Consider the following 57671-nt stretch of genomic DNA (forward strand, 5'->3'; position numbering starts at 1 on the left):
CGTGTNNNNCGCNTGGATCTGNNNGNCGATGTGCCGCAGCAGGTTCGTCTTGCCGCACTCCGAGTCGCCGAGGACCAGCAGGTGCGGCTCGGCCTGGAAGTCCAGGTAGACGGGCTTGAGGCCGGCCTCGTTGAGGCCGATCGGGATGCCCGGCTTGGAGCGGTCCACGGCGTGCAGGAAGTCCGCGACCTTGAGCTCGCGCGGCAGCAGCCGCACCGGCGGGCACGGCGCCGCTCGCCAGGCCTGCTTCACCTTCTTGACGAAGTCCTCGACNCCNGGNGNNAGGTNGTCNCCGTCCCTGATNCCGTCGATGCGCGGCACGCCNGCNAGNANGTGCAGNTTNTNGNNCGACAGGCCGCGGCCGGGCCGGTTCTTCGGGACGTTCGCGGCCTTCTTGCGGTCGATCTCGGACTCCATGTTGTCCGAGAGCTTCAGCTCCAGCTTCAGGCCGAACATGTCGCGCATGTTCATGCGGATGTCGCCCCACCGGGTGGCCGTCACGATCACATGGACGCCGTAGGCCAGACCCCGGTTGCCGATCGCGCGGACCTTGTCCACGAACGGCTCGNAGTCCTCGCGCAGGGTCATCCAGTTGTCGATGACCAGGAAGATGTCGCCGTAGGGGTCCTCGGCGAAGCGCCCGTCGGCCTTCATGCGCCGGTAGGTCGCCATGGAGTCGATCTTGTTGGCGGTGAAGAACGCCTCGCGCTCGTCCAGGATCGTGGTGACCTCCTGGATCGTGCGCCGCACGCCCTCNTCTTCCTGGCGGCCGAAGACGCCGGCGACGTGCGGGAGCTCCTCGATGCCGCGCAGCGTGCCGCCGCCGAAGTCGAGGCAGTAGAACTGCACCTCGCGCGGGGTGTGCGTCAGCGCCAGCGAGCCGATCATGGTCCGCAGCATCGTCGACTTGCCCGACTGGGCCCCGCCGACGATCGCCGTATTGCCCTGCGCGCCGGAGAGGTCGACGATGAACGGACTGCGTCGCTGCTCGAACGGCCGGTCCTCGTCGCCGAGTACGGCATTGAGCTCCCCGTTGAGCGCGAAGCCCATTATCGGTCTCAGGCCCCGGACCGGGTCGACCTCCATCCGCGGGAGCAACTGGTCGAGCGTGGGCGGCTCGTCCAGCGGCGGCAGCCACACCTGGTGGGCCGGGCGGCCCACCCCGACGGACCTCGAGACCAGGACGTCCAGTTCGTTCGGTGGCGGCGATTGAAGATCATTCCGGTCGGTGATCGCGCCGCCGACGTAGGCGGCGCGGAAGCGCACCAGGTCCTCGGTGCCGACCTTGAGATAGCCGTGGCCCGGCTGCTGCGGCAGCTCGTAGGCCGCGCCGGAGCCGATGACGGTGCGCGACTCCTGCGCCGAGAAGGTCCGCAGCGCCACCCGGTAGGACAGGAAGGTGTCCAGGCCCTTGAGCTTGCCCTCCTCGAGACGCTGCGAGGCCAGCAGCATGTGCACGCCGATCGAGCGGCCGATACGGCCGATCTGGAGGAACAGGTTGATGAACTCGGGCTTGGCCACGAGCATCTCGGAGAACTCGTCGGCGATGACCAGCAGCGTCGGCATCGGATCGAGCGGCTGCCCCGCGGCGCGGGCCCGCTCGTACTCCCACCGGTTGGTGAAGTTCCCGGCGCGGCGCAGCTCTTCTTGGCGCCGCACCAGCTCGCCTCCGAGGGCATCGGCCATGCGGTCGACCAGTTCGATCTCGTCGGCCAGGTTCGTGATGACCGCCGAGACGTGCGGCAACTTGTCGAGCGAAGCGAAGGTCGCGCCGCCCTTGAAGTCGACGAAGACGAAGTTGAGCTCCTCGGAGGAGTGCGTGGCGGCGAGAGCGCCGACGATGGTGCGCAGCACCTCCGACTTGCCGGAGCCGGTGGCGCCGATGAGCAGGCCGTGCGGGCCCATGCCGCCGACGGCGGCCTCCTTGAAGTCGATGCCGACGATCGACCCGTCCGCGCCCAGTCCGATCGGGGCCTTCAGGTAGTCCTCGATCGGCTTCTCACGCCAATGACTGCGCGGCGTGAACGTATCCACTCCGAATCCCAGGATCGCGCCGAGGCCGACGGACTGGTCGAGCGGACCGACCCGCTCCGGAACCGGCTCGCTCACAGAGGCACCAGAGGGCTCGGCATCCGGCCAGGGGACGAACTCCGGCGGTTCGACCTCCGCCCAGCACCGCGAGACCAGATCGACGATCTCCGAGGCGCCGTCGGTGAAGGGCTGATCGTCGGCCGAGTCCTCTTTGAGGAACGGCTGCGACACCCGGAACCGCGTGCGGCCCGACAGCGCCCAGCCCGGTTCCGACTCCGGAAGGCGCCGCGCCAGATCCGGGTCGATCAGCGAGTGCTCAGGGTCGGCGAGGTGAAGCTCTACATAGGAGGAGAACAGCTCGCGAAGCCGCTGCGCCAGGTCGTCGGGCCTGCGGGTGGCCACCGCGAGATGCACCCCGAACTCGCGGCCGACGTTCGCCAGGCTCTCGATCCTGGCCGCGAACTTCGGGATGGCGCCGGCGAAATCGGACCACTGGTCGATGAAGACGACCAGATCCGGATGAGGCCCTCCCGGGAGGGACACCCGGTGGCTGCGGAAGTGCTCGGCGGAGACCAGGCCGTATTCGCGGAACAGCCGTTTGCGCTGCTTGACGATCTCGTGAGTCCGCTCCAGCACGGCCATCGCCGACTCGGGTTCGTCGTCGCCGACGACACCCCGCACGTGCGGCAGCCCTTGCAGTGAACCGAGCTTGTTGGCGCCCGATTCGAGGAACTCGAGCTGAAGCTCGTGCGGGCTGTGCGTCAGAGCGAGGGAGCAGGCGAGGGTGCGCAGCAGGGTGCTCTTGCCGCTGCCCATCCTCCCGACCGCCAGCAGATGGCCGCCCATCCTGTCCAGGCTCACCGGCATGGTCTCCCCGCGTTCACCGCGCGCCACGACCTGACCGAGAGGCACGATGAGGTGCCCCGAACCCTCCCAGGAGGTCGCGCGGAGCCCGTGCTCGACGGTCATCTCGAGCTCGCCGGTGAGGCTGCCCAGGCACAAGCGCGAGCCGCTGTCCAGATGGAGGCGGGGAGCCTTGGACTGCACCCGCGCCAGCGGGATCGGCTCTTCGAGCCGCCCGACCTGCGTGGGCGTCTGGCGCCCGGTGCGCTTCGGCACCTCTCGGCTGACGTACTCCCACAGGTCCGTCGTGGTGATCACACCGTCGTCGCCGCCGTCGGCCTTGCCGGTGCGCAAGCCGTGCACCACGGTGGAGGTGAAGACCGACTGCCCCGGAGAACCGGAGGAATCGACGGCGCCGTCCAGCGCCTCCTGCACGGCGTCGGTCGCGGTGAGGATGAAGACCCCGCGCCCCGAGGCCAGTTCCTCCAGCTCCCTGCCGATGTCCGGCTGCGGAGCCGCCTTGATCCCGTCCTCGGCGAACAGGCCGGAGTAGCAGCAGTCCAGGAGCACCACGATCGACTCGGCGTCGCTGTCGGCCATGCACTCCTTGACGAACGACGCCGAGATCGAGGTGGACGCCAGCCCTGAGCCGACATTCGTCTTCGGGACCGCGAAATGCAGTCGGCGCCGCCTGCTCCGCACGCCGTGCCCGGAGAAGTACAGCAGCACCAGGTCATCGGGGCGAGCCTCGGAGAAGAGCCGTTCGATGGCCTGTTCGACGGTCGGTTTGGACTCGTTGACCAGGACGTCGTCGTCATCGATCTCGAAACCGCCGATCCGGGAGTCCCTGAGCACTTCGGCGAGCTCGACGGCGTCCGTCTCGGGGGAGATCAGTCCGTTGAGGGCAGGGTCGCGGTAACTGTCGTTCGCCACCAGCAGTGCTCGTCGGCTCATGCGCCCTCTTCGAGCACCTTGAGGATCTCGGTGGCTGCCTGCTTGACGTCCTTCGGCGGCAGGCCCTCCATGACGATTTCGCGGTCGGCCCTTCGCACGGTGACCGAACCGGCTGACGACCGTTGCAGAGCGGCGATCACGACATCGGCGATCGCCTTCAACGCCGCCGCGGACAGCAGGCCCGAGACGACCAAGGTCCCGATCTGGAGGGCCGCACCGGATTTGGCGCCCTCTGAAGCGGCGGCGGTCTGCGCCGTTCGCACCGACGCCCCTCGCACCGACCGCAGGTCGGCCTCGATCTCACGGCACCAGCGGTCCAGGCTCGATGCCGATTGCCCGTCGGCCGCGGTCATCGAGATGATCACTTCGTCTGCCATCGGCGAAACCTCCTGAAGGGGGACTGCATGCCATTATCACCGACAAGCAGGTGCGGCGGGTACCGCGGAGGACACTCGCGTGGACGACGACTATGAGCCGCTCGTCCGGGTGACGCGGGCGTAGCCGGCCCGCGTCGCGGCGATACCGGCGAGCAGTGCCGCGAGCGCGCCGAGCAGTTGGACGCCCTGAGCGGCGGCGACCCCTGCCCCCTCGCCGCCGAACAGGTTCTCGATTCCGGCCGGCGTGGCGGCGAATCCTATGGTGAAGGCCGCTCCGAGCAGCGCGCCGACGAGCGGTGCCCAGCGCCATGGGGCGAACGCGACGAACAGCGTGCCGATCAGGAGAAAGACGATCTCCGAGCGGGAACTGGAATCCGTGTTCTCGCCGCCCGACGGGAGCGCGACCGGGAATTCGACTCCCGACAGCCAGAGGACGGCGACGCCCGCCGCGCACAGCAGCAGCCCGCCACAGGCCGCCCATCGGGCGGGGGTCCGGGGCGCTCGAGTTCTCTTCTCAACCATGGGCTTCAGCGTTGTGCGCCCGTGCCGCTATTCCCGGATACGCGTTCTGACGGATGCCGGTGCTCGCCCGCTGGTCCGGCAGGCCCGCCGTCCGGCGGCGCCTTCGCCGAGCCGTTCGACGCCGCACTCGAACGCGAAGCCCCGCAATGGGCATTCGCGAACGCTCGGGCGCCGTCAGCTCCCCTGCCCGGCGGGAGAACGCAGAACAGAGGTGACCGGCTCGCCTTGTCCGCAGTGCCGACATGGAGCGCGCCGACGCAAATGGTAGGCGTAGGCGGCGGCGCCCAGAGCGGGGCCCCACAATGGCCACAGCACCATTGGGCCCGTGATCCCCCACGCCTGAGTGTCGATGCCGTCGAGCAGCAGCGAGCGGACCTCGCCGACGCCCGCCGCGGTGATGAAGACCGAGACGATCGCCGCCGGAATCAGCGCGAACGACGGCGGCACCGGTCGTCCGGCCGCGAACCAGATCCACCGCGGGAAGACCTCGCCCCACCGCCGGACCAGCCCCACGGTGAGGACCGCGCCGCCGATCGCCATCGAGGCCATCAGCAGATCGCCGACGATCACCCCGGAGCCCTCCATCTCGTCATAGAACTCCTGTGGAATCCCCAGCGGGCTGCCAGCGGCCATCGCGAGCCTGGAGAGCGCGTAGACGGCGGGAACACCGGCGGCCACGGCCACGGCCCACCGGCCCCAACGCAGAGCCTGCCGCGGGGCGGTCCACCGCGCGACCGTCCCGTCGCGGCCGCAGTTCGCACAGGCCTGTCCGGTGCGCCGCCCGTAGGCGAGCGCGGCCAAGCCCCACAGCAGACCGCCTCCCACCATGACGAGCAGATGCAGCCGCGGCCACGGAAAGAAGTCGGCGACGCTGCCCCCTCCGGGCACCCCCGTGAACACGAACACCGGAGCGACCAGTATCCGGGTGACCAGCATCAGCAGCCGGAGATCGGTGACCACCACGGTCAGCGTCAGCGCCGCCGCCCATGCGAAGGCCATCACCGCCATTCGGGCGAGACCGCGGCCGACCGCCTTGGCCATCACGACCCCCACGGCGGCGCCGAGCAGCCCGAGGAGGGCGATCACCGGTGCCGTGGTCTCCACGTCGGCGCCGGCCAGAATCGAGTAGTCGGCCTCCGGGTCGTTTTCGCGCCCGAACGGAAAACCGGCACCTCCGAGCGCCCAGTAGAGGCCGAGCGCGCCGTAGGCCAGCGACCAGGCGGCCGCCGCGTGGGCGGACCACCGCGGCCAGCCCGACCGCCAGGCCGGCGATCGCTCCCCGCGATGCTTCGCGCTCCCGTCGTGAACCGCACTTCTCCGCATGCCACAGGCCTCCGTCGCCGAGTCCGCGCCCGTTCTCCGCGGGAGAACCGCGGACGATCCGTCGTTCGATCGCTCCAGCTTCGACCCGCCGGACCGCCGCGCGGTCACCCTCGTGAGCGAACCGGCTCCCCTGCGCGGGTGATTCGCGAGCCCTTGCCGGCGCAGCGGCTGTTCGACGGGGAGGAAAGCGCCGTTCAAGCCCGACCGTCGCGCGGTCTCAGGTCACGATCCGGCCCTCGGCGGGGGAGGAGGCCGCGCCGTCAGGCCGTCGACTCGGCGGTCGCCGCGGTCAGTTCGGCGCCGTGCGATCCTAGAGGCATGTGTCGCAGCATTCAAACCCTGTTCAACCTCGAACCGCCCGCCACGAGCGACGAAGTCGCCGCGGCGGCGCTCCAGTACGTCCGCAAGGTCAGCGGCTCGTCGAAGCCGTCGCAGGCCAACCAGGAGGCCTTCGATCGGGCGGTGGCCGCGGTCGCCGCGGCCACCCAGGAGCTGTTGGACTCCCTGGTGACCAAGGCGCCGCCGCGCGACCGGGAGGTCGAGGCGGCCAAGGCGAAGGCGCGCGCGGCCGAGCGCTACGGCAAGGGGTGACGCCGCCGACCGTCGTGGTCCGCGACCGGCCGATCGAGACGGCGGCGGGGTTCGCCGGACGGCCATGACCGTCCGCGAAGGGGAGCTCGGCGGGCTGCCCGGTTGCGGTCGCGTCGGCCTGTGAGGCGCATGTGCAGTCCCGTTGCGCAGCGGTACCCGTACCATCAAGTCCGTGAGACTCCCTCAAATTCGGGTGGGCTCGTCCGCGATGAACGCCTCGGAAGACGGCGAATCCGGTATCCGATACCGCGCCCGCCCCTTCGTGTGCGGAGCGATCGGAAACTGGACTCCGCCGCTGGTCGCGGGATTGACCGAGCACGCCCCGACGGCCCTCTCCGCCTTCGTCGGGCGGGACGACTTCGTCCTGTTCGGTTCCGGTCGCACCGACCGGTGGCGAGCGACCGGCAGTGTCGGACACCGCTGGGGAGCCCTTGCGAGCGGACCTCCTCCGCGCCATTGGCGCGACGCCTCCGAGGGGTGGATGTCGGCCGGTGCCGAGATCAACGAGGCGTACGTCGCCCTCCACGCCGACGCACTGGGGATGCAGGACCTCTACTACCGCCGGATCGGTGACGCGGTCTACTTCGCCGGCCGGATGGAACCGCTGGTCGACATGGACGATGCGCGGCTCGGCATCAACTGGGGAGCCTGGGCCTCGACCCTGGCGCTCACCGCCCCCATCGGCGAGGACACGCCGTTCGCGGAGATCCGCCGCCTCCGGGCCGCCAACGCCTGGGTCCTGCGCGACGGCAGGCTGTCACTGGAGTCGTTCGAGCCCTCGTGGATGGCCGAGGAGCTCGATCCCGCCTTCGGGGCCGCGGACGCGGTCGACGCGGTGGCGGGCTCGCTGCGGTCCACCAGGCGGACCGTCATCGCCCTCAGCGGCGGTTGGGACTCGCGACTGCTCGGCATTCTGGCGCGGCGGCGGCATTCGCGCATGCGGGCCTGGACCACCAGCCCCGATGACGGCCGAGACCACGACGTCGAATACGCCGGACCGGTGGCCGAGGCTCTGGGCATGAAGCATCATGTGCTGATTCCCGACGCGGGCGCGTGGGTGAGCGAACACGCGGCCGTCCGTCGCCGGGTCGAGTTCCAGACGGTCCACCACACCTGGCTCATGCCGCTGGCCAGGGCACTGCACCGCGACGGCGCCCCGCTGCTGGACGGTCTCGCGGGCGACGTTCTGTTCAAGGCCTCGTTCGTCTCGGACGCGCTGGTCGACGAGCGTGATCCCGAGCTCCAGCGGCAGTGGTTGTGGGAAGGGCTCGAGGACGGCCGGCTCCGGGCCGACGACCTGCTCCGCCCGGCGGTCGCGGATTCGTTCATCGACATCAACCGGGACGCGTTCAAAGCCGCCGTGGCGCCCTTCGCGGGGCATTCCGCGGCCGTGACGCTCGGCAAGCTGCACACGCGCGCCGCCCGTTCGATCGCATCGTCGCCGTTGTGGGTCCTGGGGCCCGAGATCAATGTCGAGCTGCCGTTCCTGCATCCCGACGTCCTGAAGGCCGCGGTGCGCGTCCCCTTGAGTTCCAAGGTGAACGGCGAGTTCTATCGCCGCATGGTCGAAGCCGCCGACCCGCGGATCGCGGCCCTGCCCTCGACCAATGACGGCCGGCCGCTCGCTCCCGCCGGAGCGCGACGTCAGACCAGCCCCGAGAGCCTCAAGGTGCTCACCGACCACGTCCGCTCCTGTGAGATCGTCATGGGCCTGTTCTCACCGGAAGGCCGGGAGGCAATGCTCGACGCGGCCCTCCGGGGCCCGGGGAGTGCCAGGAGGAGGAAGTTCAAGATGTTGACGTGGGCGAGCCTGTTCGCGGACTGGCTGCAGCACTACCGATCGAAGCTGGTGCTCGAGGACTTCCCCATGGACCGCGCCGCGCGTTGAGTCGCGCCCGATACCGCCTTGCCCGGGCACGGGACCGGCGCGACTCCCATGGCCCCGCCCGAGCGCCTCAGGCGGGGCCGACGCGTCCCGAAACGACCACCGCCGGGGCTACAGGTACCCCCAGCAGATCGTGTAGGAGAGTTCAGGGAAGTCGGTGACCTCCTCGTAGGCCCAGCCCCAGCCGTTGCACCAGCTTTCGCCGTCGACGAGCTCATTGGTGCGGCCGGTGACGTAGACGTTGCCGTCGTCGCAGTCGGACACGAACTCGAAGTACGTGTAGTCGGAGTTCATGGACAGGCAGTCGTCGATCTCGGCGTACGCGGCGTCGCCGCTGGCGTAGATCATCTGAAGGCACAGCGTCACATCCAGATAGGACTGCCCGGTGGAGTAGGCGACGCCGTAGATGTAGTAGGTCGAATCGCTGCACGCGCTGGTGCTGGACTCGTCTTCGAGCCGTTCGATGACCTTGAACGCCCCGTCCTGGCAGTCGATGATGTTCCACGGGCTGCTCGGAGTGGAGGAGCCGTAGACGCAGTCGTCGACCTGGGCGTGGTACGCGTCGTCGCCTGCGATCGCGGTGTAGCTCAGGCACAGCACGCGGTCGGCACCGGTCGAGGTGACCGCGGTGTCGACGGCGGCCACGCCGTCGCAGGCCGTCAGGTCGGTGGTGCCCTCGATGATGTCGACCGCCTCGAAGGTCCCCGCCCCGCAGGCGGTCGCCTCCAGGTCCGGGGTGGTCTCGTCGCCGTAGTCGTAGAAGCAGTCGCCGACCACGGCGTCCGCCACCGGGTCCGCCACGGCCGCTTCGGTCGGATCGGAGCCGGCAGCGTCGCTCGTGGTGCCGGAGTCGGCGCCGGTGTCCAAGGCGGTGCTCTCCGGAGCGTCGGAACGGTCCAGGATGAAGACGAGACCGGTGACCCCCAAGCCGATCACCAGCACCGCCCCGAGGACGATCCCGACCCAGCCGGCGACCGGTATCCCCGAGCCCCGCGGCGGCACGGGCGCGTACTGCGGCGGCATCCCGGGGGCGCCGCCCTGGTACGGCCCCGCGCCCGGGTAGGGCCCCTGGCCGGGCGGGGGCGGCGGGTACCCGATGTTGTGGCTCGTCTCCGGGCCCGGGGCGTACCCCATGGCGGGAGCCGGGTTCGGGCCGTAGCCGGGAGCGGCGCCGGGGTCGGGGTGCGCCGGGGTCTGGCCCGGCACGTAGCCCGCGCCGGCGTCTGCCGGCGCGCCGTTCGGGTCGTAGTCGGGGCCGTGGTTCGGGGGGAGGCCAGCGCCCGGGTCGTAGGAGGAATTGGGGTCCATGATGCGATTCTGTCAGGTCGACGCAAATCCTCGCAGTCGCCGACCGGCGGCCCCGCGGGCCTCTGCCGACGAAGCCGAGTGTCGCAGCGGTACCAGCGGCTTCCGGTCACGCAAGGCGATTGCGGCGGCCGCCGGTCAGGCCGGTCATCCGGGCCGGGGCCGCCACCCGCGAGCGGTAGAACTTCAGCGGGCTGCCGCTGACGGCCTCCTTGTCGCCTGCGCGCCGTTCCGCGGTATGGACGGGAGTTGAACCCGTCTGCGCGAACCTGCCACACCACCGCTTCCTGTCGGCCGGAAGCGCTGCCATGAGGGCGCGGCTGTGTCATCCGCGATTGCATGCTCTCCGATTTCCCCGCGGCGCGGGGAGATCATTTCGCATCCCTGTTTTGCACTATCGAGATCCGGCCTTACCGCTGCTGTGTCCCCACTGGCCTATGTCACCGAAACCGGTTTTGCCACAACGGAAAGAGAAGTCGCCCTTCGTCGGCTGAATCATTATGCACATGAGACCGGGCCTCGCGGGAAGGCCGTCGGCGTTCTCGCGGGTCCCGCAGGCCTTCGACGCCGAGGCCGTGCCGGATGTCCGGGTGCGCCTCACGAAGCCCTTGCGGCTTTGCGCAACTATAAGAGGAGGTCTTTTCGCAGGTCAAATTCAGTTACCAGGTGGTAACTTGTACGTTTGGGAGCGCTTCGCATCGCGTTGTATGCGTATTCCTCGACTGTCGGGTAGTGGTCCTATGGTGTCGAGCGAGCCGTCCGTCCCCGTTTCGCGCCGCAGATGGGCCGATTGGTCCGATTGCGGGGCGGGCCCCGGCTCGGTCGATCGGACGAGGGTGAAACCGTCTGAACGATATCGTGACCGTGGTCACAATTACTGGCGTCCGGGATCGATCGGAGGTGAACGCGGTCATCCGAGTGCCGTATTCGGCTGCGGCCGCAGCCGTCCGAAGGCGAACCGCAGGTAGGCGGAGACGGACCGGTCGTCCCAGGCGCCGCCGGTGAGGGCGATGTGGCCGTCGGGTCGGATCAGCACGAGTCCGTCACGGTCGACACCGTAGAGCTTGTGCGCTTCCCCGGTGGCGTCGAGAAGCGCATGCGCGTTGTCGCCGTGGAGCGGCCCTGCGAGGATGCGGTGGGTGCGGACTTCGCCGAATCGGCTCTCGTCCACTCGCGGCGCGGGGCGGGAGCCGAAGACGAGCAGGGTGAAATGCGGGCCGCGGAACAGGTCGAACAGCCGCACGTCCGCTCCGGTCGCCGGGTCGGTGCAGGAGGCGTCCGGGGCGCGGTCGCCGGCGCGGATGCCGAGCGCCTCGTCCAGGTCGCGGGCCAGGCCGCTGCCTCGGTAGGCGATGCTCAACTGGCTGACATCGCTGAACGGGTCCCGGCCTTGGAACGTGCCGACGATGCGTTCGGCCACGCGCGCGGTGTCCGAACCGCTCCAGTGGCGGCCTCGGGCGGTGGTGGAGGCGAGCACGTGCTCGGCGATCGGCAGGCGCTCCTCCTCGTAGGTGTCCAAGAGCGCCTCAGGGGCGCCGCGCAGCGCGTACGCGAGTTTCCAGCCGAGGTTGTAGGCGTCCTGCACACCGGTGTTCATGCCCTGGCCGCCGGCGGGCGTGTGCACATGGGCGGCATCCCCCGCCAGGAGGACGCGGCCGTCCCGGTAGCGGTCCACCATGCGGATGTTGACCTGGTACGCCGACAGGTAGACCGGGTCGGAGAACCGCACCCCCGGCAGCCCGACGCGCTCGGCGAAGATGGCGGCGAAGGTCTCGACCGACACCGAGGACGGGACCCGGCCGCCGCCTTCGGGCAGGGGCGCGGTGAAGAACCAGGTGCCGCTCTTGGGCATCGGCGCCAGGGTCAGCATCCCGCCGGGACCTTGCGCCCACATGTGCGCGACCGAGTCGTCCAGGCCGTCGACGCGGAGGTTGCCGAACAGCATCCGCTGCCGCTCCCATGTCTCGCCCAGGAAGCTGATTCCCGCCAGTCTGCGCACGGTGCTGCCGCCGCCGTCGCAGCCGACCAGGTACCGGGCCCGGAGGTCGTCGCGGCGCCCGCCGCTTCGGACGGTCGCCGTGACCTGGTCGCGGTCCTGGGCGAGGTCGATCAGTTCGCGGCCGAGCTCGACCCGGGGTCCGAGGGACGCGAGCCGTTCGCGCAGAGCCGCCTCGGTGCACTGCTGCCCCACCATCAGGCTGCCGGGGTAGGGCGCTCCCGGGATCGGGGGCGCGTCGTACATCACCGCCTCGCGCACCACGTTCCCGTCGGCGTCGTAGAAGCGCGTGGGCAGCGGCGCCTCGGCGTGCTCGGTCAGACGGTCGAGCACGCCGAGGTCCTCGAACACCTCCTGCGTCCGGGCGCGGACGCCCCGAGCCCGCGTGCCGACCGGGTGAGCGGCGGCGCGGTCGATGATTCGCACGTCCACGCCCCGGCGGGCGAGGTCGCACGCCAGCGTGAGGCCCACCGGTCCGGCGCCGGCGATGAGGACATCGGTCGTTACTGGGGGTTCCATGGACATCCGCTCCTTCACAGCGGCCAATGAGTGACCGCTTGCCCATTATTAATGGGCGATCGCCCACTTGTCAACACGGCTCCGACGACGCACGCCGAACGGGCCGACATCCGCTCCGGCCTGGTGCACTACCACTTCGAATCGCTTCAGGCGCTGTTGCGGCAGGCGGTGGTGGAGGCGATGCGGCCGATGGCGGAAGGCACCGCCGCCCTCCTCGCCGCCGCCCCGGACCCGGCCCGGGCCGTCGAGGCGATGCCGGCCGACGTCGACCGCTGCACCGGCACCGATCCGGCCTCCTTGCTCTTCATCGAGGCCTACCTCGCCGCCACCCGCGACCCGGTCCTGCGCGACCAGATATACGACCTCATGGCCGAGCTCCGCGCCGAGCTCACCGCGGTGCTCTCCCGCTCGGGCCACCCCGCCCCCGAGGCGACCGCGATCCTCGTCATGGCCGCCCTCCTCCTCCACAAAGGCCTCGACGCGCGGCTGTCGGCCGCCCGACTCGCGCCGGTCCTGCACCGAATCATCGAAACCCGGAACGGAGCAGACCGATGAAGGCCGTCATCTGCGGCGCCGGCATCGCCGGCCTCGCCCTCGCCCACCGCCTCCACCACCACGGCTGGGACGCCCACCTCGTCGACCACGCCCCCGGCCCCCGTGCCCAGGGCTGCATGATCGATTTCTTCGGCCCTGGATACGAGGCCCTGAACCTGATGGGCCTCGGCGACGAGCTCCGCCGATACGCCAGTCCCGTCAAGAAGTTCCGCTATGTCGACGACCGCGGCCGCACCACTGTCAGCGTCGACTACTCGCTCTTCTCCAAGGCCCTCGACGGCGACCGCGCACGAGGTCTCAGGCGAGGTCCCAGTCCCAGTCGGTGATCTGCGAGCGCATGAGGCGGACCGCGGCGGGCATCCGGTCGTCGTTCACCCAGTGGAGGCTGAGCGTGCGGTTGCAGTGCGGGTCGTCGACGCCCGCCCATGCGACGCCCGGGTCGGGGAGGGCCTCGCGGGCGATGGCGGGGAACAGGCTCAGGCCGAGCCCGGCGCTGACGAGCATGTAGGTGGCGGCGGTCTCGTCGGTCTCGCAGATGACGCGCGGTTCGAGGTTGCGGTCGGCGAAGAGCCGGTCGAGAAGGCGGCGCTGCCACTGGCCGGACCCTGTGATGACGAACGGCTCGTCGGCGAGGTCGTCGATCGGCACCCGCGGTGCCCCTGCGAAGCGGTGGTCCGGCGGGGTGGCGAGCCAGACCCGCTCCACGTGGACCACGACCGAGGCGAGGCGCGGGGCGCTGACCGGCTGCGAGGCCAGGCAGAGGTCGACCTCCTGGGCGCGCAGGGCCCGCCCCATCTCGCCGGGCGCCATCTGGTGGAGCCGGATCTCGACCTCGGGGTGGGCGGCCTTGAACGCGGCGAGCGGGCCGGTGATGGGCAGGAAGGTCTCCGAGGCGAGCCGCACGCTGCCCGCGCCGCCGCTCGCGGCCTCCGCCACCGCCCGGCGACCCGCCTCCAGCGCGCCGAGGGCGCGTTCGACGTGGTCCCTGAAGACCGCGCCGGATTCGTTGAGCCGCAACCGCCCCGCGCGGTCGAACAAGGGCGTCCCGAGCTCGGCCTCCAGGCGGGCGACGGTCCTGCTCAGCGCGGGCTGAGCGACGCGCAGCTCCGCCGCCGCCCGGCTGAGGTGCTCATGGCGGGCGACCGCGAGGAACTGGCGCAGCGCGTTCAGGTCCATGATGTCCTCCCATACCGGCAGAGTTATAACAGCATAGCGATATTGGTCTTTGTTGCCGTAACCGCACAGTCATAATCTGGGCTTCATGGAACGACAACCGACCGTGGCCGAGAGCCCGCCCGATGCCCGGCCCCGGACGGCCGTCAGCGGCTGGGTGCTGCGCGCGGTGGTGACCGCGCACCTGATCGCGGGCTTCGCCCAGCCGGTGTTCGCCGGGGTGTACCTCAGCGGCGACTTCGACGGGCTCTCATGGCACGTGATCGGCGCCGATGTCACCTCGTACCTCGGCACCGCGCAGATCGCCGCCGCGGTCGCGGTCTGGATCCGGGTGCGCCGGGCGTGGCCCTTCGCGGCGTCGCTCGCGTTGAACGTCGGGGAGGGCGTGCAGTACTTCGCCGGCCTCGACGGGGCGCTGTGGCTGCACCTCCCCTTGGGCGTGGCAGTGGTCGCGGGGCTCGCCGGGATGTTCGCGGCGGTGTGGGCGCGGCCGCTGCCGCGCCGCCGGAAGGCGGGCTCCGATGACTGAGGGGATCTCACGGCGGCGGATGCTCGGGATCGGCGCGGGGCTCGGCGCCGTGACGGTCGGCGGCCTGGCGCTGTCGGCCGGCTGGGCGCGCCGCCCGGCCGCGACCGGGGCCGAACTGCGCAGCGAGGTGCCGCTGCCCGAGGCGTTCTCGGTGCCGCTGCCGATCCCGCCGGTGCTCGCGCCCGTCGAGTCGACGGCCGAGGGGGACCGGTACGAGATCGCGCAGCGCGAGGTCGAGGCGGAGATCCTGCCGGGATTCTCGACTCGCCTGTGGACGTACGAAGGCTCGTTCCCCGGGCCCACGATCGAGTCGCGGCGCGGGGTCCAGACGACCGTGCTGCACCGCAACGAGCTGCCGGTGCCGACGGTGGTGCACCTCCACGGCGGGCGGACCCCGGCCGCCTCCGACGGGTACCCGACCGACCTGGTGCTCCCCGGGGAATGGTCCGAACACAGCGGACACGTCGGCCACGGCATGGCCGACGACCGCGCGGTGGTGACGAACGTGCAGCGCGAGTACGGATTCCCGCTCGACCAGCGCGCGACGATGCTGTGGTACCACGACCACCGGATGGACTTCACCGCGCCGGCGGTCTGGCGGGGCCTGGCGGGGATGCACTTCGTGCGCGACGACGTCGAGGACGCCCTCGGCCTGCCGGGCGGCGACCACGAGGTGCCGCTGATGATCGCCGACCGCGCCTTCGACGCCGACGGGCAGCTGGCCTACCCCTCGCTCGACCCGACGCTGACCGGTGAGCCCGGCGTCGAGAAGCCCTACCTCGCGGGCGTCCTCGGCGACGTGGTCCTCGTCAACGGCGCGCCCTGGCCCGCCCACGAGGTCGACACCGGACTGTACCGCCTCCGGGTCCTCAACGCCTCCAACGCGAGGCACTACGAACTCGAGGCCGTCACCGACGGCGGCGAGATCCTCCCGCTCGTCCAGATCGGCGCCGACCAGGGGCTGCTGGCGGCCCCGGTGCGCCACGACCGCCTCCCGATCGCCCCCGCCGAACGCTACGACCTCCTGGTCGACTTCGGCGGCCTCCCGATCGGCTCGCGGGTGCGGCTGTCCAACCGCCTCGGCACCGGCCGCACCGCCGACGTCATGCGGTTCGACGTGGTGCGCGAAGGGACGAGCGCCGCGGTCCCCGAGACGCTCGCCGACGACCTGCCCGAATGGGACCGCTCGGAGGCGGCCGTGGTCCGCGACCTCGCGTTCCGGGCCGGACGCCTCGACTGGGACGGCTCGGTGGGGGCCATGATCCGCGACTTCGATCCGGACAAGCACCACGGCTGGCTCATCGACGGCCTACCGTTCGATCCCGGCCGCGCCGACGTCACCGCCCGCTTCGGCGACGTCGAGGTCTGGCGGCTCATCGCCGACGTCCACCACCCGGTCCACGTGCACCTGGTCGGCTTCCGGATCCTCTCGCGCGGCGGGGGCGAGCCGCTGCCGCACGACGCGGGTCTGAAGGACACCGTCTCTCTGCGGCCGGGCGAGTCGGCGGAGATCATCACCCGCTTCGACGGCTACCGGGGCCGCTACCTCTTCCACTGCCACAACGCCGAACACGAGGACATGGGCATGATGGCGAACCTCGAGATCGTCTGAACGCGCCGGTCACCGAAGCCCCCGGGCGCCGACGTGACGAGGGTTCGACACGAGCGCCCGCTCGAGGACGGTCTCGGCGATGCGGGCGCGGGTGAGCGGTGGTGGGCTTCACCGAGGACCGGACCTCGGTGAAGCCGCCGCTCCCGCTCACGCCCTCACAGGGGGTCGAGGCGGAGGATCGCGCCGCCGAGGCTCAGGACGTACAGCTCACCGTCCGGGCCCTCCACGAACGACACGATCGATCCGACACCGATGCGGCCGCTGAACTCGACTTCGTCTCCCACGGTGCCGCCCTCGATCTCCCGCGCCCGCACGATGCCGAGGCAGAAATCGCTGAACACATACGCCCCTTGCAGTTCGGGGATCGCGCTGCCGCGGTAGACGAACCCGCCGGTGACCGAGCACGCCCCCTCGGAGTGGTCGAATTCGAACCACGGCGGCCGGTGGTCCGCCGGCTCCTGGCCTGAGACGGGAAGGGTGCCTTCCATACGGGCCCAACCGTAGTTCTCACCGCCGGTGCTGGAGGCGGGCGCGAAGTCGATCTCCTCGCGCTCGTTCTGCCCCACATCGCCGATGTAGAGGTCGCCGGTCGCGGCGTCCCACGAGAACCGCCAGGGGTTGCGCAGTCCGTAAGCCCAGATCTCGCCCCGGGCGTCCGGATCGCCGACGAACGGATTGTCGGGCGGGATCGCGTACGGCTCGGCGCCGGAGGGATCGATGCGGAGCAGTTTGCCCAGCAGCGTCCCCAGGTCCTGCGCGTTGTCGTTCGGGTCGAAGGAGCCGCCGCCGTCGCCGAGCCCGATGTAGAGCATCCCGTCGGGCCCGAACGCGATGTGGCCGCCGTTGTGGTTGGAGAACGGCTGCTCCTGAGTGAGGACGGTCCGGCGGGTGTCGAGCTGGATCTGGCCGCCCTGCACGGCGAACTCTTCGATGGCGGTGTCGCCGTTCAGGTCCGTGTACGAGATGTAGAAGTGCTCGAAGCTCGGGTCGAAGGCGATGCCGAGCAGGCCCCTCTCGCCCTCGGTGGTGGTCTCGTCGCTGATGTCGAGGACCGGGTCGCTCAAGCCGTCGTCGCCGAGGACCTGGACCGTGCCGGTCCGGTTGGCGATCCAGATCGCCCCGTCCGGTCCGACCGTCCCGGCCGTGGGCGTCGATCCGCTGGCCACCTGCACCAGGCCCGCATCGACCGGGCCCGGGTCCTCGGTCGGGGTCTCACTGGGTTCCTCGCCCTCGTCGCCGCATTCGACGCCGTTGAGCGTGAACGACTCGGGCTGCACGGCGCCCCCGGAGACGATCATGCCGAACAGCTCCCTGCTCTGCCCGGCCGCGACGGCGGCGTTCCAGCCGACATCGGACCCGGTGAAGGCCGGCCCGGTCTGGCTCCAGTCGACATTCCAGGCGCTTTGCACCGCCGCCCCGTCGGGCAGGTCGAACGAGAGGGTCCAGCCGTCCACGCCTTCGGTTCCGGTGGTGAGCGAGACCGTGACCTGGTGCCCGCCGCCCCAGTCGTTGACGACGGCGTATTCGATCGACTCGCAGGCCGCGGCGTGCGCCGGGTTCGCCGCGACCACCGCGATCGCGCCGGCGACGAGCGCCCCGGATGCGGCGACGACAGCGGTGAGCCGCCTCGGACGACCTCGCGTGGCTTCCATGTGACGGCCCTCCTCCGGTCGGGCGCGCACGGTCCCGACCCAGTGGCAGATGTGGTCTCTTACATCGATAATAATCGATGCCACTGGCGTCTGGCGTGAGGCATGCCCCAGGCCCTGCAATGGGAGACTGCGGGCCGTGCGGCAGGTCTCGACGGGACGCGGAACGGCCGGTGGTTCGACCCTCCTACCGTTTGCCGTACTTCCTGTAGAACTTCGCCACGCGGCCTTCGTCGTCGAGGACGCGGCTCTTGCCGGTCCAGAACGGGTGCGAGGCCGATGAGATCTGCACGTCGATCACCGGGTAGGTCCGGCCGTCCTCCCACTCCACCGTCTCGGTGGACGTGGCCGTGGACCGCGTGAGGAACGCGTAGTCGGCGCCCTTGTCTCGGAAGACCACGTAGTCGTAGTCGGGGTGGATGCCCTGCTTCATTCCCGGTTCCCTTCCTCGATGTCGAAACAACCCGCGAACGGGTCCGCGTATCCCCGCCACGCGTCCTCGCCCGCGGCGAGCTCGCCGTCGGTCAGCAGGCAGGAGTCGAGCACGGCGGCGAGCTCGTCCGCGTCGCAGTGCAGGCCGACGAAGGCGAGGTGGATCTCGCGGTCGCCGAAGTCGCCGTCCCAGTGGAGGTCGGCGTTGACCCGCCGTTCGGCGCCGACCTCGTCCCATTCCTCGTCGGGGGTGGCGGCGAGCCAGCGTCCCAGGTCGCCCATCGAGACCCCGCCGCCGCCGGATTCCCAGGCGATGGCGGCTTCGGGCCGGCTGGCGAGCCACAGGTGGCCGCGGCCGCGCAGCGTCCGCTGGACGAGTGTCGGCAGGGCCGCGTGGAAGCGCTCGGGATGGAGCGGGCGGCGGGCCCGATAGACGGCCGCGACCACGCCGCAGTCCGGTTCGGGCTCATGGACGCCGACGGCGAAGCCTTCGAGGCCGCGGCCGTAGAGGTCGGGGCCGTTCGGGTCGAAGCGGTCGGTGCGCCGCAGGCGGTGTGAGAGCCAGGCCGGTTCGGCGAGGTCGAGGACGTAGTGGCGGGCCCAGGGGTTGAGGCGTTGGAGGAGCACGGACGCGCGCGTGTGCTCGAAATCGGGCTCGGAGCCGGGCGCCCACAGCACGACGGTGTCGGCGTACTCGATCTGGCGGGCGGCCACCTCGGCGACGCCCCTCGTGTCGTCGTCGGCGGCCTGGAGTGAGCGGTCGGCGAGGTCGTCGGGCGAGTCGAGCGTCTCCAGGAGCGTCTCGGCGTCGCAGACGGCGACGACCGAGTCGAGCCGGACCGCGTCGGTGACGGGGCGGCCCTCGACGAGGCACCAGGAGCACACGGAGGCGACGGACTCCGGTTCGACGGCGGGCGGCAGCGCCAGGACGAGGTCGCGACCGGGATGCGTCCGGGCGAGGCGGACGAGGGCGGGGAGCACGTCCTCGCGGAGGGTGCAGGAGACGCATCCGTGTTCGAGGGTGACGTGGGCGTCCTCGATGACGCCGCGGCCGTCGCGGACGATGCGGTGGAGCCGCCCGCCGTCGGCCAGGCCGGTCAGGTCGTGGGCGACGACGATGACGGCCGGGTCGGCCTCGATGAGCATGTCGGCGGCCGCGAGCACGGCGCACGGCGAGAACCCGGTGAGGATCGTCAGGGCGGGTCGCAGGTCGGCGGCCTGGTGCGCGTCGGCGCCGGGCTGGGCGAGCTGGGACATGGGACCTCCATTTTATTGAAAACGATTGTCATTATAGTATCGGTGTCGAAAGGAGGGCCACCGTGTCCAGACACTGCGATGTGACCGGCGCCGGACCCGGCTTCGGCAACAACGTGCCGTGGTCGAAGCAGAAGACCAGGCGGCGCTGGAACGTCAACTTGCAGCACAAGCGCTACTTCCTGCCCAGCGAGGGCCGGTATGTGCGGCTGCGGTTGTCGGCCAAGGGAATCAAGATCGTCGACCGCGACGGGATCGAAGCGGTCGTGCGGCGCATGCGCGCCCAGGGAAGGAAGGTCTGAGATGGCGTCCAAGAGCACCGACGTCCGGCCGGTGATCAAACTGCGGTCGACCGCCGGCACCGGCTACACGTACGTCACCAGGAAGAACCGCAGGAACGACCCGGACCGGATCGTCCTGCGCAAGTACGACCCCGTCGTGCGCAGGCACGTCGACTTCCGGGAGGAGCGCTAGTGACGATCCGGAAGCGTGAGCACGGCAAGGAGGAGCGCTGATGGCGAAGCAGAGCGCGATCGCGCGGCAGCGGCGACGAGAGGCCCTGGTGGAGCGGTACCGGCCTCGCAGGGACGAACTGAAGCGGATCATCTCGCATCCGGACACCGACCCTCAGGTCCGCGCGGACGCGGTGCGGCGGCTCCAGCGGCTCCCCCGCGACTCCTCGCCCTCGCGGCTGCGGACCCGCGACGCGGTCGACGGGCGCCCCCGGGCCGTCTACCGGAAGTTCGGGCTCTCTCGTGTCCGGCTCAGGGAGACGGCCCACCGGGGCGAACTGCCCGGCGTCCGCAAGTCCTCCTGGTAGGGAGGCGTCGTGGTGGGCCCGGACGGCGGCCTTCGGCCGGTTCGGGGACGCACGAGCCGTTCGAGCCCCGCTTCGAACGCCGAGACCGGCGGCTACCGCCAGCGGGAACCGGCCCGCTTCGCAGCACTGACCACCGAAACAGAGAACGAGGAGACCGATGGACGCTGGAACACTGTGGAGTCTCGGCGACTACGCCGCCGCGGGCGACCGATGGGCCGAGGCGAGCACCCGGATCGCCGAGGCGTACGCGACACCTGATCTGGCGGTGCTCGACGTCGCCTGCGGCCCCGGCTCGCTCGCCGTCGCCGCCGCGGCGGCCGGCGCCGAGGTGACCGGACTCGACGCCGCGCCCGCCCTGCTCGAGCTCGCCCGAGCGCGGGCTGATGCCGCGGGCGTCGGCGTCGAGTGGATCGAGGCCGACATGACCGCCCTGCCGTTCCCCGACGACGCATTCGACCTGGTCGCCTCGGCGTTCGGGTGCATGTTCGCACCCGAACCGGAGGCCATGGCCGCCGAACTGGCCCGTGTCTGCCGCCCGGGCGGGCGCATCGCGGTCCTCGCGTGGACTTCTGAGTCCGCGTTCGGGGCCATGGGCCCGCTGGCGGCCTCCTATCTGCCGGGCGCCGGTGGCGGCGCGCCGGTCCACCGGTGGGCGCGGGCCGAGAGCATCCGCGAAGTCTTCGCGGGACTCCCGGTCGAACTCGATGCCGCCGTGCGCACAGTGGACGTGGTCTGGTCCGATCTGGACCAGGCGATGGCCGAGATCACCGAGGGCAACCCCGCCTGGATCGGGATCCGAGCCACCGTCGAACCGACCGGGCGCTGGCCCGAACTCGAATCCCGGCTGCGCCGACTCCTCGCCGACCACGGCCGCGCAGAGGACCGGTTCACGCTCCCGGTCGACTACTTGGAGACCGTCGCGACGAAGGCTTAGCCGCCTCGCGGGCGTGCCGCGCCTCCGGCCGTCGAGGACGGCCTTCAAGCCGACATCACCGCCCACGGGCGCTGCTCGACCGCGCCCTTCGCGGCCGACCTCCGTGCCGCGGCGGCATTCGGGCCGCGGTGGATCCGGATCCGTGCCCGCGTCTGCATATGCGCATCTCCTTGGTTTTCAACGTCACAAGGAGCAGTGCACGGCCGCGACCTGCGGTCGAACCACACCGATGGAGTTCAAGGCCAAATGAGACTCAATAATGAGATCGGTTTTCGTTATCATGTAGGCACGACGCCCCCGAACCGACGAGGAACACGATGACCCCCGCCCGAAACCGCCTGGCACTCGCCGCCGCCGCGGCGCTGCTGCTGCCACTGGCCTGGCCGGCCCCGGTCTCGGCCGAGCCCGTCGAGGACCGGACCGTCCTCTCGACCGGGCATGTCGACGCCATGCAGGTCTACATGAACGGCGACCGCCTCGACCTGCGCGTCAAGGACGACACCGGCGACGCGACCCGCTACCACGAGCCCGAGGACGTGCTCCTCCAAGTGCTCCCGGAATCCGAGTTCCCCGTTCCCGAGGGAGCATCCTGGAGCTTCCTGGGCGACGCCGGCGACCCGATGTGGATGCTGCCGCTCACCCAGGACCCGAACCTGCTGTGGCCCGGCTGGAGCACCGAACCCCTCGCCAGAGGCCAGTTCCAGGACGACGAGCTGTCCATGGAACTCGTCGACGTCTCCGGTCCCGGCGACGTCGTGCTGTGGACCGTCTCCAGCTTCGGCGAGCCCCGGCCCTACGCCTCGACCCGCGACGGCCTCCCCGACGCGATCCCGGTGAACGTGCCCGCGCACGTCCACTCCTACTGGGCGTTCACCGCCGAGGGCGCGTACACGCTCACCTGGCAGGTCGGCGGCACCCTCGCCGACGGGACCGAGATCGCGACCGAGGAGATCGACTACCACTGGCATGTCGGTGAACTCGACGACCCCGATGACCCCGATGACCCCGGCGACCCCGACCTGCCCGACCTCGACGGCCGCCTCGTGCTCGACGAGGGCCACGTCGACGTCCTCGCGCCCGCCCTCGAAGAGGGCGAACTCGCGCTGCGCACCAAGGACGGCACGCGCCTCCACGATCCGACCGACGTCATCCGCGACCCCGACGAGGTGGTCTTCCACGCCACCCCCGACTCCGAGACCGTCCTGGGCGACCGGTTCGCGAACCCCGGCTACGCCGAGGTCGGCGCTCCCGGCGACACCCGCTGGCACCTTCCAGACGTCCAGGAGCCCGGCGTGCTCTTCGCGGGTTGGGACACCAACGGGGTTCCCGGCGGCGCGCTCGAAGGCGACGCGATCGACCTGACGCTCACCGACTTCGCCGGGCCCGGCGAACTCGTGATGCTCACCGTCGACGACTTCGGCGACGCCGACGTCGAGGTCGACACCGAGGACGCGCTGCCGCAGACGATCGCCACGCGTTCGCGCACCCATGCCCACATCAACTGGTACTTCAGCGAACCGGGCGTCTATCGGCTCACCTGGCAGGCCCAGGCCACCGCCGCCGACGGCACCGCGCTCGAGTCCGAGCCCCGCGACTACCTGTTCGTCGTCGGCGAATGGCCCGGCTCGGACGATCCCGATCCCGATCCGGACCCCGGTCCCGATCCGGTCCTGGAGCACACCCAGACCATCACCGCCGAGGTCGACACGGACACCGGAGGGCTCGTCCTCAGCGTCGACCCCGACGACCGCACCGTCACACTCCCGGCGATGACGCTCAGCCCCGACGCGACCCGCTGGACCGCCGAAGGCGAGCTCCGCCCCGTCACCGTCACCGACACCCGCTCGGCCGACCCCGGATGGAACGCCGTCGGCCAGGTCTCGTCTTTCAGCTCCGCTGAACAGAGGCAGGGCGCCTCCGGCGACGCCGAGTACTCCGGCGCGCACCTGGGCTGGACCCCCAGCCTCACCTCCGCGAGCGACTCCCAGACCGTCGCCACCGGCCCGGGAGTCGAAGGGCTCCTCGACGGCGGCCCCGGCCTGGCGACCTCGCAGCTCCTCGCCTCCGCCGCCTCCGGCGAGGGGACCGGCACCGCAGTGCTCCAGGCCGACCTCCTCCTGGACCTGCCCACCGACGTCGAGTCCGGCACCTACACCGCGCTCGTCACCTTCACCGCAATCTGAACCACCCGAAAGGAACTCCCCACGATGCGAACCATCGCGAAGCGCTCTGCCGCGGTCGCGGTCGCCGCTGCCGCCGCAGCGCTCGCCGTCGCCGCTCCCACCGCCGCCCAAGGCCCGACCTCCGCGCCCGCCGTCATCGACGAAGGCCACGTCGACGTCTTCGGCGTCGCCTACGAGGACGGCGCGCTCGACCTCCACATCCACGACGACGAGAACGACGCCGAACACGCACCCTCGGAAGCGCTCCTGCGCGTCAACGCCGCCGCCGAGACGACCGTCCCCGCCGGATACGACTTCCTCGGCACCGTCGGCGACGACGTCTGGATCCTCCCCGACACCAATGTCGAAGGGCTCCTGTTCGCGGGCTGGGCCTCCGAAGAGGTCCCCGCCGGCGCGTTCGTCGACGACACGCTCACCCTCACCGTCCACGACGCCTGGGGCGACGTCGACCTGTACACCGTGGACGATCTCGGCGACCCGACCGTCCTGTTCGACTCCGACGAGGGGCCGGGCTCGTGGGAGATCGGCGCGGGCGGCCACGGCCACCTGAACTGGGCCTTCGGCGAAGCCGGGTTCTACAGGCTCACCGCCGAGGCCGAGGGCGTGCTCGCGGCCACCGGCGAGACCGTCTCGACCGGCGAGGTCGACTACTGGTTCTACGTGGCGGACTGACCATGAAGGCCGCCACGATCAAGGCCGGCGCCGTCATCGGCGCCGCCGCAGCCCTGGCCTTCGCCGGTCGGGCGCACGCCGCCACCATCTCCTCGGGGCATGTCGACGCGCTCTCGTTCACCTACGACGACACCGCGAACACGCTCGGCATCGAAGTCCACGACGAGGCCGCGAACGCGGCCCACGACCCGGCCGAGGTGGTCTTCGACGTCCACTCCGGGCACCTGGTCGACCGCCCGAGCGCCACCGCGTGCCGGTTCGACGCGGGCGACAACTGGGTCATCCCGCGCACCGACACCACCGGCCTCCTGTGGGCCGGCTGGAGCACCGAGGAACTCGAGCTCGCCGACTTCGGCGGCGAGCTCAGGGCCGAACTCGTCGACGCGGTCACCCCCGCAGGCGGGGACGTCTCGGTCTACGACGCCACCACCGGAGCGACCCGCTTCCACACCGACCCGGCCTGCGAGGCCCCGGGCACCGACATCACCGAATCCCACCACCACCCGACCTGGGTCTTCACCGAACCGGGCACCTACGAGCTCACCTTCCAGGTCAGCGGCACCCACACCGCCGCCGGCGCGGTCACCTCCGCGGAGCACACCTACACCTTCGACGTCGGCTGACACGTTTCCCTCCCCACTGCGGGGCGGCCCGCGCGTACCCATGCCCGGCTCACCGGCCGAGCCTGCCGGGCCGCCCCGCGACACGACCCGAAAGACCCCCGTGAGACCCACCTTGATCACCGCCGCCGCCGCGCTCGCGGTCCTCTTCGTCGCCGCGAGTCCCGCGGCGGCGCAAGAGGAGCCCGCGCCCGCCACATGGGGCGTCAACCCGTCGAGCCAAGACGGCCCGGACGGCCGCGCCGCCTTCGACCACACTCTCGACCCCGGCGAGACGGTCATCGACTTCGTCGGCGTCTCCAACTTCGGCACCGAACCGATCATCTTGCGGCTGTACGCCTCCGACGCCTTCACCAGCGAGTCCGGCGCCTTCGACCTGCTTCCGGCCGGCCAGGAGCCGGTCGACGTCGGCTCCTGGATCGGATTCAACCAGTCGACCATCACCGTCGAGGCGCGGACGCGCCTCGACGTGCCGTTCGCGCTGACCGTCCCCACCGAAGCCACCCCCGGCGACCACGTCGGCGGCATCGTCGCCGCCCTCGCCGAGGAGTCGACGGACGCCTCCGGCGACGACATCCTCGTGGAGCGCCGCGTCGGCGCCCGCGTCCACCTGCGCGTCTCCGGCGAACTCGAACCCGAACTCGACCCCGGCCTGTCCCACCTGACCTACCACTACGACTGGAACCCGGCCGCGCCCGGTTCGATGACGTTCGACTACGAGGTCGAGAACACCGGGAACGTCAGGCTCCGAGGCGAACTCATCGCACGCGTCAAAGGGCCCTGGGGCCTGCTCGAACACGAGACCGTCATCGCCGAGCTCCCGCAGATCCTGCCCGGCGACCGCTTCGAGGGCACGGCCGAAGTGGACGGACTGTGGCCGCTCGCCCGCCTCGACGTCGAGCTCCTCGTCCGGCCCGAGGCCGCCGACCTCGCCGACGCCGAATCCCGCATCCCCTCGTCCGGCCACGAGGAGCACCTGTGGGCCCCGCCCTGGCCGCAGGCGGCCGTCCTCGCCGCGCTCGTGCTCCTCGTCCTCATCTGGGTGAAGACCCGTCGCAGGAGGACCGCCAGGCCCGAGGACACCGGCCGCTCGGCGGCCGCGCCGACCGATCCCGAACCGACCACCTCGGACCCCACCGGAGATCCCGCGGCCTCCGAGGCCGAAGCATCGAAGGAGACCTCCGCATGAAGCGGACCCTGACCGCGATCACCGCGGCCGCACTGCTCGCCGGCTGTACCGGCACCGGTGGCGACGCCGACGGCGTTCAAGTCGTCGTCACCACCGAACTCATCAAGGACTGGGCCGAGGCGGTCGGCGCGGGCCGCGTCGACGTCGAGACCGTCGTGCCCCCCGGCGGCGACCCGCACTCCTACGAACCGAGCCCGAAGGACGCCGCCACGGTCGCCGGTGCCGAACTCGCCTTCACCAACCACCTCCTCCTCGAAGACCACCCGCTCATCAAGCTGTTCGACACCAACGTCCCCGAGGACTCCCCGAACATCTCGCTCGCCGAGAACGCCGAACCCCACGGCGCCAAGCTCCTCCCGCTGGTCGAGAACATCGCCCTCGACACCGTCTGGCTCGGCTTCGGCGTCCGGGGCGAGACCGAGTCGCGATCGGCGGAGATCGACGTCCACCTGACCGGCTACACCGGCCCCGGCCAGGCCACCATGTTCCTCACCGACGCCTTCGGACAGCCCGAGATCTACTGGAACACTGCCGACGGCCTCACCGAAGCCGACGCGATCACCCTGCCCCCGAACGCCCACACCCACGTCAACTGGACCTTCAGCGAACCGGGCGTGTACACCCTCGACATGGCCACGACCCTCACCGACGAAGGCACGGTCACCGAAGAGGGGGTCGGGACCTTCACCTTCGCCGTCGGCGTCAACCCCCGCGAGGTCCGGCCCGGCGCCGTGATCCTCGACAGCGGCCACGTCGACCTCACCGCCGACCTCGACACCGGGGCGTTCATCGCCCGCGACGACGACCGCGGCGAGCTGGCCCCCGCCGACGTGGTCGTCGACGTGCCCACCAAGGCCGTCGAGCAGATCCCCGACGGCGAGCGGTTCGCGTTCCTGGGCGAGGCGGGGGCCGACATCTACCAGCTCCCGCAGGCCGTCCTCGGCAAGCACGTCCACGGCGAAGTCGACCCGCACGTGTGGCAGAGCGTCCGCAACACCAAGGCCTACGTCCAGGTCATCGCCGACGCCCTCATCGAACTCGACCCCGACGGCCGCGAGACCTACGAGGAGAACCGGGACGCCTACCTGGCCGAACTCGACGCGCTCGACGCCGAGGTCGCCGCGGCGATCGCCGCCATCCCCGAGGAGAACCGCCAACTGATCACCACGCATGACGCGTTCGGCTACCTCGCCGACGCCTACGGCATGCAGATCGCCGGATTCGTCGTGCCCAACCCGGCCGCCGAACCCAGCGCCCAGCAGGTCGAGCAGCTCACCGAGACCATCGCCGACCTCGACGTGCCCGCCGTGTTCGTCGAACCCAACCTGCAAGCCCGCGCCTCCGTGCTGCGCCAGGTCGCCGAGGACCAAGGCGTCCAGGTCTGCACCCTGCACGGCGACGCCCTGCCCCAAGACGCCCCCACCTACATCGACATGATGCGGCAGAACGCCTCCGAGCTGAGCCGCTGCCTGGGAGGAGACTCATGAGAGAACAGCTGATCCCCATCGTCGCGATGGCCGCCGCGCTGCTCGCCGCGGCGCCCGCGAACGCCCAGGAGCCCGAGGGCATCGCCGAGTTCGACACCGACGGCGCCGGCGTCGCGATCGAGGGCCCGGCCTCCTTGGCCACCGTGCCGTCCCTCGTGCCCGAGCGTGAGGACTTCGCGTTCCTCGGCGGGGCCGGGGACCTCGTCTGGATCGCCGGAGCCGGTGCCGACGGCGCCTTCCCGACGCTCGACGCCTCTGCCGCCGACACCGACCTGACCCTCACCCTCGACAAGACCGAAGGCCCGGGGAACGCCTGGCTCTACACCTTCACCGGCCCGGGCCTGGCCGAACCGCTCGCCTCCACTGCGGACGGCGGGTCGTTCACGCTCCCGGCCGGGACCACCGCCCCCGTCGTCCTCGCGGTCGACGAGCCCGGCGAACACGTCGTCGAGCTGGGCGCCCGCGAGCACGGCGGCCGCGCCGCCGTCGCCGCCGGACACGCCCAGACCGCGGCCTCGGCCACTGCCGCGTACACCCTCACCGCCGAGCCCGCGACCGCCGACGAGGCCGAGGTCATCGCCGCAGCGGACTCCGGCGGCCGGGAGGGCGGCGCCCAGGCCGACACCGCCTGCGAGGTCGTCGACGACGGCCACATCGACATCGGTCCGCGCTTCGTCGACGGGGCCTGGACCGCGCAGCTGCGCGACGACCGCGCCTCCGAATCCGTGTGGCGCGACCTCGAAGACGTCGTGCTCCGGGTCCCCGACGCGGCCCTGTTCCCGATCCCCGAAGGCGACTACGGTTTCCTCGGCGCCGCGGGCGAGGAGATCCACATGCTCCCGCAGGTCCAGACTTCGGGGATCGTGTGGCCCGGCTGGAACACCCAGGACCCCTCGGTGATCGACGGCGTCCCCGGCACGGTCGACTGGAACCTGACCGCCGTCGAGGGCCCGGGGGAGTTCACGATCTTCCTCACCGGCTCCTTCGGCGGGGCCGAAGTCCTCTTCGACTCCTCCGAGGCACTCCCGCAGACCGTGACCGTCCCCCGCAACACGCACGCCCACGGCAACTGGACCTTCTCCGAGCCCGGCGTCTACGTGATCACCGTCGAGTTCACCGCCACCACCGGCGACGGTGAAACGGTCACCGACACCAAGGGCATCCAGGTGGCCGTCGGCGACGCGACCGACCCGAACGAGGCCTGCTCCGGCGACGGCAGCGGCGAGGGCGACGGCGGTGGCGATGGAGGCGACGACGACGGCGGCTTCCTGCCCACCACCGGCACCGGCTGGCTCCTGTGGGGCCTGGGCGCCGCCGCGATCGCCGTGGTCGTCGGCACCGTCATCATGGTCGCCACCCGCAAGCGCCGGAACGCCGCGGACACCGGGGACGCCGATGCGAGCTGACGCCCTGCGCGCCGGGTCGCTCACCGTCAGCCTCGGCGGCCGCCCGGTCCTCGACCGCGTCGACCTCGCGGTCGCGGCCGGAGAGACCGTCGGCCTCATCGGCCCCAACGGCGCGGGCAAGACCACGCTGCTGCGAGCCGTCCTCGGCCTGGTCAAGCCCGACGGCGGCACGGTCGCCGTCGCGGGCGGGCGCCCCGGCTACGTCCCCCAGAAACACGAGTTCACCTGGGACTTCCCGATCACCGTCCACGGCGCGGTCCTCAACGCCCGCACCAGCGGACGCCGGCTCGCCGGACCTCGCCGCGCCGACCGCGACGCGACCGGGGCCGCGCTGGACCGCGTCGGGCTCGCCGAGCTCGCCCATCGGCCGGTGGGGGAGCTGTCCGGCGGCCAGCGCCAGCGCGTCCTGGTCGCCCGGGCCCTCGTTCGCGAACCGGAGCTGCTCTTGTTGGACGAGCCGTTCACCGGCGTCGACGCGCCCACCCAGCAACTGCTCACCGAGCTCCTGGGGCGCCTCGCCGCCGAGGGCACCGCGGTCCTCATGACCACCCACGACCTCGCGCAGGCCCGCGCGACCTGCTCGCGGCTGTGCCTGCTGAACCGCACCGTCGTGGCCGACGGCCCGCCCGCCGATCTCTCCGACCCCGACCTGTGGCTGCGCGCCTTCGGCGTGGCCGCCTCCGGCGAACTCAAGGCCCTCCTGGCCGGAACGGACTCGCGATGATCGAATGGCTCGCCGAGCCCTGGTCGCACCTGTTCATGCAGCGCGCCTTCGCGGTCGCCGCGATGTCCGCGGTCGTCTGCGTCGTCGTGGGCGCGTTCGTGGTGCTGCGCGGCATGGCCTTCATCGGCGACGCCGTGGCGCACGCCGTCTTCCCCGGCGTCGCGATCGGCTTCGTCCTCCACATCAACCTGACGTTGTCCGGGGCGGTCGCCGGGGCGGCCACGGCGCTGGCGATCGTCCTCATCAGCCAGACACGCAGGCTCAAGGAGGACACGGTGATCGGCGTCTTCTGGGCCGCCGCGTTCGGCCTGGGCATCGTCATCGTCTCGACGCGGCAGTCCTACACCGGCGACCTCGCCTCGTTCCTGTTCGGGCAGATTCTCGCCCTCGGCGACGGCGACGTCCTCATGGTCGCCGTCGTCGGCGCCGCGCTGGTGCTGGCGACGTTCGGGCTGCGCCGCCAGCTCATCGCCGTCAGTCTCGACCGCGAGACCGCGCGCGCCTCGGGGCTGCCGGTCCTGGCACTGGACATCGCCCTGTACGTCATGGTCACCGCGGCGATCGTCGTCTCGCTCCAGGCCGTGGGGAACATCCTGGTGCTCGCGCTCTTGGTGACGCCATCGGCCGCGGCCCGATTCCTCACCGACCGCCTCGGCGCCATGGTCGGCGTCGGAGCGCTGATCGCCCTGTTCGGCGCCATCGCCGGCCTCTACCTGTCCTTCTACTACAACCTGGCCGCCGGAGGGCTCATCGTCCTGGTGATCACCGGCCTGTTCCTGCTCGCCTGGCTCTTCGCGCCCAGGCACGGCCTGCTCACTCGCCGGAGGGCCCGCGCGGTGCCCGGTGACTGACCGGATCGCCGCGGTGATCGCCCTGCCGCCGAGCCCGGCGGCAGGGCGATCGAAATCGAATACGCCGTGCCCGGCATCAGGCCGGTCCGTCGGCGTGGGCGAGCGCTGAGGCGGTGCGGCGGCCGACGATCGCCGGTGCCTCGCGCACGAGGGCGTCATCGGTCACGGCCTCGACCATGAAGAGCGCGAAGTCGGTCCGCCGGGTCAGGTTGCTCGCCAGGACCGGGTCGCCCACATGGCGGCTCCACACCGGCAGGCCCTCGCTGGGGCCCTCTTCGAGGTCGCTGCCGCGCACGACCGTCCAGCGGGTGTCGCTGGCGAAGATCCGGCGGCACGCCTCCACCTGGTCGTCGATGTCGACGACGCGGAGGAACCGCATGACCTTCGCGGCGACGGCGACCATGGCCTTGAACCGCTTCGAGTACTTGTCCTCGCCGTCGCGGGTGATGTGCCAGCCGCACGAGAACACGAGGCGGGCGCCGGGTTTCGCGTAGTCCATGACGGCCTGCGCGGTGCCGGAGGAGTAGTCGCGCACGCCCCAGGGCACGAGGACCGTGAGCACGGCGTCGCAGCTTTCCACGGCCCGGGCGATGACCGCGCGGTCGTTCGTGGCGCCGCCGATCACGGTGATCCGGTCGGCGAAGTCGTCGAGTTTCGGCACGCTCTGCTCGCGGCAGACGCCCACGACCTCGTAGCCGCGGTCGAGCGCGTGTCGCACCATGTAGCGGCCGAGCTTGCCCGACGCGCCGACGACGCACATCCGCCTGCCCGCGCCGGTCTGCGGGATCGCCACCGGGTTCAACGGTTCCATGACTCGCTCCTCGTTCGAAGGGTTCCTGTACCTTTACACTGTACAGTAAAACTGTACGGTGTAAAGTACCTTGGCGGGGATCCAGCCGAAGAACGGGGAGGAACGTTGACCACCGATGCGAGCGAGCCGCCCGCGGCGCGGCGAGGCACGCTCAGCAAGGAGAAGGTCGCGCGCGCGGCCGTGGCGATGGCGGACGAGTCCGGTGGCACGGTGCCGAGCACGCGCAAGCTCGCGGAACGGCTCGGCGTGCGGGCGATGGCGCTCTACCACCACTTCCGCAACAAGGACGCGCTGCTCGACGGCATGGTGGACCTGGTCTTCGCCGAGGTCGAGCTCCCGGCCGAGGGCGTCGACTGGCAGACGGCCATGCGGCGGCGAGCCGCGTCGATGCGCGATGCGCTCAACCGCCACCCGTGGGCGATCGCGCTGATGGACTCCCGTGCGAACCCGGGCCCGGCGACGCTGCGACACCATGACGCGGTGATCGGGTGCCTGCGCTCGCAAGGCTTCACAATCGCCGGTGTGGCGCATGCGTTCTCGCTGCTGGACGGCTATGTCTACGGTTTCGCGATCCAGGAGCAGGCGCTGCCGTTCGACTCGACCGAGGACCTCCAGGAGGTCGCCGGGCCGCTCACGGCGCCGGATCTCGCCGAGGAGTTCCCGCACTTGGCCGAGATGGCCGTGGAGCACACCCTCAGACCCGACTACTCCTACGCCGAGGAGTTCGCGATCGGCCTCGATCTCATTCTCGACGGCTTGGAGCGGCGGCGCGACACCTGGCGCTGACCGATCGGCCCCAACGCCGTTCGGTCGACTCGACTGCCGCAAGCGGGAGTGCGAGGACCCCGGCTCTGTCGTACGGGCAGGAGAACCGCCCGCACCCGACCGCTTCCAAGACCTCGGACGGAGCATCCGCGGCCCACCGGCTGATCGCCGTGACCGTATCGCGCCCGGCCGGCATCACCGCGCACGCGAGCGCCATGACCGCGAAGAACGGATGCCGCCGACCCCGGCTCGAGCCGTCGCCCTCGTCGCCATGCTCGTCGGCGGCTCTGTTCGGAGCACCTGGTCGTCGACCTGTACCGTCGGTCTGTCGAAACTCTGCCCGAGGGGATCATGTCGCATGAAGTCCGGTCAGCCATTCAGCGGCCACCGCATGCTGTCGCGTGTGGGTGCCTTCCTGGAACCCGAGCGCACGGCCGTCCTGGTCCGCAATATGCGGATCATCGGCGCCTGTCTCGGGGTCGTGCTCATTGCGGGATCCGTGGTCCTGGCATCGATGAACGGCGGATTCGATTGGACGAGCTATCACAGCGCGACCGCTCGCGGCAGCAGCGGGACCGGGCTGTCCTACGAGGGCACGGGTGTCGTGTTCGGGCTCGTCTTCCTGCTCGGTCCGCTCAGCCTCGGATTCGTGCTTCAGGCGGGGGCGGGTGATCTGCTGTACCTCAACGGCACCGAACTGACGGTGGTGAAGCCGGGACGCCGCGCACCCAAGGTCTTCGACCTCTCCTGTGCCCGGTCAGAAGTGCGGTTGGACAAGGTCCCCGGGTCGCGGCCGGGCAGCGCCGAGGCACGCGAGAAGGTCGGCAGCCACCGGCCGGTCCTGGTGCTGCTCTCCGAAACCGGGCGCCGCGAATCGGTCATCGAACTCGCCGACCTGCGCTCCCGGCAGATGCGCCTTTCCTCCGAGACCCGGATGCTCGAAGCCGCCATGCGGCTCGCCGCCGATCCTGCGATCCGGCATGCGGCGGGTCAACTGCGCACGGTGCTTCGCTGGACGAAGCTGCCGGTCGTCCACGACGCCGCGCCCGACGCGATCCCGGTGAGCCCGGAGGACGCGTCGTCCGCGCCGGTCCCGCGAACCCCGGTCATCAGCGGGGTCGCAGGACCCGAGATCAAGGTCGTGGGCTCGAACCGCGGCTGACGGAGTCGGCTTTCCACGTCCCGACCCTGTGGCCGCTCCAGATCTTCCCGCGCCCCGCCAGGCGATCGAGGAAAGCATGGTGGACGCCTCCGAGCCGAACCTCCGTGTATTCCGGCGACCCCCTCGCCGACCGGGCCGAACGTCGGCGTCAAGACCGATCGCCTTCACCCACAAGGAATCACTCCCTTTCAAGGAGGGGTATTAGGGTTGCGGTCATGCCAATGCACTTCGTCGCGCACGGGACTGGCACTCCCGTCCTCGCGATCCACGGCTGGACCACCGACCACCGCCTCATGACCGGCTTCATGGAGCCGTTCTTCGCCCGCCGCGCCGCCGCACGCCCCGGCGGGCACTCCTATCGCCGCCTGTACCCCGACCTTCCCGGCATGGGGCAGACGGAGATCACCGAGCAGTACCGGGGCTCGGACGACATGCTCGACGCCGTCCAGGGATTCATTGACCACATGATCGGCGAGGAGCCCTTCGTCGTCGTCGGCGAATCCTACGGCGGCTACCTCGCCCGCGCCGTCGCGGGCTCCCGCCCCGAGCAGGTGCTCGGCCTCGGCCTGGTGTGCCCGATCGGGAAAGAGGCCCGCCACTCCAAGCGGACCCTTCCGCCCCACACCGTGATCGCCGCCGACCCCGCGCTCATGGCCGGGCTGCCACCGGCGGACGCCGCCTCCTACGGCGAACTCGCGGTCGTGCAGTCCCCGGAGACGTACCGCCGCTTCCGCGAGGAGATCGCCCCGGGCCTGGGGCTTGCCGACGACGAAGGGCTGGTGCGTGTGGCGCGGCGGTACGAGCTGAGCACCGCCCCCGAATCCGGTGCGCCGTTCGAGCGGCCCGCGTTGATCGTGACCGGCCGGCAGGATGACAACACCGGCTACGCCGATGTCTATGCGCTGCTCGAGCACTACCCGCGCGCGACCTTCGCCGTCCTCGACCGGGCCGGGCACAACCTCCAGCTCGAGCAGCCGGTGCTGCTCGACGCCTTCCTGGACGAATGGCTGGACCGCGTCGAGGAAGCCGCGGTGAGCTGATCGGGCGAACGGTTCGCAATCGGACCGAGGCGTTCGGAAGCCACGCCCGCGCAGCCATGGCATCGGTCTCCGACGCGCGTCTCGAGGGGTCCCCGGCCAAGCGCCGGAAGTGGGGCCGACGCATCCCCGAGACAATCAGGTTCGGAAGACCATCGCGGTCGCCCCGATCCGCTTGCGGAAACGTCCTGGGCGGTCACGGTTCCGACCCGTACCGGCCTTGCCCCGGCGCATCGCGCGGGCGAACTCGATCTCCCGGTCGGACCGACTCGGGCCGGTACGCGGTCACGAGGGCGTCCGCGACGCGATTCGCTTGCGGAGGAACGGAAGGACGTCGTCGACCTGCCGCCCGGCGACCAGCGCGCCGTCGCGGACGAACTCCTCCGGTCGATTCGCGAGCGCGGCGACCAGGCGATTCCGCCAGGTCGCGAGGACGGTGGCGTGGTCCCGGTGGGGGGCGAGGTCGTGAAGCTCATCGGGATCGGAGGCGATGTCGAACAACTGCTCGCGTCCGGACCCGCTGAACCAGATGTACTTGTGCCGCCCATCGGTCAGGTAGTGGATGCTCTGACCGAACTTCGTGTGCTCGCCGTGCAGATACTCCCGCCAGGTCTCGACACGCTCGTCGTCGTCGCTCACCAGGGAGAGCACGCTGCGTCCGTCGACGTCGTCGGGGATGCCCACGCCCGCGGCTTCCAGCAGCGTGGGCATGACGTCGCGAAGCTCGACGACGTCGTCGTTCACGACGCCCGCCGGGACGTCGGGACCGCTGATGATGAACGGCACCCGCGCCGACCCCTCGTACGGCAGCGATTTCTGGAACAGGTGGTGGTCTCCCATGAGCTCCCCGTGATCCGACACGAAGCAGATGATCGTGTCGGACCCGGCTCCGGTCGCGGTCAGCTCGTGGAAGAGGCGGTTGAGCTGCTGGTCGATGTGCGACATGTGCCCGTAGTACCCCGCGCGGGCGCGCTGCAGGACGCGGGGGTCGTACTCGGCCACCGCTGCCGTGGGCGACATCGAGTCCGCGTGCTCCGCCCACAGATCCGTCCAGTCGCCGACGGGCGGGTCCGGCATCTCCTGGTGGACGTACTGCTCGAACGCCCACGCGGGAGGGTCGTACGGGGGGTGCGGCCGATGGTACGACGCGAACAGGAAGAACGGGCGCTCGCGATCCCGTTCGCGCAGGAAGTCGATCGAGCGCTGCGTGACCCAGTTGGTCGGATGCGTGGACTCGGGTTTGTCCCACGGGCGGGCGACGACCGAGTTGCAGTGCACCCCGTGCTCGAAGTCGTCGGCCTCGTACCCCAGGCGCTCCCGCAGCCACGGAAGGTAGTCGTCGGCTTCGGTGAGATCGCTGTAGCGGTTGCGGACGAAATGCAGGTATCCGTCATGCAGTTCGACGTCGTCGAACCCGACCGTCTCGCGTTCGGGGAAGACGTGCATCTTTCCGACCGCCTGCGTCTGGTACCCGGCGGCGGACAGCACCGAAGGCAGCGTGACCTCGTAGTCCCACGGCACGCCGTCCTCGTAGCCGATGCGTCCGTGGTGCTCCTGACTGAGCCCCGTCAGCAGTGACGCGCGCGCCGGAACGCAGCTCGGCGTCGCCGAGTACGCGCGCGCGAAGCGCGTCCCCGTCCGCATCCAGCCGTCCAGGTACGGGGTCATGACGACCGGATGCCCCGCTCCCGAGAAGCAGTCACCTCGCCATTGATCGACGCATATCAGCACTACGTTCCGTCGTTGCACGAGAAACTTCCCTTCGACCGTTGACATCGTCGACTATATTACATACAGTACGCAACTATGTTTCGTGACAATGGCCTCAACGCGGCCGGGCAGCGCGTTCGCAACCGCAGCCTGATCCTCCGATCGCTCCTGCTGCGCGGCCCCAGCTCGCGCCAGGACCTCGCCGCCGCCACCGGCCTGACGGCCGCGACCATCAGCCGCATCGTCGACGAGACGATCCGGCAGGGGCTCGTCCAGGTCGTCGAATCCCGAGGCCCGTCGTCGGGGGCACCGCGGCTCGGGCGGCCGACCACCCTGATCGACCTCGTTCCGGACAGCGTGTTCGTCGGGAGCATCTACATCGCCGGTGAGAAGGCGCAGGTGGGTGTGCACGATGCGAGGGGCGAGGTCGTCGCGGCCCATCGTGTCGCGGTCGCCGAACCCGAGGATGCGGAGAGCACGCTCGTCGCCCTCGCCGGAGAGCTGCGCGCTCACGCTCGGCGCACGGGCGTGGCCGAGCGGATGATCCGCGTCGGCGCGACCGTGCTCGGCGGCGTCGACGAGGCGGGTTTCGTCGTCGTCGCCCACCCGAACTGGCACGACGTCCCCGCCGCGGACATCCTGCACCGCGAGCTCGGGATCCCCGTCGCGATCGGCCGAATGCAGCACGGGCTCGTGACGGCCGAGGCGTGGCTGGGCGCGGGGGTGGGCGTGCGGAGCGTCGCGGCCGTCGACGTGTCCGACGGCATCGGCGCGGCGATCTCCATCGACGGGCGGGTCATCTCCGGTTTCGACCACCGCGAAGGCCAGCTCGGCCACTTCGTCGTTCCCGGAATCGATCGAGTCTGCCGGCTCTGCGGCCTGCGGGGATGCCTGCAGGAGCAGGTCCGGGACTCGGTGTTCGCGCGCGACGCGCGGAGCGTCCTGGGCGAGACCGCGCAGGCCGACGACGACCGGACCGCGATAGACCGGCTCTACGACGCCGCCCGCGGCGGCGACACCGCCGCACGGGATCTGGTGACCGCCCGCGCCCGCCACATCGGATACGCGCTCGCGCTGATCACCGCCATCGTCGACCCCGAACTGCTGGTCGTGTCGGGTCCGAGCATCGTCAGCGGCTGGGATCTGCTCGAACCGGTCATCAACGAGGAGCGGATCCGACGCAGCCCGCTCCCGCACGAGCGGCGCACCAGCCGCGTCACAGCGTCTTCCTTCGGCGCGGACGCCGTCCTGATCGGAACGGCGTCCCTCGCGCTCCGGCACTTCTACGCGGAGCCGGAGGTCCCCTTGGTCGGCCTGGAGCCGACCCCGGCCAATACAAGTGCCCACGACGAACAGAGGAGTTTGTGACATGGGTGAGAAACGTTCGAACGCAATGACCAGACGGCAGACGCTCTCCATGATGGGAGGCATCGCCGCCGGTGTCCCACTGCTGGCCTCGTGCACCGGTTCAGGAGACCCGGACGGATCGTCCGGCGGATCCGGCGCGCTGAAGTGGTGGGACCACAAGAACGGAGTGTGGATCGAGCCCACGCTCGAGCGCGTCATGAGCGCCAACCCCGACCTCACCATCGAGCGCGAGGAGTACCCGGCGAGCGAACTGGTGAGCGCCCTCCAACTCGGGCACCGAAGCGACCAGATGCCGGACGTGCACACGGCCCACCCCAGCCTCGGTCCGATCAGCGTCCTCGTCGAGGAGGGATGGTTCCAGCCGCTCGGCGATCACGTCGACCTGGCCGGCACCGCCGTCGCCGACCGGCTCGTCGAGGGCGTCCACATCTTCGACGGCAAGGTCTACTCGTTCCCGCTCGACGACGGGCGCACACATGAGCAGACGCCGTGGGTCGTGACCGACCGGCTCCCCATGGATGTCGACCCGGAAGACGCGCGGAGCTGGGACGGGTTCCGAACGGTCGCGCGCGAGATCACGAAGGACAACGTGTACGCGATCGCCTTCGCCGCGAAGGGGCCCAACTTCCTCGACCTCAAACTGCAGCAGCTCGCATCGGCCGCGGGCGCGACGCACGTCGGCGGCATCGACTACACGACCGGTGAGTACGTGTTCGACTCGCAGCCCTTCCTCGACGCCATGGAGTTCATCCTCGCGCTGCACAGCGACGGGGCCTTCCACCCGTCGCTCGGATCGATGGGCCCGGAGGACGCCGCCCAGCGGTGGGCGGCCGGCGAGGCCCATATCCACTGGCACGGGCCCTGGGTTCCCGGAGTCGTCACGAACAACTATCCCGAACTGCTGGACATGGGCTTCGACGCGTGGCGGATGCCCGGACCCGACGGCGCGCCCTCGCCGGTGCACTTCCCGCCTCCGCCGGGCGAGTTCTGGATCTCCAGCGCTTCGCAGCGCCCGGAGGACGCGGCCCTGGCCATCGCCGCCTTCGCGACCGAGGAAACGTTCGCGGACATGGTGAACGCGATGGCGACGCCGCCGATCGACCCGTCCGCGGTCGACGCCGCCGAGGACGTCAACGAGCCCTACCGGCGGAACCTGCTCAATCTGCGCGAGGAATGCAGGTACGCCCCGGCGCCGGAGGCGCGCAACCCCGCGGTCGTGCAGGTCGTGAGCGAAATGCAGGGCATCAACCCGAACCCCGCGGAGATCCTCCAGGGGGCGCTGACCGAGACCATCGACGACTGGCGCCAGGCGCTCACCGAATACACCTCGAGCATCAGCGCCGAGCGCGACAGGGCGATCGAAGCGGTCGCCTCGGACGGAGCGGACGTCAGTCTCGACGACTGGGTGTTCCCGCAGTGGGACCCGGCGAACGACTTCACGGCGGACGACTATGCCTGAGGTCTCGCAGACGGCGGCCGCGTCGCGGACCGCGCGTCGAAGCGACCGTGACCGGTGGTGGCGCAGGATGCGGCGCGACTGGTGGATCTACCTGTTCCTGCTTCCGACCATCGTCGGATACGGGCTCTACACGGTCTATCCCCTTGTGGCGAGCTGGTGGTACTCGTTCCTGGACTGGCCGGGATTCGCGCAGCGCGGCACGTTCATCGGGCTCGAGAATTACGAGCGGCTCATCTCCGACGAGCTGTTCTGGAACGCGTTCACCAACAGTTTCATCTTCCTCCTGATAGGACTCCCACTGCGGGTCGGTCTGGGACTGGTGCTGGCGTATCTGCTGAGCAGGAAGGCGGTCAAGTTCCGCACCGGGTTCCGCACCCTCTTCTTCCTGCCGGTGGTGACCACGGGTGCGATCATCGGGATGGTCTACACGCTCGTGCTCGACTCGACCGGCCCGGTGAACCGGATCCTGACCGGCGTGGGGATCCTCGACCAGCCGATCGACTTCCTCGGCGATCCGGACACCTCGCTGTTCGCCGCCATCGGCGTGTGGGTGTGGAAGTGGGTCGGGATCACGATGATCTACTGGCTCGCCGCGCTCCAGACGATTCCTCAGGAGCTGTACGAGGCCGCGCAGCTCGACGGCGCGAACGCCTGGCAGGAGTTCCGCCGCATCACGCTCCCGATGCTGGTCCCGTTCCTGATCATCATCACGCTGATCGACGCGGTCGCCGCGTTCAACGTGTTCGACCTCATCCAGACCATGACGGCCGGCGGGCCGACCTTCTCCAGCGAGGTGATCGAGATCTTCATCTACCGCACCGCATTCGAGACGACGGTGCCGCAGCTCGGGTACGCCTCGGCGGCGGCGGTGCTGTTCGGCCTCGCCGCGGCCGTCATCGCCGTCGTGCAGGGTCTCGGCGCGGCCGCGGCCCGGAAGAGGATGGTCCGTTCATGAGCCTCTCCGAGCCCACCGTCCGGCAGCGGCCGACCGCCGCGCCCGACACGGCACCGCCGCGTCCGCGGCGCAGACCGATAGCGCGTCGCCGGGTCACCACCTGGCTCCTCACGGCGGGCCTGACCGTGATGTGCCTGATCTGGGTGTACCCGTTCGCCTGGCTGATCTCCGCGTCGCTCAAGACGCCGCTGGAGCTGTTCGGCAAGGGACTGAACCTGGTGCCCGACGAACCGCAGTGGGAGAACTACGTCCGCGCCTGGACCGACGGCGGGTTCTCCACCTACATGGTCAACTCGATCATCGTGACCGTCGGATCGGTCGCGCTCGTGATCCTCCGCAGCGCCCTCGCGGGGTACGTGCTCGGGCGGTTCGACTTCGTCGGCCGCAAGCTCATCATCGGGATCATGGTCGTGACGTTCTTCCTCCCCGAGGGCTACACGATCATCGCGGTCACGCAGATCACCGACTCGATGGGCCTGTTGAACACCCATCTCGGCATGATCCTCGGTCTCGGCGCGGGCGGCCACGTCCCGGCGCTGCTGCTGTACGCGGCGTACTTCCGGTCGCTGCCGAAGGAACTGGAGGAGTCGGCGAAGGTCGACGGAGCGGGCCACTTCCGGACCTTCTTCAGGATCATGCTGCCGCTGTCCATGCCGGTCACCGCGACCGTCGGCCTGCTGCAGTTCCTCACCGCCTGGAACGCGTTCCTGCTGCCGCTCGTGTTCACGCTCAGCCAGCCGGATCTGCGCCCCCTCGCGGTGGGCATGGTCGGCTTCGTCAGCCAGAACTACACCGACCACACGGGCATGGCGGCGGCCGCGGTCATCTCGCTCACGCCGCTCGTGATCGTCTTCATTCTCCTGCAGCGGCACTTCGTCAACGCGGTCGCCGGTGCCGTCAAGCAGTAGCCATCCGAGATCCCACTCAGCGTCATCCATCCCTCTGGAGGTCAGCAATGAAGCAGACAGACGCAGCGACACAAACTGAAGACCGCGGCGGCCCCGGCTTCTCCCGGCGCGGGCTGCTGCTGGGCGGCGCGACCGCGGCGGGCCTGTGGGCCGCCGGGGTCGACGGCACCACGGCGCACGCGGCGACACCGGACGACTTCGCGGGTGTGCGCGACCGCTGGTTCCACCTGCTGACCGGAGGAGAGGAGCTCGACCCCGACCTGCCGGAGGTGCGGGCCGTGCTCGACCAGATGGACTCGCAGACCGAGTCCCGCCTGGCGAGCATGGACCGCTCACCGGACCGGACCTGGCTGTGGCGCGACCTCGGCTTCGACGGGAACGACTGGTCGCAGTCGATCGACATGCGGCAGTCGTTCGAGCGGCTGCGGGGAATGGCGCTCTCTTACGCGGCCAAAGGTTCGGCACGCAGGGGCGACCCCGAACTGCTGGAGGCCATCGTCGACGGCATGGACTGGATGGTCGAGCACAGGTACTACGTCGGCGCCGAGCAGATCGGCAACTGGTACAACTGGCAGACCGGCACCCCGCGAGCGCTCAACCCCACCGCGAGGCTCGTCTTCGACGTCGTCGACCCGGCGCGGATCGACTTCTGGATGGACTCCGTCCACTACTTCGCCCCGGACCCGCGCGACGACGGGTCGAGCCTCACCCGCAGCTCCGAGATCGTCGCGCAGCGGGCCGCGCTCGTCGAGGACGACGCGAAACTGCGGCAGGTCCAGACCGAGATCGTGCCCGCGCTGCAGGCGGTCGAAGTCCCTGACGGCTTCTTCTGGGACGGCTCGTTCCTCCAGCACATGCACCACCCCTACACCGGCGGATACGGCCGGTCGCTGGTGCAGTCCATCTCCCGGTCGCTGCTGCTGCTCACCGGGTCGCCCTGGGAGCTGCCCGCGACCGACCTGGCGGACCTGTGGGCGTTCATCGAGGACGGGTTCATCCCGTGGCTGCACAAGGGCTCCCTGCTCAGCGCGGTCCGCGGCCGGAACATCGCGCGGCCCTCGGGCGGGCACAACGCGGGCGCGATCGCCGCCTGGTCGCTGATGTGGCTCGCGCACTCCGCCGAGCCCGACCGCGCGGCCCGGCTGCGCGGCGTCGTCAAATACACCCACGAGAACGACACCTACGGCGACCTGTTCGACACCTCGGAGCTGGGCTCGCTCACCGAGCTGTACCGCGTCCTGGACGACCCCGACATCGATCCGACGGTCCCGGCCGCGCGCAACCGGCAGTACCCGATGATGGACCGGGTCCTGCACAAGCGGCCCGACAGCACGTTCGTGATCAGCATGCACTCCTCCCGCGTCTACAACTACGAAGGGATCAACAAGGAGAACCTGCGCGGCTGGCACACCGGCAGCGGCATGCAGTACCTCCACAACGACGACCTCGGCCACTACGACGACGCCTACTGGGCCACGGTCGACCACATGCGCCTGCCGGGCACCACCGTCCCAGTCGGCGTTCCCGAGCCGGCCGAGGGCCAGAGCAGCTTCAGCGACAAGGACTGGGTCGGCGGCGTCGGCCTCGGCTCGCTCGGGGTGGCGGGCATGGAGTTCCGCACGTTCTCCGAAACCGACCAGGCCGCCGCGCCCACCGGGAAGAAGTCCTGGTTCATGTTCGACGACACGATCGTGGCCGTCGGCACCGGGATCACCTCCTCTCTGGGCGAGCCGGTGGAGTCGATCATCGAGAACCGCCGGATCACCGGGACCGGCCAACGCCTCGTCGTCGACGGGACCGAACTCGGCGACGGCGAGCAGACCGTGCCGGGGGCCGCGTGGGCGCACCTAGAAGGGCCCAACGCGACCTCCGGCATCGGGTACGTCTTCGGCGACGAGAACACCGTCCACGTCAAACGCGGGCTCCGGACCGGCTCCTGGGCCGACGTCAACCAGAACGGCACCCCCGACGAAAGGCCGATCGAACGCGAATACGCGACCCTCTGGTTCGACCACGGAGTCGACCCCGAGGGCGCCGGCTACGCGTACACCCTGCTGCCGGGCGCGACACCCGAAGAAGTCCAGCAGTACGCCGCCGAGCCCGCGGTCGAAGTCGTCGCGAACACGCCGGCGGTGCAGGCCGCGCGGCGGGGCGGCACCTTCGGGGCGAACTTCTGGACTGACGACGCGCCGGCGGTCAACGGCATCACCTGCCGCGGCAGTGCGTCCGTGCTCATCGAGCACACCGGGAATCGCCTCACCGTCGCGATCGCCGACCCCACCCACCTGCGCACCGAACCGGTGCTGCTGCGGATTCCCCGCGCGGCGAAGTCGGAGATCGAAGTGGACGACCGGGTCACCGTCGAGAGCCTGCGGCCGCACATCGAGATCGCCGTCGACCTTTCAGGGGCGCGCGGAGGGACCGTCGTCGCCGCCTTCGGGATCGCGTCATGATCGGACAGCGCGCACTGGGCCCGACCGGCCTGACCGTCAGCTCGGTCATCGCCGGGGCGGCGTCGTGGCATCAGCGTCCAGACGGCTCGGGGATCGCCCCCGAGCAGACCGTCGACCTCGTCGGAGCGATGCTGCGCGACCGCGTCGTGACGACGATCGACACGTCCAACAACTACGGCTTCGGCGGCAGCGAGAGCCGCATCGCCTACGCGCTGGGGCGAAACGGGGCGACGACGAAAGACGTCCTCGTCCAGACCAAGGCCGACCGCGCGCGGGGAACGAGCGACTTCTCCGCGCCGCGGATGCGACGATCGCTCGCCGAGAGCATGGAGCGGCTCGGCGTCGAGCACCTGCCGATGGTCTACCTGCACGATCCGGAGAACACCACCTGGGAGGCGGCCATGTCCGACGACGGGCCGGTCGCCGCGCTCGTCGCCGCCCGCGACGAAGGCCTGATCGGCGGGCTCGGCATCTCCGGCGGCCCGCCCGACATGCTGCGCCGCTTCGTCGACACCGGACACTTCGACGCGCTGATCACGCACAACCGATTCACCCTCGTGCAGCGCACCGCGGACGACCTGATCGGGCACGCCGCGGCCAAGGGCCTCGGCGTCCTCAACGCGGCCCCCTACGGCCGGGGCATCCTCACTCGCTGGCCCCGGGAGACCGACACCTACGCGTACGGGCGCGCCTCCAAGCCGATGCTCGCGGCCGTCGACCGGATCGGAGCACTGTGCCACGACGCGGGCGTTCCGCTCGCGGCCGCGGCCCTGCAGTGGTCGCTGCGGGACCCGCGCATCACCGCGACGGTCGTCGGGCTCCAGGACCGATCCGACTACGAGCGGACCCTCGAGCTCGCGGCTGTCGACATCTCCGACGAGCTGTGGGCGGCCATCGAGGCCGTGCCGCTCGACCGCGCCCATGTCAGCCGCCCCGACGCAGAAGGGCCCTACACCCGGCCGCACGAGGGTCACGATGACTGAGTTCGAAGCCCGCGCCGAGCGGCTCCTGCCGGACATGATCGCGGACATCGAGACGCTCGTCCGCGCGGAGTCGCCGACCGACGACACCGAGGCCCTCGCGCGAAGCGCCGACGTCCTCACCGCGATGGGACGCGGGCACCTCGGCTCCACTCCCGAACGCGTCGAGGTCGAACGCCGACCGCACCTGGTGTGGCGTCTCGGCGCGGGCCCGCGGCGGCTCCTACTCCTGGCCCACCACGACACCGTGTGGCCCTTCGGATCCTGGGGTGAGCGGATCTGGAAGGTCGAGGACGGAGTGATCCGCGGTCCCGGATGCCTCGACATGGCCGGCGGCATCGTGCAGGCGATGTACGCGCTGCGGCTCCTGGCCGAGACCAGGGCGACACTCGACGGCGTGACGTTCCTGGTGACCGCCGACGAGGAGATCGGCTCGCCCACCGCCAGGGAACTGATCGAACGCGAAGCCGCGCCGTGCCAAGCGGTCTTCGTACTGGAGCCCGGCGGCCCGCACGGAGAACTGAAGACCGAACGCAAAGGGTCCTCCCGCTACACCGTCCACGTCACGGGCCGCGCCGCGCACGCCGGTCTCGAACCCGAGCGCGGCGTCAACGCCGGTGTCGAGCTCGCCCATCACGTCCTGGCCGTCGACACGCTCGCGGACCGCGCAGCGGGAACGACGGTGACCCCGACCGTGATGTCGGCGGGAACGACCACCAACACCGTTCCCGCCCAGGGCGCACTCCACGTCGACGTCCGCACCTCGAGCCTCGCCGAACAGCGGCGCGTGGACAGGGCACTGCGCGAGCTGACCCCCTTCGAGGAAGGCGCGGCGGTCGCGGTCGAAGGCGGCCCGAGCCGCCCGCCGCTCCCGCCGGAGAGCTCCGCCGACCTCTTCGCGCGCGCCGAGCGCGTGGCCGCGGACGCCGGTCTCGCGCCGCTCCGAGCGATCGCCTCCGGCGCCGTCTCGGACGGCAACCTCACCGCGCACCTCGGCATCCCGACCCTCGACGGCCTCGGAGCCGTCGGCGGCGGCGCGCACGCCGACGGCGAACACGTCACCGCAAGCGCCATCCCCGGCAGGACCGCGCTCCTGGCCCTGCTCATCGCAGACCGACTCGCCGCACGCCGCCCGCGCGGCGGCAGACCCTCGAACCGACCGTCCTAAGGAGTTCAACGATGAACCTCACCCCCGACCAGCCCGCCTCCTCCGCGAGGCTCTCCCGCCGCGGCCTGCTGATCGGCGGCGCGACCGCCGCCGGGCTCTCGGCCGCCGGCGCCTCCGGACTGGCGCTCGGCCAGAACACCACCGAAGACCCGGCGACGACCGCGACCCCCGGAGACTTCGCCACAGTGCGCGACCGCTGGCGTGAGATGCTGCTCGGCGGCGACGCCCTCGACCTCGACGTCCCCGAGATCCGCGCGGTCGTCGACGGGATCGACAGCGCGGCCGAGCAGTACCTGGAGGACATGGACCTCACCGCCGATCGCGCCTTCCTCTGGCCGGACCTCGATTTCGGCCCGGACGACGACGCCCACTCCCTCCACGTCCAGAAGAGCTACGAACGCCTGCGCTCCCTCGCGAACGCCTACGCGCTCCCCGCGGCCGAACTCCACGGCGACGCCGGGCTCCTGGACGTGGTGCTCGAAGGCCTGGACTGGATGAACGAGCACCGCTACTACGCGGGCGTCAAGCAGCCCGGCAACTGGTACAACTGGCAGATCGGCGCCCCGCAGGCGCTGCTGCCCATCGCGCTGATGCTGTTCGACCAGATCACGGCTCCCCGCCTCGAGAAGAACATGGCGGCCATCGACTCCATCCTGCCCGCACCGGAGAAGCACGGCGTGAACCTGCTGTGGACCAGCCAGATCGTCGCCCAGCGCGGTGCGCTCGTCGAGGACGCCGCGAAGCTGGCCCTCGCCCGCGACGCCATCCCCGAAGCGCTCCGGGTCGTCACCGAAGGCAACGGGATCTACCCGGACGGCTCGCTGATCCAGCACTCGCGGCACCCGTACACCGGCGGATACGGCAGGGCGATGCTCAACGCGAGTTCGCGGCTGCTGCCCCTCCTGGTCGGCACCCCGTGGGCCCTCGGAGGCGAGGCCCGGGACAACATCGTGAACTTCGCGCTCGACGGGTTCGCCCCGTGGATCCGCAAGGGGGCCGTGCCCGGAGCCGTGCGGGGCAGGGGCGTCTCGCGCCGCACCTCGACCGACCACGCGGCCGGTCTGAACGGCACGCTCTCGATGATGTGGCTCGCGCGCAGCGTCGACGACGACCGCGCGCGCCTGCTGCGCGGGGCCGTCCGCCACACGATCGACGACCACTACGGCGACATCTTCGACACCACCGAGCTCAGCTCCGTCGTCGAGGCCAAGCGCATCGAGAACGACCCCGACATCGTTCCCCTGCCGCCCGAGCCGCGCTGCATCCAGTACGCGTACATGGACCGCAGCCTGCACATCCGGCCGGGCTTCACCTTCGCCCTCGCGATGTCGTCGAACCGGATCTACGCGTACGAGTCGATCAACAAGGAGAACCTGCACGGCTGGTACACCGGCAGCGGCATGCAGTACCTCCACAACGACGACGCGGCGCACTACGAGGAGAAGTTCTGGCCCACCGTCGATGCCGCCCGCCTGCCCGGCACCACCGTGCCGAGGGTCAGCCGCAGAGACAGCGCGGGGGCGAACTTCCGCAGCCAATACCACTGGGCCGGAGGCGTCGCGACCGGGACCTTCGGCGTGAGCGGCATGCAGTCGCAGATCTACTCCAACATCGACCAGTCCGCGGCCCCGACCGCGCGCAAGTCGTGGTTCATGTTCGACGACGTGATCGTCGCGACGGGGGCCTTCATCCGGTCCTCCAACGGCTATCCGATCGAATCGATCGCCGAGAACCGCCGCGTGCTCGACCCGGGCCAGCGCTTCGTCGTCGACGGCGCTGAAATCGGCGCGGACGCCGGGACCGTGCCGGTGGGCGCGGGCTCGTGGGCCCACCTGGCGGGCGCGACTCCCACCGCAGGGATCGGCTACGTGCTCGCGGGCGAGGCCAAGGCCCTGCGCGAGACTCGGACCGGTACCTGGGCGGACATCAACAAGAACCACAACTACATCGACGACACCCCGGAGACGGCGGAGTACGCCGCCATCTGGTTCGACCACGGCGTCGACCCGGACGACGCGTCCTACGTGTACACCCTCCTGCCAGGGGCGACGGCCGATGAGACTGCGGCGTACGCGGCTGATCCCGACGTCGAGGTGCTGTCCAACACGCGGCAGGTGCAGGCGGCGCGCTGGGGCGGCACCCTCGGCCTGAACGTCTGGGAGCGGGGCGCGCCCGCCGTCGACGGCGTCGCGTGCTCCGGGCCCGCCTGCGTCCTCATCGTCAAGGACGGCGACAAGCTCACGGTGGCCGTGTCGGATCCGACCCACCGCGCCGAGTCGGCGACCGTGACGATCGATCGGACCATGACGCGCATCTCGGCGGACGACAGGATGACCGTCACCGATACGAGCCCGACGACGATCGACGTCGACCTCAGCGGATCCGACGGGCAGCGGATCGCCGCCGAGTTCCGAATCGGCAACCGGGACTGACGGAACGGACGATGACAGGAGACGACATGTCCGCAAGACCCAACATCGTGTTCGTGATGACCGACGACCACGCGGCCCACGCGATCGGCGCCTACGGGAGCCGCGTCAACGAGACGCCGCACATCGACCGGATCGCCGCGGACGGCATGCGCTTCGACAACACCTTCTGCACGAACGCGCTGTGCTCGCCGAGCCGGGCCACGATCCTCACCGGGACGTACAGCCACATCAACGGGGTGACGACACTGGACACGCCGTTCGACTCGAGGATGCCGACCTTCCCGGGCCTCTTGCGCGAGGAGGGCTACCAGACGGCGCTGTTCGGCAAGTGGCATCTCGGCCACGGCGGCCTCGCCGACCCGCGCGGCTTCGACGAGTGGGCGGTCGTCCCCGGCCAGGGCGAGTACCACGACCCGGAGTTCATCCACCCCGACGGTCGCCGCACGCACGCGGGGTACGTCACCGACATCACGACGGACATGTCGCTCGACTGGCTCGACCGCCGGGACCGCGAGCGGCCGTTCTGCCTGCTCGTCCACCACAAGGCCCCGCACCGCCCGTGGGAGCCGGACGAGAAGCACGCGCACCTGTACCCCGACGGGTCCATCCCGGAGCCGTCGACGCTGCGCGACGACTACGCGACCCGCACCGAGGCGGCCCGCGCCGCCACCATGCGCATCCTCGACGACCTCGACGACGTCGACCTCAAGCAGCCGGTGCCGGAGGGCTTGACGCGGGACGAGGAACTGTCCTGGAAGTACCAGCGCTACATGTCGGACTACCTGCGCTGCGTCGCGTCCGTCGACGACAACGTCGGCCGCGTCCTCGACTACCTCGACCAGCATGGCCTCACCGAGGACACGATCGTCGTCTACACCTCCGACCAGGGGTTCTTCCTGGGCGACCACGGCTGGTACGACAAGCGGTTCATGTACGAGGAGTCCCTGCGGATGCCGTTCGCGGTGCGCTACCCGGCCGTGGTCGACCCGGGGACGACCTGCGAGGAGATCGTCACCAATGTGGACTTCGCGCAGACGTTCCTCGACCTCGCCGGGGTCCCGGACCTGCCGCCGATGCAGGGGCGGTCGTTCGCGCCGCTCCTGCGCGGCGAGCGGCCCGAGGACTGGCCCACGTCGATGTACTACCGGTACTGGATGCACGACGACGGATTCCACCACCTGCGCGCGCACTACGGCGTGCGCACCGACCGGTACAAGCTCATCTACTACTACAACCGCGGCTACGGGCTGCCCGGCACCTCCGACCGGGTCTTCGAGCCGGAGTGGGAGATGTTCGACCTCGAGGACGACCCGCAGGAGCTGAACAACGTCTTCGCCGACCCCGCGTACGCCGACGTCCGCGCCGAGCTCCGCGCCGAGCTCGACCGGGTGCAGCGCGCCGCGCTCGACCAGCCGTGACGCCGCTGCCGGCGCCCTACGGCGAGTGGTTCGGGCCGGACGCGTTCGACGCCACCTACGGATACGACCCGGCGGCGCTGCGGGCCGTCGGCGCGCCGGAGGAACCGCCGGGATTCGCCGAATTCTGGGAGGACCTGTACGCGCGAGCGGCGGCGGTCGACCCCGATCCCCGGGTGAAGCCCGCCGGAAGGCTCGACGGCCTCGACCTCTTCGACATCGAGTTCACCTCGCTGGGAGGCGTGCGGCTCGGCGGCTGGCTCACGCTTCCCGAGAGAGGCGTGGATCGGGCGGTCGTCATCGGGCACGGCTACGGCGGCCGATCGGAACCGGAGCCGGAGCTCGTGCCCGACCGGTGCGCCGCGATCTTCCCCGTGCTGCGGGGCCTGCCGGAGCGCAGCGCGATGGACCCGATTCCATTGCGGGGAGTGCACCACGTCCTCCACGGGATCGAATCGCGTGCCACTTATGTGCACGGCCTGTGCGCGGCCGACGTCTGGTGCGCGGCATCGGCGCTGCGCGCCGTCCTGCCGGACGCCTCCCTCCCGCTCGGGTACGTCGGGGGGAGCTTCGGCGGCGGGATCGGCGCGCTCGCGCTGCCGTGGGACGGCCGCTTCGCCGCCGGCGTCCTCGCGGTGCCGAGCTTCGGCAACCACGACCTGCGGTTGACGATGCCCTGCACGGGCAGCGGCGAGTCCGTCCGCCTGCACGTCGCGGAGCATCCCGAGGCCCGTGAGGTACTGCGGTTCTTCGACGCCGCCGTCGCGGCGCGGCGGATCCGGATCCCGATGCTGGCGGCTCCCGCGCTGTGGGATCCCGCCGTGCCCCCGCCCGGACAGTTCGCGGTGGCGAACGCCCTCGCGGGGCCGACCGAGTTCGTCGTGCGGTCCGCCGGCCACTCCCGGTACCCCCGTGAGGCGGAGGACCGGGAACGCTATGTCGCCGAGGTGCGCCGATTCCTCGCGCGGCGGCTGCGGGCGACGGCGTGAGCGGCGCGGCGGGCCGCTTCCCGCGGCGGGTCTACCGGTACGGGGAGGAGCCGGACCCGCGGTTCAGCCTGGCGAACGAGCGGACGTTCCTGGCCTGGGTGCGGACGGCGCTGGCGCTGCTCGCCGCCGGGGTCGCGCTCGTATCGGTGCCGGTTCCGGTCGCCGCCGGGTACCTGTCGGCCTCGGCCGGACTGTTCGTGCTGCTGGGCCTGTACGCCGTCGTGAACTCCTGGTGGAGCTGGATGCGGACCGAGCGGTCGCTGCGGGAGCGGCGGCCGCTGCCGGGCCCGGCCACCGGTCCGGTGCTCGTCGGCGGAGTGGCGGTCGCGGTGGTGGTGCTCGTGGTCGGTTTCCTGGCATGAGAGCGCTGTTCGACCCCGGGCTGCAACCGGAGCGCACACTCCTGTCGTGGCGGCGCACGTGCCTGGCGCTCGGTGCGATCGGCGCGACGGCCGCGCGGTTCACCGCCGAAGCCGCTCCGGCGGTGGCTATCGTCATCGGACTGGCCGGAGTCGGGCTCGCCGCGGTGTCGTACCTCGCGGCGACGCGGCGTTACCGGAGCGTCTACCGGCGTCGAGAAGGCCCGACCGGCCCGCTCGGGGACGCCAGGGCGCTGTGGTCGCTGACCGCGGCCGTGGTGGTCGTCGGTGCGGGATGCGGAGTGTACGTCGTGGAAGGAGCATGGACGCAATGACCGGCGAAGCAGACATGGTGCGCATCGACGGGGGCACCGTACGGATGGGCTCGGAGGACTTCTACCCCGAAGAGGGACCGGTCATCGAGCGGCAGGTGGACTCCTTCCTCATGGCACGCCACGCGGTGACCAATCGGCAGTTCGCCGAGTTCGTGGAGGCCACCGGCTACACGACCGTGGCCGAGCGGCCGCTGGCCCCTGCGGACTTCCCGGGCGTCGATCCCGAGATGCTCCAGCCGGGCTCACTGGTCTTCACCCCCACCCGAGGTCCGGTGGACCTGCGCGACTGGCGGCAGTGGTGGCGCTGGGAACCGGGCGCGAGCTGGCGGCACCCGCACGGGCCCGGCAGCGGCGTCGACGGACTGGAGGACCACCCGGTCGTCCAGGTCGCCTTCGAGGACGCGTCCGCGTACGCGGCCTGGGCCGGGATGCGCCTGCCCAGCGAGGCCGAGTGGGAATGGGCCGCGCGCGGCGGTCTGCTCGGAGCCACGTACGCCTGGGGCGAGGAGCCCAACGACGGCACGCGTGCCAACTCCTGGCAGGGCGACTTCCCCTACCGCAACACCGGCGCGAAGGGCTGGAAGGGCACCTCCCCGGTCGGATCGTTCCCGCCCAACGGTTACGGCCTGTACGACATGACCGGCAACACCTGGGAATGGACCGGCGACTACTGGAGCGCCCGCCACCGGGTCACGACCTGCCAGTGCTCCCCGGGCGAATCGGGCCGCGCCGCGGGAACCGGATCAGGGGAGCGCCGACCACAAAGAGTCCTTAAAGGAGGATCTCACCTGTGCGCTCCCGAATACTGCCTCCGCTACCGACCGGCCGCCCGCTCTCCCGAGACCGAGGACTCTGCCACCACCCACCTCGGCTTCCGGCTCGCACGGGACCTCTCCTTAGGATCCGGTGTTCTCGGATCCCCTGCGGGCGAACGCCCCGGTCGCAATGCCCGGCGGGGGCGGGCGTCGAGCCGGGGCGGCGAAATCGGAGCCGATGATTCCCGCTCGGAGCGGTGTATCGTGACCTGGAAGCGCGCAACCGCTTCCAGTCTCGACAGGAGGATCGTGTGGCCAGGTCGGGCGCAGCGACGATATTGGACGTGGCACGCCTCGCCGGAGTCTCCCCCGCCGCGGTCTCCAAGGTCATTCGCGGTGCCTACGGGGTGAGCCCCTCCATGCGAAAGCGCGTCAACGCGGCCATAGAGGAGCTCTCCTACCGTCCGAACGTAGCGGCGCGGGCCATGCGCGGCGCCACGTTCTCCATCGGCATCGAGCTGCCGCACCTGGGCTATCACTTCTTCACGAGGATCCTGCAGGGCGCGGCGGCCGCCCTCGAGGACACGCGGTACCAGCCGATCGTCGTCCCCACGGCCACCGAGACCGAACGCGACGGGCGCGCGCTCGACATGCTCGCCGACCGGCAGGTCGACGGCATCGTGGCGGTCTCGCCGCTGGTGTCGCCGGACCGGCTCGAGCAGCTCGCCGCCCGGATGCCGGTGGTGATGCTCGGCCGCCACGACCCGACCGCCGCCTATGACACTGTCACCGGCGACGACGTCGAGGGGACCCGGCTGGTCATGGAGCATCTGCTGGGCCTGGGTCACCGCCGCGTCGCGCATCTGGCGCAGGAGGGGCAGGCCGCGATGCCCGGCATCAGCTCGCCGCAGGAGGTGCGCCTGGAGCGGTATCTCGAACACATGCACCGCGCGGGACTCGCCGACCAGGCCCGCGTCGTCCGCTGCGAGGACACCGAGGACCTGCCGGAGCGTGTCGTCCAAGAGCTGCTCGCCCCGCCGCGGCCGACCGCAGTGCTCGTCGGCCGCCATGAGCTCGCCCTCAAGGTGCTCCAGGCGCTCAGCGAGCGCGGACTCTCCAGCGCCGAGGTGTCTGTGGCCGGCTACGACGACACCGACATCGCGGCTCATCCGGCGATCAGCCTCACCTGCGTCGACCAAGAAGGCGCGCGAATGGGGGAGCGGGCGATCGGCCTGCTTCTGGAGCGGATCGGCGGCCGGACCGAAGCCGCGCACCTCACCGTCGAACCGACGCTGAAGGCGCGCGCTTCGACCCGGCCGCCCGAGGAGGGTCCTGCCGGGGCGGTCTAGCCTGCGGAACCCGTAACGGTCCCACCGGATTCGACCACGTCGTATTCCACGGTCTCGCCGCTCCAGAAGTGGAAGGTGAGAGTCACCGCCCGATCCTCCTCGACCCCCTCGAAGAACCCAGGCGGCATGACGATCGTGCCGTCCTCGTACTCGGGCTGGAAGGCCTTCCCGTACTCCTGGTAGGCGGTCCAGGTCGTCGGCCCGGCGATCGAGCCGTCGTCGGCGTACAATGATTCCATTGTGGACACAATGGCACCGTTGAACTCCATCGGGATCGCGAAGGAGTCGGTCGTCCCGGTCGCGTCCGCGGCGCTCGGAGCATCGTAGGCGATGACACCGATCCGCCAGGGCATGCCGTCGGAGAAGTCGGCGTACAGGTCGGCCTGCTTGCCGTAGCCGTCGGCGCCGACGATCCGTTCCAGCGTGGCGGCCTTGATGGTGAGCTGGTCGCCAGAGATGGTGTAGTCCACCCCCTCGACCAGAGGCGTATCGCCCTCTCGAAGGCCGTCGAACTCGAGGCCGTGCAAGTTCAGCGTGAGTACGGCGTCGGTGACGGCACTGGACCGCTCGACGAACACCTGGTCCGAAGAGGCCGTACCGGACCGGGTGGTCCAGCTGGTCTGGAACATCTCGAACATCTCCGGGTGGTCCCAGTCGAACTCCCAGCGGTCGTAGTGCGGAACGACGTCCCACAGCATCACCACCAGATTCTTCTCCTTGGCGTACCAATAGGCGTATTCGAGGAACTTCAGCGTTTCGCCGTGCTGCACCTTGCCGGTCCCGTCGAAGCCGAGCAGGCTCCATTCGCCGATGATCACCGGGATGCCGTTGGCGACGAAGGTGTCATGGGTGCGGTCGTAGGAGTCGATGATGTCCTGTCGGACTTCCTCGTTGAACGTGGTGTATCCGGCTATGTTCACTGAGAAGGGCCAGAAGCCGTAGTAGTGGACGGTGGCGGCCAGATTCGGGTCGTCGAGCGCTTCGATGGTCTCGCTCAGCGCGTCGAGGTGCGTCTGTCCGGAGTTGGTCCACAGCGTCGGCAGGACCAGCACCCGTTCGGCGTTCCCGCCGCCCGAGGCGCGCACGATCCGATGGAACTCCCGGTTGAGCTCGTCCAGCAGGCCGTGCGCGGTCGCGTCGTCGACGTCGTTGAACGTCGGTTCGTTGACGCTTTCGAACAGCACGTTCGACGGGTAGTCCTTGAACCGCTCGGCGATCGCCGTCCAGATGACCTCGTACCGGGTGAGCACCTCGTCGCGGTTGGTCTGCATGTCGGCCATCCACAGCCACGAGTCGTGGTGCACGTTGACCATCACGTCGAGGTCGGCGTCGAGCGCGTAGTTCACGACCTCTTCGACCCGGTCGAGCCAGGCGGTCTCGATGGCGTAGTCGGGTGCGCCGCCTTGGTGGTTGTCCCAGGTGACCGGGATGCGGACGCTGTTGAAGCCGTCGTCGCGGATGCTCTGGAGGAACTCCGGGGTGATCCTGGGGAAGCCCCAGGCGGTCTCGTCCTCGCCGACCGAGTCGAGGTTGTTGCCGAGATTGAATCCCGGCTCCATGGCATTGACGATCTCCGTGGCCGTGGCGTCGCCGCCGGGCGGGGGAGAGGTGGTCGGTGCGCCATCGCCGTTGCAGACGACGCCGTTCAGGGTGAACTCCATGGGGGAGTCGTTGCTTCCCGACCAGGTTCCGACGAAGCCGAACGACGTCGAGTCGTTCGACGCGATTCGGGCGTTGTAGCCCAGGTCCGCGGCGGTGACCTGACCGTCCGCGGCGCTCACCTCGGCGTTCCAGGCCTGGGTGACCCGCTGCCCGGACGGGAACCGCCAGGACAGGTCCCAACCGTCGAGCGGCTCGCCGAGGTTGGCGACGGTCACGTTCGCGGTGAAGCCGCCGGGCCATTCGCTTTCGACCTCGTAGTCGACATCGCACCCGGTGGCGGCCGATGCGGCCATCGGCGCGACGATGCCGAGTCCGGCCAGGGCGGCGACCACGGCACTCACGAGCAGCACCGCCCGCCTTCGAGTGCGCAGCACTGTGCGTTGCATGGCTCTCCTTCGAAGTGGAGGTGAGGGGGCGGGTATGCGCCCGACCCTTTAAATCGATAATCATCGATTAATAGCTTAGATTTGGAGATACGGTCTGTCAAACGTTCTACAAAATGCTTCGCCAGAGCGCATTGGCCGAGACGCCTCAGGCAATTCGTGAGTGAGCGGCTGCGTCGGTCATCCCGTCAGCCCCCTTGCGCCAGTGCGGGTACAGCCCTGCCCCGCCGCGCGGCGGCGGTTGACAGCGCCCTGTCCGGGGAGGCTGACCGTGGTGACGAGATATCCCATCCGATCGCTCATCACCTTGGAGTCACTCCATGCCTCTCGCCGTCTACCTGCTCGCCATGGCCGTGTTCGCCATGGGCACCTCGGAATGCATGCTCGCCGGCCTGCTGCCGGACCTCGCCGCCGCTCTCGATGTCGCACTCGGGACCGCTGGGCTGCTGACCTCGGCCTTCGCGGTCGGCATGGTCGTCGGCGCCCCGCTGATGGCCGCCCTCGCCCGCACCTGGCCGCGGCGTTCGAGCCTGCTCGCCTTCGTGGCCCTGTTCGCGGCCGTGCATGTCCTCGGAGCGGTCACCGACGACTTCGCCCTCCTGTTGGCGACCCGTATGGTCGCGGCGGTGTCGAACGCGGGGTTCCTGGCCGTCGCCCTCACCGCCGCCGCGGGGCTGGCCGGACCGACCGCGAAGGCCGAGCCCTGGCGGTCCCGCTGTCGGGCACGACCGCCGCCACCGTCGCCGAACGGCCCGGCGGCGAACTGACCTGCGAGGTCACCGCCGGCTCGACCACGGGGCCGGGGCGCGAAGCGCCCCGGCCCCGTGGTGTGCCTCAGTCGGCGGTGCAGGTCACCGTCGGCGTTGCGGCGGGACCGGTGCTGATGAATCCCCAGGCGGCGATGGTCTGTCCGGCTTGGACGGTTCCGTTCCAGCCGTGGTCGGCGGCGGTGACGGTCGATCCTGATGTGGAGACGTCGGCGTTCCAGTGGCTGCCGATGCTCTGGCCGCCCGGCCAGGTCCAGGTGAGCGTCCAACCGTTGACGGCGTTGCTTCCGGCGGTGATGAGGAGGTCGCCTTGCCAGCCGGAGCCCCAGTCGTTGACGATGTCGATCTCGGCCGTGCAGCCGGACCCGGTCGGGGGCGGGCTGGTGGTCCCGTCCGGGGGAGTGGTCTCGTCGGGCGGGTCGGACTCGAACTGCTCGAAGAACGCCCAGGTCTCGCCCGGGAGCCACGAGTCGGCGCCGTCGCCCGCGGCCCCGTCCCGCGGGGCCTGGATGTGGCCCTCGTCGAACGAGGCCCATACGACCGGATGGTCCGCCGAGCATCCCGCGAACGCGGTCGTGATGTGCGTCCGGCTGCCCTGCGAAGGCTCGGGCGTGTTCTGCGGAGCGCAGCCGTTGTTGGCGACGAACCTGTCGCGCTGGGAGATGCCGTCGGTGAAGTTGTCGGTGGTGCCGTGCGCCGCGAAGACCGCGACGGGATCGGTGCCGCCGCTGCATCCGCTGACGAACCCGGGCGAGCCGTAGGGCGCGATGGCGCGGAACACGTCGGGGCGGGAGCAGGCGAGCGAGTAGCTCATGGCTCCGCCGTAGCTGAAGCCCAAGGAGAACAGCTGGGTCGTGTCGACGCACAGGTCGCCCTCGATGAGCGCGATCATGTCGTCGACGAACGCGATGTCCTCGCCGCCGCTGTTGGCCCAGGCGTTGTCCAGGCCCTGCGGGGCGACGAAAATGGTGGAGTCGCCGGCGAGCCGCTTGAGCCCGTAGTAGGCGTAGGCGCCGGCCTCCACCGCTTGTCCGGTCGCGACGTCCTGAGCGGTGCCGCCCCACCAGTGGAAGCCGAAGACGAGTCGGTAGGGGTGGTCGCGGTCGTAGCCGGAGGGTATGTCGAGGATGAAGCTGCGACTCTTGCCGCCGCTCTGGATGGTGTGGGTGCCGCTGGTCAGGGCGGGGTCCTGACCGCACCCCGCAGTCGCCGACGCTTGCGCGGGGGAGCTCGGCGGGGTGGCGGTGGCGGTCAGTGTGCCTGCGGCGAAGACCGCCGCCAGGGCCGCCGCGACCAGCGCGAGCTGCGCGCCTGTTCGCAAGGGCTTCATGATGAGTTGCCTTTCGTATGGTGTGCGGGATGGGTGAAGGTCGCGTCCCTGCGACTGAAATTTTCGTGAGAGGCCCCGAAAGTTAAAGTAGCCTAGTTATCGATAAATGTCTATATGTTCTTGCTCTGTGCTGTCTGGAGGCTCGGCTCCGCGTCTGTTCCAAGTCGACGAAGGCGCGCTCGCGGGGTCTGATCGAGCGGTGCGGGAACAGGTGCGGAACGTCCGGGGCCGAATCGGATTCGGTCCATATGGGAGTGGTGCGATGCCGCTGATCTTGAAGTCGCCCCGCTGAGGCCCGCGCGTAGTCCTCCTCTGTCCGCACCCGGACCCGATCGCGCCGAGCCGCAACGAGATCGGGCGCCTCATGGGCGGTGCGGCAGCGCCCCGGCTCGAATGGGGCCACCGGATGCGCTGGTCGGCTCGGCGCCGACGGCATCGAGCCGCTGCCGAACGTCTCCATTGCCGGCGCTCGCGGCATGTCCGGGCCGCGGGCCGGCGCGAAGATCTCGGCGCGCTCCCTCTGGCGTGTTGACGAGAGCATCATTCGCTACTAATGTAGCGATATAAACGTAGTGAACAAGGAGGACTCATGACCGACGTCGCCATCGTGGGAGCCGGTCCCACCGGGCTCGCGACCGCATGCGAACTGGCCCTCGCGGGCGTGTCCTGCACCATCGTCGAAC

At 70.4% G+C, this 57671-nt stretch carries 47 protein-coding genes and 5 pseudogenes (2 of these 52 only partly in view); 37 read left to right on the plus strand and 15 right to left on the minus strand.

The window, feature by feature from the left end:
- From eccCb to YWW_RS32845, 4 genes and pseudogenes are all read right to left on the minus strand, one after another.
- A pseudogene (gene eccCb, locus YWW_RS32840) lies at positions 1–3828 on the minus strand (type VII secretion protein EccCb); it reaches 546 nt to the left of the window's first position.
- Positions 3825–4181 carry a hypothetical protein gene (locus tag YWW_RS0124600; protein WP_155830393.1) on the minus strand — a complete coding sequence of 119 codons (357 nt, stop codon included), beginning with the start codon at positions 4179–4181 and terminating at the stop codon, positions 3825–3827. Before YWW_RS0124600 ends, eccCb begins: the two are co-directional and overlap by 4 nt.
- 114 nt (positions 4182–4295) lie before the next feature.
- Positions 4296–4727, minus strand: coding sequence for a hypothetical protein (locus YWW_RS0124605; protein ID WP_026932168.1), 432 nt, complete (start codon positions 4725–4727; stop codon positions 4296–4298).
- A gap of 174 nt (positions 4728–4901) precedes the next feature.
- Positions 4902–6050 (minus strand): hypothetical protein, encoded by a 1149-nt coding sequence (locus tag YWW_RS32845; protein ID WP_051326273.1) that lies wholly within the window; start codon positions 6048–6050, stop codon positions 4902–4904.
- 318 nt (positions 6051–6368) lie between these two features.
- Here YWW_RS32845 and YWW_RS0124615 point away from each other — a divergent pair, with 318 nt between their 5' ends.
- Both YWW_RS0124615 and YWW_RS0124620 read left to right on the plus strand, forming a co-directional pair.
- The gene (locus YWW_RS0124615; RefSeq protein ID WP_026932169.1) at positions 6369–6641 is read left to right on the plus strand and encodes a DUF2277 domain-containing protein; all 273 of its coding nucleotides are present in this window, start codon (positions 6369–6371) and stop codon (positions 6639–6641) included.
- 172 nt (positions 6642–6813) lie between these two features.
- Positions 6814–8529 (plus strand): asparagine synthase-related protein, encoded by a 1716-nt coding sequence (locus YWW_RS0124620; protein ID WP_155830394.1) that lies wholly within the window; start codon positions 6814–6816, stop codon positions 8527–8529.
- A gap of 108 nt (positions 8530–8637) precedes the next feature.
- On the opposite strand, the gene YWW_RS0124625 is transcribed toward YWW_RS0124620, so the two are convergent.
- Complete coding sequence (locus YWW_RS0124625; RefSeq protein WP_026932171.1) at positions 8638–9834, minus strand: LppU/SCO3897 family protein; 1197 nt, start codon at positions 9832–9834, stop codon at positions 8638–8640.
- A 907-nt stretch (positions 9835–10741) separates the two neighbouring features.
- On the minus strand, positions 10742–12346 hold the full coding sequence (locus tag YWW_RS32850) for an FAD-dependent monooxygenase (protein ID WP_051326274.1): 1605 nt from the start codon (positions 12344–12346) through the stop codon (positions 10742–10744).
- A gap of 51 nt (positions 12347–12397) precedes the next feature.
- On the opposite strand from YWW_RS32850, the gene YWW_RS32855 reads away from it, so the two are divergent.
- A complete protein-coding gene (locus tag YWW_RS32855) occupies positions 12398–12901 on the plus strand; it encodes a TetR/AcrR family transcriptional regulator (RefSeq protein ID WP_155830395.1) in 504 nt (167 codons plus the stop codon).
- Positions 12898–13203 (plus strand): annotated as a pseudogene (locus tag YWW_RS0124640) (NAD(P)-binding protein); the annotation flags it as partial. The gene YWW_RS32855 and the pseudogene YWW_RS0124640, both read left to right, overlap by 4 nt.
- Here the strand turns inward: YWW_RS0124640 and YWW_RS0124645 are convergent.
- On the minus strand, positions 13199–14077 hold the full coding sequence (locus tag YWW_RS0124645) for a LysR family transcriptional regulator (protein WP_026932173.1): 879 nt from the start codon (positions 14075–14077) through the stop codon (positions 13199–13201). The pseudogene YWW_RS0124640 and the gene YWW_RS0124645 sit on opposite strands and share 5 nt — an antisense overlap.
- An 85-nt stretch (positions 14078–14162) precedes the next feature.
- Here YWW_RS0124645 and YWW_RS0124650 point away from each other — a divergent pair, with 85 nt between their 5' ends.
- Together YWW_RS0124650 and YWW_RS0124655 are read left to right on the plus strand one after the other, a co-directional pair.
- Positions 14163–14603 (plus strand): hypothetical protein, encoded by a 441-nt coding sequence (locus YWW_RS0124650; RefSeq protein WP_211228687.1) that lies wholly within the window; start codon positions 14163–14165, stop codon positions 14601–14603.
- Positions 14596–16215 carry a multicopper oxidase family protein gene (locus YWW_RS0124655; RefSeq protein WP_026932175.1) on the plus strand — a complete coding sequence of 540 codons (1620 nt, stop codon included), beginning with the start codon at positions 14596–14598 and terminating at the stop codon, positions 16213–16215. The genes YWW_RS0124650 and YWW_RS0124655 overlap by 8 nt, the downstream gene beginning before the upstream one ends.
- Before the next feature lie 155 nt (positions 16216–16370).
- Here YWW_RS0124655 and YWW_RS32860 read toward each other — a convergent pair whose 3' ends face one another.
- The 4 genes and pseudogenes from YWW_RS32860 to YWW_RS0124670 form a co-directional block, all read right to left on the minus strand.
- Positions 16371–17492 (minus strand): PQQ-dependent sugar dehydrogenase, encoded by a 1122-nt coding sequence (locus YWW_RS32860; RefSeq protein WP_342673594.1) that lies wholly within the window; start codon positions 17490–17492, stop codon positions 16371–16373.
- Positions 17466–17867 (minus strand): annotated as a pseudogene (locus YWW_RS38155) (cellulose binding domain-containing protein); the annotation flags it as partial. The gene YWW_RS32860 and the pseudogene YWW_RS38155, both read right to left, overlap by 27 nt.
- 184 nt (positions 17868–18051) lie before the next feature.
- The gene (locus YWW_RS0124665) at positions 18052–18297 is read right to left on the minus strand and encodes a type B 50S ribosomal protein L31 (protein ID WP_026932176.1); all 246 of its coding nucleotides are present in this window, start codon (positions 18295–18297) and stop codon (positions 18052–18054) included.
- The gene (locus tag YWW_RS0124670; protein ID WP_026932177.1) at positions 18294–19553 is read right to left on the minus strand and encodes a CobW family GTP-binding protein; all 1260 of its coding nucleotides are present in this window, start codon (positions 19551–19553) and stop codon (positions 18294–18296) included. Before YWW_RS0124670 ends, YWW_RS0124665 begins: the two co-directional genes overlap by 4 nt.
- 62 nt (positions 19554–19615) lie before the next feature.
- Here YWW_RS0124670 and rpmB point away from each other — a divergent pair, with 62 nt between their 5' ends.
- The 12 genes from rpmB (at position 19616) to YWW_RS32880 (ending at position 30436) form a co-directional block, all read left to right on the plus strand.
- Positions 19616–19852: a 50S ribosomal protein L28 gene (rpmB, locus tag YWW_RS0124675; RefSeq protein ID WP_026932178.1), complete on the plus strand. Its 237-nt coding sequence runs from the start codon at positions 19616–19618 to the stop codon at positions 19850–19852.
- Between the two features lies 1 nt (position 19853).
- Entirely contained in the window at positions 19854–20024 is a 171-nt protein-coding gene (gene rpmG / locus YWW_RS0124680; protein ID WP_026932179.1) for a 50S ribosomal protein L33, read from the plus strand.
- Positions 20025–20064: 40 nt separating this feature from the next.
- On the plus strand, positions 20065–20370 hold the full coding sequence (gene rpsN / locus YWW_RS0124685) for a 30S ribosomal protein S14 (protein ID WP_026932180.1): 306 nt from the start codon (positions 20065–20067) through the stop codon (positions 20368–20370).
- Between the two features lie 157 nt (positions 20371–20527).
- Positions 20528–21304: a class I SAM-dependent methyltransferase gene (locus tag YWW_RS34540; protein WP_051326277.1), complete on the plus strand. Its 777-nt coding sequence runs from the start codon at positions 20528–20530 to the stop codon at positions 21302–21304.
- A 317-nt stretch (positions 21305–21621) separates the two neighbouring features.
- The gene (locus YWW_RS0124700; protein ID WP_026932181.1) at positions 21622–23487 is read left to right on the plus strand and encodes a choice-of-anchor M domain-containing protein; all 1866 of its coding nucleotides are present in this window, start codon (positions 21622–21624) and stop codon (positions 23485–23487) included.
- A 24-nt stretch (positions 23488–23511) separates the two neighbouring features.
- Complete coding sequence (locus YWW_RS0124705) at positions 23512–24159, plus strand: choice-of-anchor M domain-containing protein (RefSeq protein WP_026932182.1); 648 nt, start codon at positions 23512–23514, stop codon at positions 24157–24159.
- Between the two features lie 2 nt (positions 24160–24161).
- Positions 24162–24782 (plus strand): choice-of-anchor M domain-containing protein, encoded by a 621-nt coding sequence (locus YWW_RS0124710; RefSeq protein ID WP_026932183.1) that lies wholly within the window; start codon positions 24162–24164, stop codon positions 24780–24782.
- A 100-nt stretch (positions 24783–24882) separates the two neighbouring features.
- Positions 24883–25968, plus strand: coding sequence for a WxL protein peptidoglycan domain-containing protein (locus YWW_RS32870; protein WP_162146000.1), 1086 nt, complete (start codon positions 24883–24885; stop codon positions 25966–25968).
- Positions 25965–27455: an anchored repeat ABC transporter, substrate-binding protein gene (locus YWW_RS0124720; RefSeq protein WP_035696825.1), complete on the plus strand. Its 1491-nt coding sequence runs from the start codon at positions 25965–25967 to the stop codon at positions 27453–27455. The genes YWW_RS32870 and YWW_RS0124720 overlap by 4 nt, the downstream gene beginning before the upstream one ends.
- A complete protein-coding gene (locus YWW_RS32875) occupies positions 27452–28861 on the plus strand; it encodes a TIGR03773 family transporter-associated surface protein (RefSeq protein WP_051326279.1) in 1410 nt (469 codons plus the stop codon). The genes YWW_RS0124720 and YWW_RS32875 overlap by 4 nt, the downstream gene beginning before the upstream one ends.
- Entirely contained in the window at positions 28851–29585 is a 735-nt protein-coding gene (locus tag YWW_RS0124730; protein ID WP_026932185.1) for an anchored repeat-type ABC transporter ATP-binding subunit, read from the plus strand. Before YWW_RS32875 ends, YWW_RS0124730 begins: the two co-directional genes overlap by 11 nt.
- The gene (locus YWW_RS32880) at positions 29582–30436 is read left to right on the plus strand and encodes an anchored repeat-type ABC transporter permease subunit (protein ID WP_035696820.1); all 855 of its coding nucleotides are present in this window, start codon (positions 29582–29584) and stop codon (positions 30434–30436) included. The genes YWW_RS0124730 and YWW_RS32880 overlap by 4 nt, the downstream gene beginning before the upstream one ends.
- A 76-nt stretch (positions 30437–30512) precedes the next feature.
- Here the strand turns inward: YWW_RS32880 and YWW_RS0124740 are convergent, their stop codons facing one another.
- Complete coding sequence (locus tag YWW_RS0124740; RefSeq protein WP_026932186.1) at positions 30513–31247, minus strand: NAD(P)-dependent oxidoreductase; 735 nt, start codon at positions 31245–31247, stop codon at positions 30513–30515.
- Between the two features lie 105 nt (positions 31248–31352).
- Here YWW_RS0124740 and YWW_RS0124745 point away from each other — a divergent pair, with 105 nt between their 5' ends.
- The 3 genes from YWW_RS0124745 to YWW_RS0124755 all read left to right on the plus strand — a co-directional run bounded on the left by YWW_RS0124745 (position 31353) and on the right by YWW_RS0124755 (position 34214).
- The gene (locus YWW_RS0124745; protein ID WP_026932187.1) at positions 31353–32033 is read left to right on the plus strand and encodes a TetR/AcrR family transcriptional regulator; all 681 of its coding nucleotides are present in this window, start codon (positions 31353–31355) and stop codon (positions 32031–32033) included.
- 337 nt (positions 32034–32370) lie between these two features.
- Entirely contained in the window at positions 32371–33174 is an 804-nt protein-coding gene (locus tag YWW_RS0124750) for a hypothetical protein (RefSeq protein WP_026932188.1), read from the plus strand.
- Between the two features lie 215 nt (positions 33175–33389).
- A complete protein-coding gene (locus YWW_RS0124755; RefSeq protein WP_026932189.1) occupies positions 33390–34214 on the plus strand; it encodes an alpha/beta fold hydrolase in 825 nt (274 codons plus the stop codon).
- 282 nt (positions 34215–34496) lie between these two features.
- Here YWW_RS0124755 and YWW_RS0124760 read toward each other — a convergent pair whose 3' ends face one another.
- A complete protein-coding gene (locus YWW_RS0124760) occupies positions 34497–35987 on the minus strand; it encodes an arylsulfatase (protein ID WP_245595497.1) in 1491 nt (496 codons plus the stop codon).
- Positions 35988–36017: 30 nt separating this feature from the next.
- Between YWW_RS0124760 and YWW_RS0124765 the strand changes: the two genes are divergently transcribed.
- The 14 genes and pseudogenes from YWW_RS0124765 to YWW_RS0124830 all read left to right on the plus strand — a co-directional run bounded on the left by YWW_RS0124765 (position 36018) and on the right by YWW_RS0124830 (position 52846).
- On the plus strand, positions 36018–37289 hold the full coding sequence (locus YWW_RS0124765) for an ROK family protein (protein WP_026932191.1): 1272 nt from the start codon (positions 36018–36020) through the stop codon (positions 37287–37289).
- A gap of 1 nt (position 37290) precedes the next feature.
- Entirely contained in the window at positions 37291–38748 is a 1458-nt protein-coding gene (locus YWW_RS0124770) for an ABC transporter substrate-binding protein (RefSeq protein ID WP_081687747.1), read from the plus strand.
- A complete protein-coding gene (locus YWW_RS32885; protein WP_035696814.1) occupies positions 38741–39703 on the plus strand; it encodes a carbohydrate ABC transporter permease in 963 nt (320 codons plus the stop codon). Before YWW_RS0124770 ends, YWW_RS32885 begins: the two co-directional genes overlap by 8 nt.
- Positions 39700–40611, plus strand: a complete 912-nt coding sequence (locus YWW_RS0124780) for a carbohydrate ABC transporter permease (protein ID WP_081687748.1) — start codon at positions 39700–39702, stop codon at positions 40609–40611. Before YWW_RS32885 ends, YWW_RS0124780 begins: the two co-directional genes overlap by 4 nt.
- A 47-nt stretch (positions 40612–40658) precedes the next feature.
- Positions 40659–43064, plus strand: a complete 2406-nt coding sequence (locus YWW_RS0124785; RefSeq protein WP_026932194.1) for a polysaccharide lyase 8 family protein — start codon at positions 40659–40661, stop codon at positions 43062–43064.
- Positions 43061–44047 (plus strand): aldo/keto reductase, encoded by a 987-nt coding sequence (locus tag YWW_RS32890; protein WP_051326281.1) that lies wholly within the window; start codon positions 43061–43063, stop codon positions 44045–44047. Before YWW_RS0124785 ends, YWW_RS32890 begins: the two co-directional genes overlap by 4 nt.
- Positions 44040–45212, plus strand: coding sequence for a M20 family metallopeptidase (locus tag YWW_RS0124795; RefSeq protein WP_245595498.1), 1173 nt, complete (start codon positions 44040–44042; stop codon positions 45210–45212). Before YWW_RS32890 ends, YWW_RS0124795 begins: the two co-directional genes overlap by 8 nt.
- Positions 45213–45223: 11 nt before the next feature.
- On the plus strand, positions 45224–47644 hold the full coding sequence (locus YWW_RS0124800; protein WP_026932196.1) for a polysaccharide lyase 8 family protein: 2421 nt from the start codon (positions 45224–45226) through the stop codon (positions 47642–47644).
- A 26-nt stretch (positions 47645–47670) separates the two neighbouring features.
- Positions 47671–49062 carry a sulfatase family protein gene (locus tag YWW_RS0124805; RefSeq protein WP_155830397.1) on the plus strand — a complete coding sequence of 464 codons (1392 nt, stop codon included), beginning with the start codon at positions 47671–47673 and terminating at the stop codon, positions 49060–49062.
- Entirely contained in the window at positions 49059–50048 is a 990-nt protein-coding gene (locus YWW_RS32895) for an acetylxylan esterase (RefSeq protein ID WP_081687749.1), read from the plus strand. Before YWW_RS0124805 ends, YWW_RS32895 begins: the two co-directional genes overlap by 4 nt.
- Positions 50045–50410 carry a YidH family protein gene (locus YWW_RS0124815; RefSeq protein ID WP_026932198.1) on the plus strand — a complete coding sequence of 122 codons (366 nt, stop codon included), beginning with the start codon at positions 50045–50047 and terminating at the stop codon, positions 50408–50410. The genes YWW_RS32895 and YWW_RS0124815 overlap by 4 nt, the downstream gene beginning before the upstream one ends.
- Positions 50407–50742 carry a DUF202 domain-containing protein gene (locus YWW_RS32900; protein WP_051326282.1) on the plus strand — a complete coding sequence of 112 codons (336 nt, stop codon included), beginning with the start codon at positions 50407–50409 and terminating at the stop codon, positions 50740–50742. The genes YWW_RS0124815 and YWW_RS32900 overlap by 4 nt, the downstream gene beginning before the upstream one ends.
- Positions 50739–51635 (plus strand): annotated as a pseudogene (locus tag YWW_RS32905) (formylglycine-generating enzyme family protein); the annotation flags it as partial. The gene YWW_RS32900 and the pseudogene YWW_RS32905, both read left to right, overlap by 4 nt.
- Before the next feature lie 206 nt (positions 51636–51841).
- Entirely contained in the window at positions 51842–52846 is a 1005-nt protein-coding gene (locus tag YWW_RS0124830) for a LacI family DNA-binding transcriptional regulator (RefSeq protein ID WP_245595499.1), read from the plus strand.
- On the opposite strand, the gene YWW_RS0124835 is transcribed toward YWW_RS0124830, so the two are convergent.
- Positions 52843–54894: a cellulase family glycosylhydrolase gene (locus tag YWW_RS0124835; RefSeq protein WP_026932200.1), complete on the minus strand. Its 2052-nt coding sequence runs from the start codon at positions 54892–54894 to the stop codon at positions 52843–52845. The genes YWW_RS0124830 and YWW_RS0124835 overlap by 4 nt on opposite strands.
- Positions 54895–55211: 317 nt before the next feature.
- Here YWW_RS0124835 and YWW_RS0124840 point away from each other — a divergent pair.
- Positions 55212–55657, plus strand: a pseudogene (locus YWW_RS0124840) (MFS transporter); the annotation flags it as partial.
- Positions 55658–55725: 68 nt separating this feature from the next.
- Here the strand turns inward: YWW_RS0124840 and YWW_RS32910 are convergent.
- Positions 55726–56988: a CE1 family esterase gene (locus tag YWW_RS32910; RefSeq protein WP_035696811.1), complete on the minus strand. Its 1263-nt coding sequence runs from the start codon at positions 56986–56988 to the stop codon at positions 55726–55728.
- Between the two features lie 589 nt (positions 56989–57577).
- Here YWW_RS32910 and YWW_RS0124855 point away from each other — a divergent pair.
- Positions 57578–57671 carry the start of an FAD-dependent oxidoreductase gene (locus YWW_RS0124855; RefSeq protein ID WP_026932203.1) on the plus strand. The gene runs 1349 nt beyond the window's last position, so only the first 94 of its 1443 coding nucleotides appear in the window; it begins with the start codon at positions 57578–57580; its stop codon lies beyond the right edge, outside the window.

The organism is Glycomyces tenuis DSM 44171 (assembly GCF_000427885.1).
Classification (GTDB): domain Bacteria; phylum Actinomycetota; class Actinomycetes; order Mycobacteriales; family Micromonosporaceae; genus Glycomyces; species Glycomyces tenuis.

Excerpts from the sequence above, each read along its gene's own strand:
- YWW_RS0124795 (WP_245595498.1), top strand. The coding sequence starts at position 44,040 with ATGACTGAGTTCGAAGCCCGCGCCGAGCGGCTCCTGCCGGACATGATC.
- YWW_RS0124780 (WP_081687748.1), top strand. The coding sequence starts at position 39,700 with ATGAGCCTCTCCGAGCCCACCGTCCGGCAGCGGCCGACCGCCGCGCCC.
- YWW_RS0124600 (WP_155830393.1), bottom strand. The coding sequence starts at position 4,181 with ATGACCGCGGCCGACGGGCAATCGGCATCGAGCCTGGACCGCTGGTGC.
- YWW_RS34540 (WP_051326277.1), top strand. The coding sequence starts at position 20,528 with ATGGACGCTGGAACACTGTGGAGTCTCGGCGACTACGCCGCCGCGGGC.
- YWW_RS32910 (WP_035696811.1), bottom strand. The coding sequence starts at position 56,988 with ATGAAGCCCTTGCGAACAGGCGCGCAGCTCGCGCTGGTCGCGGCGGCC.
- rpsN (WP_026932180.1), top strand. The coding sequence starts at position 20,065 with ATGGCGAAGCAGAGCGCGATCGCGCGGCAGCGGCGACGAGAGGCCCTG.
- YWW_RS0124750 (WP_026932188.1), top strand. The coding sequence starts at position 32,371 with ATGAAGTCCGGTCAGCCATTCAGCGGCCACCGCATGCTGTCGCGTGTG.
- YWW_RS32855 (WP_155830395.1), top strand. The coding sequence starts at position 12,398 with ATGGGCGATCGCCCACTTGTCAACACGGCTCCGACGACGCACGCCGAA.
- YWW_RS0124605 (WP_026932168.1), bottom strand. The coding sequence starts at position 4,727 with ATGGTTGAGAAGAGAACTCGAGCGCCCCGGACCCCCGCCCGATGGGCG.
- YWW_RS0124655 (WP_026932175.1), top strand. The coding sequence starts at position 14,596 with ATGACTGAGGGGATCTCACGGCGGCGGATGCTCGGGATCGGCGCGGGG.
- YWW_RS0124740 (WP_026932186.1), bottom strand. The coding sequence starts at position 31,247 with ATGGAACCGTTGAACCCGGTGGCGATCCCGCAGACCGGCGCGGGCAGG.
- YWW_RS0124700 (WP_026932181.1), top strand. The coding sequence starts at position 21,622 with ATGACCCCCGCCCGAAACCGCCTGGCACTCGCCGCCGCCGCGGCGCTG.
- YWW_RS0124785 (WP_026932194.1), top strand. The coding sequence starts at position 40,659 with ATGAAGCAGACAGACGCAGCGACACAAACTGAAGACCGCGGCGGCCCC.
- YWW_RS0124770 (WP_081687747.1), top strand. The coding sequence starts at position 37,291 with ATGGGTGAGAAACGTTCGAACGCAATGACCAGACGGCAGACGCTCTCC.
- YWW_RS0124800 (WP_026932196.1), top strand. The coding sequence starts at position 45,224 with ATGAACCTCACCCCCGACCAGCCCGCCTCCTCCGCGAGGCTCTCCCGC.
- YWW_RS32845 (WP_051326273.1), bottom strand. The coding sequence starts at position 6,050 with ATGCGGAGAAGTGCGGTTCACGACGGGAGCGCGAAGCATCGCGGGGAG.
- rpmG (WP_026932179.1), top strand. The coding sequence starts at position 19,854 with ATGGCGTCCAAGAGCACCGACGTCCGGCCGGTGATCAAACTGCGGTCG.
- YWW_RS0124705 (WP_026932182.1), top strand. The coding sequence starts at position 23,512 with ATGCGAACCATCGCGAAGCGCTCTGCCGCGGTCGCGGTCGCCGCTGCC.
- YWW_RS0124665 (WP_026932176.1), bottom strand. The coding sequence starts at position 18,297 with ATGAAGCAGGGCATCCACCCCGACTACGACTACGTGGTCTTCCGAGAC.
- YWW_RS32890 (WP_051326281.1), top strand. The coding sequence starts at position 43,061 with ATGATCGGACAGCGCGCACTGGGCCCGACCGGCCTGACCGTCAGCTCG.
- YWW_RS0124625 (WP_026932171.1), bottom strand. The coding sequence starts at position 9,834 with ATGGACCCCAATTCCTCCTACGACCCGGGCGCTGGCCTCCCCCCGAAC.
- YWW_RS32875 (WP_051326279.1), top strand. The coding sequence starts at position 27,452 with ATGAGAGAACAGCTGATCCCCATCGTCGCGATGGCCGCCGCGCTGCTC.
- YWW_RS0124755 (WP_026932189.1), top strand. The coding sequence starts at position 33,390 with ATGCCAATGCACTTCGTCGCGCACGGGACTGGCACTCCCGTCCTCGCG.
- YWW_RS0124645 (WP_026932173.1), bottom strand. The coding sequence starts at position 14,077 with ATGGACCTGAACGCGCTGCGCCAGTTCCTCGCGGTCGCCCGCCATGAG.
- YWW_RS0124710 (WP_026932183.1), top strand. The coding sequence starts at position 24,162 with ATGAAGGCCGCCACGATCAAGGCCGGCGCCGTCATCGGCGCCGCCGCA.
- YWW_RS32885 (WP_035696814.1), top strand. The coding sequence starts at position 38,741 with ATGCCTGAGGTCTCGCAGACGGCGGCCGCGTCGCGGACCGCGCGTCGA.
- YWW_RS0124760 (WP_245595497.1), bottom strand. The coding sequence starts at position 35,987 with ATGTCAACGGTCGAAGGGAAGTTTCTCGTGCAACGACGGAACGTAGTG.
- YWW_RS0124835 (WP_026932200.1), bottom strand. The coding sequence starts at position 54,894 with ATGCAACGCACAGTGCTGCGCACTCGAAGGCGGGCGGTGCTGCTCGTG.
- YWW_RS32880 (WP_035696820.1), top strand. The coding sequence starts at position 29,582 with ATGATCGAATGGCTCGCCGAGCCCTGGTCGCACCTGTTCATGCAGCGC.
- YWW_RS0124670 (WP_026932177.1), bottom strand. The coding sequence starts at position 19,553 with ATGTCCCAGCTCGCCCAGCCCGGCGCCGACGCGCACCAGGCCGCCGAC.
- YWW_RS32900 (WP_051326282.1), top strand. The coding sequence starts at position 50,407 with ATGAGAGCGCTGTTCGACCCCGGGCTGCAACCGGAGCGCACACTCCTG.
- YWW_RS0124730 (WP_026932185.1), top strand. The coding sequence starts at position 28,851 with ATGCGAGCTGACGCCCTGCGCGCCGGGTCGCTCACCGTCAGCCTCGGC.
- YWW_RS0124615 (WP_026932169.1), top strand. The coding sequence starts at position 6,369 with ATGTGTCGCAGCATTCAAACCCTGTTCAACCTCGAACCGCCCGCCACG.
- YWW_RS32850 (WP_051326274.1), bottom strand. The coding sequence starts at position 12,346 with ATGGAACCCCCAGTAACGACCGATGTCCTCATCGCCGGCGCCGGACCG.
- YWW_RS0124765 (WP_026932191.1), top strand. The coding sequence starts at position 36,018 with ATGTTTCGTGACAATGGCCTCAACGCGGCCGGGCAGCGCGTTCGCAAC.
- YWW_RS0124650 (WP_211228687.1), top strand. The coding sequence starts at position 14,163 with ATGGAACGACAACCGACCGTGGCCGAGAGCCCGCCCGATGCCCGGCCC.
- YWW_RS0124720 (WP_035696825.1), top strand. The coding sequence starts at position 25,965 with ATGAAGCGGACCCTGACCGCGATCACCGCGGCCGCACTGCTCGCCGGC.
- YWW_RS0124805 (WP_155830397.1), top strand. The coding sequence starts at position 47,671 with ATGTCCGCAAGACCCAACATCGTGTTCGTGATGACCGACGACCACGCG.